General features: G+C 67.1%; 44 protein-coding genes, 2 rRNA genes and 1 riboswitch (2 of these 47 only partly in view). Of the genes, 29 read left to right on the forward strand and 17 right to left on the reverse strand.

Annotation, left to right across the window (positions count from 1 at the left end):
- Both G5A07_RS02380 and rrf read left to right on the forward strand, forming a co-directional pair.
- Nucleotides 1-1,390, forward strand: a 23S ribosomal RNA gene (locus G5A07_RS02380) (it extends 1,252 nt beyond the left edge of the window).
- 127 nt (nucleotides 1,391-1,517) lie between these two features.
- Nucleotides 1,518-1,632: ribosomal RNA gene (gene rrf, locus G5A07_RS02385) — 5S ribosomal RNA — on the forward strand.
- Between the two features lie 409 nt (nucleotides 1,633-2,041).
- On the opposite strand, the gene G5A07_RS02390 is transcribed toward rrf, so the two are convergent.
- The 3 genes from G5A07_RS02390 to hemH all read right to left on the reverse strand — a co-directional run bounded on the left by G5A07_RS02390 (nucleotide 2,042) and on the right by hemH (nucleotide 6,251).
- On the reverse strand, nucleotides 2,042-4,147 hold the full coding sequence (locus G5A07_RS02390; protein WP_191862604.1) for a methyl-accepting chemotaxis protein: 2,106 nt from the start codon (nucleotides 4,145-4,147) through the stop codon (nucleotides 2,042-2,044).
- A 290-nt stretch (nucleotides 4,148-4,437) separates the two neighbouring features.
- The gene (locus tag G5A07_RS02395; protein WP_010482418.1) at nucleotides 4,438-5,292 is read right to left on the reverse strand and encodes an alpha/beta hydrolase; all 855 of its coding nucleotides are present in this window, start codon (nucleotides 5,290-5,292) and stop codon (nucleotides 4,438-4,440) included.
- Nucleotides 5,289-6,251, reverse strand: coding sequence for a ferrochelatase (gene hemH / locus G5A07_RS02400; RefSeq protein ID WP_191862606.1), 963 nt, complete (start codon nucleotides 6,249-6,251; stop codon nucleotides 5,289-5,291). The genes G5A07_RS02395 and hemH overlap by 4 nt, the downstream gene beginning before the upstream one ends.
- Nucleotides 6,252-6,416: 165 nt before the next feature.
- Between hemH and G5A07_RS02405 the strand changes: the two genes are divergently transcribed.
- The 4 genes from G5A07_RS02405 (at nucleotide 6,417) to tatC (ending at nucleotide 8,833) form a co-directional block, all read left to right on the forward strand.
- Nucleotides 6,417-7,310, forward strand: a complete 894-nt coding sequence (locus G5A07_RS02405) for a YSC84-related protein (protein WP_010482416.1) — start codon at nucleotides 6,417-6,419, stop codon at nucleotides 7,308-7,310.
- A gap of 75 nt (nucleotides 7,311-7,385) precedes the next feature.
- A complete protein-coding gene (gene tatA / locus G5A07_RS02410) occupies nucleotides 7,386-7,613 on the forward strand; it encodes a Sec-independent protein translocase subunit TatA (protein WP_005420453.1) in 228 nt (75 codons plus the stop codon).
- 15 nt (nucleotides 7,614-7,628) lie between these two features.
- The gene (tatB, locus tag G5A07_RS02415; protein ID WP_010482411.1) at nucleotides 7,629-8,087 is read left to right on the forward strand and encodes a Sec-independent protein translocase protein TatB; all 459 of its coding nucleotides are present in this window, start codon (nucleotides 7,629-7,631) and stop codon (nucleotides 8,085-8,087) included.
- On the forward strand, nucleotides 8,084-8,833 hold the full coding sequence (gene tatC / locus G5A07_RS02420) for a twin-arginine translocase subunit TatC (protein ID WP_010482410.1): 750 nt from the start codon (nucleotides 8,084-8,086) through the stop codon (nucleotides 8,831-8,833). The genes tatB and tatC overlap by 4 nt, the downstream gene beginning before the upstream one ends.
- Nucleotides 8,834-8,918: 85 nt before the next feature.
- Here tatC and G5A07_RS02425 read toward each other — a convergent pair whose 3' ends face one another.
- From G5A07_RS02425 to G5A07_RS02435, 3 genes are read right to left on the reverse strand one after another with little or no spacing between them, the layout of a single operon-like run.
- Nucleotides 8,919-9,830 (reverse strand): BPSS1780 family membrane protein, encoded by a 912-nt coding sequence (locus G5A07_RS02425; protein WP_019337948.1) that lies wholly within the window; start codon nucleotides 9,828-9,830, stop codon nucleotides 8,919-8,921.
- 50 nt (nucleotides 9,831-9,880) lie between these two features.
- Nucleotides 9,881-10,627 carry a glutamine amidotransferase gene (locus G5A07_RS02430; RefSeq protein ID WP_043399670.1) on the reverse strand — a complete coding sequence of 249 codons (747 nt, stop codon included), beginning with the start codon at nucleotides 10,625-10,627 and terminating at the stop codon, nucleotides 9,881-9,883.
- The gene (locus G5A07_RS02435; protein WP_191862608.1) at nucleotides 10,599-12,422 is read right to left on the reverse strand and encodes a GspE/PulE family protein; all 1,824 of its coding nucleotides are present in this window, start codon (nucleotides 12,420-12,422) and stop codon (nucleotides 10,599-10,601) included. Before G5A07_RS02435 ends, G5A07_RS02430 begins: the two co-directional genes overlap by 29 nt.
- 83 nt (nucleotides 12,423-12,505) lie before the next feature.
- On the opposite strand from G5A07_RS02435, the gene glyQ reads away from it, so the two are divergent.
- The 4 genes from glyQ to G5A07_RS02455 all read left to right on the forward strand — a co-directional run bounded on the left by glyQ (nucleotide 12,506) and on the right by G5A07_RS02455 (nucleotide 21,420).
- Nucleotides 12,506-13,417, forward strand: a complete 912-nt coding sequence (glyQ, locus tag G5A07_RS02440) for a glycine--tRNA ligase subunit alpha (protein WP_043399664.1) — start codon at nucleotides 12,506-12,508, stop codon at nucleotides 13,415-13,417.
- Between the two features lie 77 nt (nucleotides 13,418-13,494).
- Nucleotides 13,495-15,570, forward strand: coding sequence for a glycine--tRNA ligase subunit beta (gene glyS, locus G5A07_RS02445; protein ID WP_043399661.1), 2,076 nt, complete (start codon nucleotides 13,495-13,497; stop codon nucleotides 15,568-15,570).
- 196 nt (nucleotides 15,571-15,766) lie between these two features.
- Nucleotides 15,767-17,563: an autotransporter assembly complex family protein gene (locus tag G5A07_RS02450; protein WP_082587830.1), complete on the forward strand. Its 1,797-nt coding sequence runs from the start codon at nucleotides 15,767-15,769 to the stop codon at nucleotides 17,561-17,563.
- Nucleotides 17,560-21,420 (forward strand): translocation/assembly module TamB domain-containing protein, encoded by a 3,861-nt coding sequence (locus G5A07_RS02455; RefSeq protein ID WP_049454226.1) that lies wholly within the window; start codon nucleotides 17,560-17,562, stop codon nucleotides 21,418-21,420. The genes G5A07_RS02450 and G5A07_RS02455 overlap by 4 nt, the downstream gene beginning before the upstream one ends.
- A 51-nt stretch (nucleotides 21,421-21,471) precedes the next feature.
- On the opposite strand, the gene G5A07_RS02460 is transcribed toward G5A07_RS02455, so the two are convergent.
- Nucleotides 21,472-22,572, reverse strand: coding sequence for a hypothetical protein (locus G5A07_RS02460; RefSeq protein ID WP_026347228.1), 1,101 nt, complete (start codon nucleotides 22,570-22,572; stop codon nucleotides 21,472-21,474).
- Nucleotides 22,569-23,345 carry a hypothetical protein gene (locus tag G5A07_RS02465; protein ID WP_191862610.1) on the reverse strand — a complete coding sequence of 259 codons (777 nt, stop codon included), beginning with the start codon at nucleotides 23,343-23,345 and terminating at the stop codon, nucleotides 22,569-22,571. The genes G5A07_RS02460 and G5A07_RS02465 overlap by 4 nt, the downstream gene beginning before the upstream one ends.
- A gap of 122 nt (nucleotides 23,346-23,467) precedes the next feature.
- Here G5A07_RS02465 and G5A07_RS02470 point away from each other — a divergent pair, with 122 nt between their 5' ends.
- Both G5A07_RS02470 and G5A07_RS02475 read left to right on the forward strand, forming a co-directional pair.
- Nucleotides 23,468-25,615, forward strand: coding sequence for a S46 family peptidase (locus tag G5A07_RS02470; RefSeq protein WP_191862612.1), 2,148 nt, complete (start codon nucleotides 23,468-23,470; stop codon nucleotides 25,613-25,615).
- 134 nt (nucleotides 25,616-25,749) lie between these two features.
- Nucleotides 25,750-29,196 carry a PAS domain-containing hybrid sensor histidine kinase/response regulator gene (locus G5A07_RS02475; RefSeq protein ID WP_191862613.1) on the forward strand — a complete coding sequence of 1,149 codons (3,447 nt, stop codon included), beginning with the start codon at nucleotides 25,750-25,752 and terminating at the stop codon, nucleotides 29,194-29,196.
- A 99-nt stretch (nucleotides 29,197-29,295) separates the two neighbouring features.
- On the opposite strand, the gene G5A07_RS02480 is transcribed toward G5A07_RS02475, so the two are convergent.
- From G5A07_RS02480 to acs, 3 genes are all read right to left on the reverse strand, one after another.
- The gene (locus G5A07_RS02480) at nucleotides 29,296-29,871 is read right to left on the reverse strand and encodes a manganese efflux pump MntP family protein (RefSeq protein WP_143994941.1); all 576 of its coding nucleotides are present in this window, start codon (nucleotides 29,869-29,871) and stop codon (nucleotides 29,296-29,298) included.
- A gap of 88 nt (nucleotides 29,872-29,959) precedes the next feature.
- Nucleotides 29,960-30,049: riboswitch (yybP-ykoY riboswitch) on the reverse strand.
- A gap of 181 nt (nucleotides 30,050-30,230) precedes the next feature.
- On the reverse strand, nucleotides 30,231-30,896 hold the full coding sequence (locus G5A07_RS02485; protein ID WP_005420420.1) for a response regulator transcription factor: 666 nt from the start codon (nucleotides 30,894-30,896) through the stop codon (nucleotides 30,231-30,233).
- Nucleotides 30,897-31,017: 121 nt separating this feature from the next.
- Complete coding sequence (gene acs / locus G5A07_RS02490) at nucleotides 31,018-32,961, reverse strand: acetate--CoA ligase (RefSeq protein WP_049413195.1); 1,944 nt, start codon at nucleotides 32,959-32,961, stop codon at nucleotides 31,018-31,020.
- A 245-nt stretch (nucleotides 32,962-33,206) separates the two neighbouring features.
- Between acs and G5A07_RS02495 the strand changes: the two genes are divergently transcribed.
- The 4 genes from G5A07_RS02495 to xth all read left to right on the forward strand — a co-directional run bounded on the left by G5A07_RS02495 (nucleotide 33,207) and on the right by xth (nucleotide 38,989).
- Nucleotides 33,207-34,634 (forward strand): DcaP family trimeric outer membrane transporter, encoded by a 1,428-nt coding sequence (locus G5A07_RS02495; protein ID WP_125437861.1) that lies wholly within the window; start codon nucleotides 33,207-33,209, stop codon nucleotides 34,632-34,634.
- 110 nt (nucleotides 34,635-34,744) lie between these two features.
- Nucleotides 34,745-36,406, forward strand: coding sequence for an MFS transporter (locus G5A07_RS02500; RefSeq protein WP_043399645.1), 1,662 nt, complete (start codon nucleotides 34,745-34,747; stop codon nucleotides 36,404-36,406).
- Between the two features lie 235 nt (nucleotides 36,407-36,641).
- Nucleotides 36,642-38,051, forward strand: coding sequence for a coniferyl aldehyde dehydrogenase (locus tag G5A07_RS02505; protein ID WP_191862615.1), 1,410 nt, complete (start codon nucleotides 36,642-36,644; stop codon nucleotides 38,049-38,051).
- Between the two features lie 170 nt (nucleotides 38,052-38,221).
- Complete coding sequence (gene xth / locus G5A07_RS02510; protein ID WP_043399639.1) at nucleotides 38,222-38,989, forward strand: exodeoxyribonuclease III; 768 nt, start codon at nucleotides 38,222-38,224, stop codon at nucleotides 38,987-38,989.
- A gap of 81 nt (nucleotides 38,990-39,070) precedes the next feature.
- On the opposite strand, the gene G5A07_RS02515 is transcribed toward xth, so the two are convergent.
- Complete coding sequence (locus tag G5A07_RS02515) at nucleotides 39,071-39,322, reverse strand: GlsB/YeaQ/YmgE family stress response membrane protein (RefSeq protein WP_005411656.1); 252 nt, start codon at nucleotides 39,320-39,322, stop codon at nucleotides 39,071-39,073.
- Nucleotides 39,323-39,406: 84 nt separating this feature from the next.
- Between G5A07_RS02515 and G5A07_RS02520 the strand changes: the two genes are divergently transcribed.
- The 8 genes from G5A07_RS02520 (at nucleotide 39,407) to G5A07_RS02555 (ending at nucleotide 46,876) form a co-directional block, all read left to right on the forward strand.
- On the forward strand, nucleotides 39,407-40,006 hold the full coding sequence (locus tag G5A07_RS02520; RefSeq protein WP_049454213.1) for a 4'-phosphopantetheinyl transferase superfamily protein: 600 nt from the start codon (nucleotides 39,407-39,409) through the stop codon (nucleotides 40,004-40,006).
- A 39-nt stretch (nucleotides 40,007-40,045) separates the two neighbouring features.
- Nucleotides 40,046-40,684 (forward strand): 16S rRNA (guanine(527)-N(7))-methyltransferase RsmG, encoded by a 639-nt coding sequence (rsmG, locus tag G5A07_RS02525; protein WP_010482382.1) that lies wholly within the window; start codon nucleotides 40,046-40,048, stop codon nucleotides 40,682-40,684.
- Between the two features lie 112 nt (nucleotides 40,685-40,796).
- Nucleotides 40,797-41,594 (forward strand): ParA family protein, encoded by a 798-nt coding sequence (locus G5A07_RS02530; RefSeq protein ID WP_010482381.1) that lies wholly within the window; start codon nucleotides 40,797-40,799, stop codon nucleotides 41,592-41,594.
- Nucleotides 41,594-42,517 (forward strand): ParB/RepB/Spo0J family partition protein, encoded by a 924-nt coding sequence (locus G5A07_RS02535; RefSeq protein ID WP_019338308.1) that lies wholly within the window; start codon nucleotides 41,594-41,596, stop codon nucleotides 42,515-42,517. The genes G5A07_RS02530 and G5A07_RS02535 overlap by 1 nt, the downstream gene beginning before the upstream one ends.
- Before the next feature lie 85 nt (nucleotides 42,518-42,602).
- A complete protein-coding gene (locus G5A07_RS02540) occupies nucleotides 42,603-43,568 on the forward strand; it encodes an NAD-dependent epimerase/dehydratase family protein (protein ID WP_005411650.1) in 966 nt (321 codons plus the stop codon).
- An 89-nt stretch (nucleotides 43,569-43,657) separates the two neighbouring features.
- Complete coding sequence (locus G5A07_RS02545) at nucleotides 43,658-44,380, forward strand: glycosyltransferase family 2 protein (RefSeq protein ID WP_043399632.1); 723 nt, start codon at nucleotides 43,658-43,660, stop codon at nucleotides 44,378-44,380.
- Nucleotides 44,380-44,727 (forward strand): lipid-A-disaccharide synthase N-terminal domain-containing protein, encoded by a 348-nt coding sequence (locus G5A07_RS02550; protein ID WP_008267433.1) that lies wholly within the window; start codon nucleotides 44,380-44,382, stop codon nucleotides 44,725-44,727. The genes G5A07_RS02545 and G5A07_RS02550 overlap by 1 nt, the downstream gene beginning before the upstream one ends.
- A gap of 376 nt (nucleotides 44,728-45,103) precedes the next feature.
- The gene (locus G5A07_RS02555) at nucleotides 45,104-46,876 is read left to right on the forward strand and encodes a DUF885 family protein (protein ID WP_191862617.1); all 1,773 of its coding nucleotides are present in this window, start codon (nucleotides 45,104-45,106) and stop codon (nucleotides 46,874-46,876) included.
- Between the two features lie 59 nt (nucleotides 46,877-46,935).
- On the opposite strand, the gene G5A07_RS02560 is transcribed toward G5A07_RS02555, so the two are convergent.
- The 5 genes from G5A07_RS02560 to G5A07_RS02580 form a co-directional block, all read right to left on the reverse strand.
- Nucleotides 46,936-50,145 carry a CusA/CzcA family heavy metal efflux RND transporter gene (locus G5A07_RS02560; protein WP_191862619.1) on the reverse strand — a complete coding sequence of 1,070 codons (3,210 nt, stop codon included), beginning with the start codon at nucleotides 50,143-50,145 and terminating at the stop codon, nucleotides 46,936-46,938.
- Between the two features lie 10 nt (nucleotides 50,146-50,155).
- A complete protein-coding gene (locus G5A07_RS02565) occupies nucleotides 50,156-51,361 on the reverse strand; it encodes an efflux RND transporter periplasmic adaptor subunit (RefSeq protein WP_049454203.1) in 1,206 nt (401 codons plus the stop codon).
- A complete protein-coding gene (locus tag G5A07_RS02570; protein WP_191862621.1) occupies nucleotides 51,358-52,611 on the reverse strand; it encodes a TolC family protein in 1,254 nt (417 codons plus the stop codon). The genes G5A07_RS02565 and G5A07_RS02570 overlap by 4 nt, the downstream gene beginning before the upstream one ends.
- A gap of 56 nt (nucleotides 52,612-52,667) precedes the next feature.
- Nucleotides 52,668-53,000: a hypothetical protein gene (locus G5A07_RS02575; RefSeq protein WP_191862622.1), complete on the reverse strand. Its 333-nt coding sequence runs from the start codon at nucleotides 52,998-53,000 to the stop codon at nucleotides 52,668-52,670.
- 245 nt (nucleotides 53,001-53,245) lie between these two features.
- The gene (locus G5A07_RS02580) at nucleotides 53,246-53,635 is read right to left on the reverse strand and encodes a RidA family protein (RefSeq protein WP_053443741.1); all 390 of its coding nucleotides are present in this window, start codon (nucleotides 53,633-53,635) and stop codon (nucleotides 53,246-53,248) included.
- A 108-nt stretch (nucleotides 53,636-53,743) separates the two neighbouring features.
- Here G5A07_RS02580 and G5A07_RS02585 point away from each other — a divergent pair, with 108 nt between their 5' ends.
- The 5 genes from G5A07_RS02585 to cls all read left to right on the forward strand — a co-directional run.
- The gene (locus tag G5A07_RS02585) at nucleotides 53,744-54,637 is read left to right on the forward strand and encodes a LysR family transcriptional regulator (RefSeq protein ID WP_191862624.1); all 894 of its coding nucleotides are present in this window, start codon (nucleotides 53,744-53,746) and stop codon (nucleotides 54,635-54,637) included.
- A gap of 55 nt (nucleotides 54,638-54,692) precedes the next feature.
- Nucleotides 54,693-55,202 carry a DNA polymerase III subunit epsilon gene (dnaQ, locus tag G5A07_RS02590; RefSeq protein ID WP_171954842.1) on the forward strand — a complete coding sequence of 170 codons (510 nt, stop codon included), beginning with the start codon at nucleotides 54,693-54,695 and terminating at the stop codon, nucleotides 55,200-55,202.
- Nucleotides 55,203-55,451: 249 nt separating this feature from the next.
- Complete coding sequence (gene rpmB, locus G5A07_RS02595; RefSeq protein WP_005411638.1) at nucleotides 55,452-55,688, forward strand: 50S ribosomal protein L28; 237 nt, start codon at nucleotides 55,452-55,454, stop codon at nucleotides 55,686-55,688.
- A gap of 10 nt (nucleotides 55,689-55,698) precedes the next feature.
- Complete coding sequence (gene rpmG / locus G5A07_RS02600) at nucleotides 55,699-55,866, forward strand: 50S ribosomal protein L33 (protein ID WP_169411268.1); 168 nt, start codon at nucleotides 55,699-55,701, stop codon at nucleotides 55,864-55,866.
- 274 nt (nucleotides 55,867-56,140) lie between these two features.
- Nucleotides 56,141-57,409, forward strand: the 5' portion of a protein-coding gene (gene cls / locus G5A07_RS02605; protein WP_010482360.1) for a cardiolipin synthase. 150 nt of this gene lie beyond the right edge of the window; 1,269 of the gene's 1,419 nt are visible here — the first part of the coding sequence; it begins with the start codon at nucleotides 56,141-56,143; its stop codon lies off the right edge, out of view.

A 57,409-nucleotide genomic window follows, 5' to 3' on the forward strand; every position in this document is an offset into this window, starting at 1 on the left:
CTAAGACCGAGCACCGAGACGAGCCTTTATGGCGAAGTCACTGATACCACGCTTCCAGGAAAAGCTCCTAAGCTTCAGCTTACGCAGACCGTACCGTAAACCGACACAGGTGGGTAGGATGAGAATTCTCAGGCGCTTGAGAGAACTCGGGTGAAGGAACTAGGCAACATGGCACCGTAACTTCGGGAGAAGGTGCACCCTTTTTGGTGGCTCGTGCGAGCTATAGCTGAAGAGGGTCGCAGTAACCAGGCCGCTGCGACTGTTTATCAAAAACACAGCACTCTGCAAACACGAAAGTGGACGTATAGGGTGTGACGCCTGCCCGGTGCTGGAAGGTTAATTGATGGGGTCAGCCGCAAGGCGAAGCTCTTGATCGAAGCCCCAGTAAACGGCGGCCGTAACTATAACGGTCCTAAGGTAGCGAAATTCCTTGTCGGGTAAGTTCCGACCTGCACGAATGGCGTAACGACAGCGGCGCTGTCTCCACCCGAGACTCAGTGAAATTGAAATCGCTGTGAAGATGCAGCGTTCCCGTGGCAAGACGGAAAGACCCCGTGAACCTTTACTATAGCTTTACACTGAACGTTGAGTTCGTCTGTGTAGGATAGGTGGGAGGCTATGAAACCATGGCGCTAGCTGTGGCGGAGCCATCCTTGAAATACCACCCTGTCGTGCTTGACGTTCTAACCTGGGCCCATTATCTGGGTCGGGGACCGTGTATGGTGGGTAGTTTGACTGGGGCGGTCTCCTCCTAAAGAGTAACGGAGGAGCTCGAAGGTACGCTCAGCGCGGTCGGACATCGCGCACTGTGTGCAAAGGCATAAGCGTGCTTGACTGCAAGATCGACGGATCAAGCAGGTAGGAAACTAGGACTTAGTGATCCGGTGGTTCTGTATGGAAGGGCCATCGCTCAACGGATAAAAGGTACTCCGGGGATAACAGGCTGATACCGCCCAAGAGTTCATATCGACGGCGGTGTTTGGCACCTCGATGTCGGCTCATCACATCCTGGGGCTGTAGTCGGTCCCAAGGGTATGGCTGTTCGCCATTTAAAGTGGTACGCGAGCTGGGTTCAGAACGTCGTGAGACAGTTCGGTCCCTATCTGCCATGGGCGTTGGAGATTTGAGAGGGGCTGCTCCTAGTACGAGAGGACCGGAGTGGACGAACCTCTGGTGTTCCGGTTGTCACGCCAGTGGCATTGCCGGGTAGCTATGTTCGGAAGCGATAACCGCTGAAAGCATCTAAGCGGGAAGCGCGCCTCAAGATGAGATCTCCCGGGGCACAAGCCCCCTGAAGGAACCATGTAGACTACGTGGTTGATAGGTCAGGTGTGTAAGTACAGCAATGTATTGAGCTAACTGATACTAATGATCCGAGAGGCTTGACCATATAACCTCAAGTTGCCTTGGCTTTACGACAACGTCGTAAGAGCATCCAAGTGCACGCTACGTCACAAGAACTACGAGAGGCAGGCGCCTTATCCAGCTGTATCGGATGGCGACGCTCCAACCGCCTCCCTGGTGAAATTAGCGCTGTGGAACCACCCGATCCCATCCCGAACTCGGAAGTGAAACGCAGCTGCGCCGATGGTAGTGTGGCTCAAGCCATGCGAGAGTAGGTCATCGCCAGGGTTTACACCCAAAACCCCGCTGCTTGCGCAGCGGGGTTTTTCTTTGAGCGCAGGAAATACCGGGTAACGACGGCCACTGGCCGGCAGACGCGTTGATGGAACCGCCGCGAGCGGCGGCGCCAACCAAGGTTGGCGACTACCGATGGCAGAGGGATCAGCGGTAGATCCACGCCATGCGTGGATGCTCTCCGCGAGGAACCCAGGCGCCAACCAAGGTTGCCAACTAACCCACAGCAGGCCCGCGCCGCAATCGTTTGCCGAATAGGTCCACGCCGCGCGTGGATGCTCTCCGCGAGAAACCACGGCGCCAACCAGTGCGGGCCGCTACCGGCGTGACCCATCACGCACAACACGCAAAAAAACGGCGCCCCGCGGGCGCCGTCTTCATCGGGATCACCTGAAAAACGGGATCAGGCGACCAGAGCCTCCTCATGTGCTTCCTGCTGGCGGAACACCGAGACCGCCTCAGTCAGCGTCCCTGCCTGCGACTGCAGCTCACGTGCGGCAGCGGTGGCTTCTTCCACCAGCGCCGCGTTCTGCTGCGTGGCCTGATCCATCTGCACCACGGTCTGGTTGATCTGCTCGATACCGATCGACTGCTCCTGCGACGCTGCGGAAATCTCGCGCATCAGGTGGCTGACATCCTCCACGCCGCCCACAATGCCCTGCATGCGTTGGCCGGCGTCGGCCACCAGCTGGGCACCTTCGCCCACCTGCCGGCCTGCTTCGTCGATCAGCTTCTTGATCTCCTGTGCGGCCGCCGCCGAACGCTGTGCCAGCACGCGCACCTCGCTGGCCACCACGGCAAAGCCTCGGCCCTGCTCGCCGGCGCGTGCCGCCTCCACCGCTGCGTTCAACGCCAGGATATTGGTCTGGAAGGCAATGCCGTCGATGACGCCGGTGATGTCGCCGATCCGCTTCGAGGCACCTTCGATGGCCTGCATGGTATCCACCACCCGCTGCATGGCCGTGTTACCGTCACTGGCAGCGCTCTGCGTGGAGGCGGCCAACGCACTGGCCTCACGCGCATGGGCGGCGTTCTGGCGCACGGTGGCGGTGAGTTCCTCCATCGATGCTGCAGTCTCCTGCAGGTGCGCGGCCTGGCGCTCACTGCGCTCGGACAATGCGCCGTTGCCGGCGGCAATCTCGCTGGCGGCGGTACTGATCGACGCCGCACATTCCTGGATGCGACCGACCATGCGTGCCAACTGGCCGGCTGTGGCATTGGCATCGCGCTGGATCGCAGCGAAGGCGCCGTGATACTCGCCGTGCATGCGCCGATCCAGATCACCGTTGGCCAATGCCGAGAGCATCTGCCGCACTTCGTTGACGGTGCTGCCGAGCGTATCGAGCAGCTGGTTGATGCCACCGGTCAGGCCATCGAGGAAGCTGGCACCTTCAGTGGCCTGCAGGCGCTGGTCGAGGTCACCGGCCGCTGCCGCTGCAACGATGCCGGCCACGGCGTTCTCCAGCGCGAGCTCATGGGTGCGGTCATGCCACTCCACGGCGAAGCCCAGGCGCATGCCCTGTGCGTCGAACACCGGGGTGACCACCTGGGCGAAGTGCACCGGTCCGATCTGCACCTTGCCGTTGTGTGTGACCTGCAGGCCGTTGAGGATGGCGCGGATACGGTCCGGGTTGGCATGGAAACGATGGATGCTGCTGCCGACCAGGCGTTCGGCGTCGAAATCGGGGAAGGCCTGTCGCAGCGTCGCCTGCTGGTTGCGCAGCAGGGCTACCACCGAGCGGTTCACATAGCGGATCACGTGATCGTTGTCAGCGATCATCATCGCGGTCCGCGAGGCATCCAGCGCCTGGCGGATCTGCGCGTTCTCGGCATGCGCCGCCGCCTCGCGTCCACGCTGGGCCTGCACGTGGCGTGCAGTGTCGGCCAGGGCGTGGGCGAGTGAACCCGGTGCATAGGCGCTGGTGTCGGCATGTGCACCAAGATCGGCACCGGTGGCGATGTCGCGTGCCAGTGCGGCAAGCCGACGCGGGCCGTGGCCAAGGGCCTCGGTCTGCTGCCGAAGGCGCAGTGCGACCTGGCCGAGGAACAAGGTCAGGCCCGCGAACATGCCGGCCTGCAGCAGCGTTGGCCACGCGGCAGCGCCCGCCTGCAGCGGTGCCAGCAGCGCGAGCGTGCCGACGCCACCGGCCAGCCACACCGGAAGGCGATCGCGGTGGCCCAGCAGCACGCCCAGCAGCAGGGCAATCGGCAATGCCGGTGACAGGCCGGCGATCGCGCACAACACGGCCAGCTGCAGCGACAACAGCAATGCCAAGCCGTTGCGGGCGACGGCCCGGCCCGCCTGCGGTCCGCCGAACCACGCGGCTGGCAGCACGGCGACGGCCACCAACGCGGCGGCCTGCAGCTGCGGACCCCGCAGGGCCAGCACCAGGCCAGCCAGGGCCAGGACCGCGCTGCCGATCAGCAGGCGGCGGTCAGCGCGGCGGGCGAGATGCTGCAGATGCGGCAGTCGGGCGGTATCGGGGGGACGGGAGAATGCAACGGACATCGGCGACTCCTGGATCAGCAAACGACAACGGCCACGCCGCGGCGCACGCAGGAGTGCGTGACCAGGGCGCGAGCCGGGAATTCGGGGAATGCGACGCGATCAGCGACGCGGAGACGGGACACCGTGACCACATCCTGTGGGTGGCGGTGCAATGGAGCGGGCATGCGGACTTCCTTGCAGAACCAGACACACGCCGCAGGTCCGACCGGACCTGCGTGCTGCGGACGCAAGGGCCCGCAACTGATGTATCGGCCGCAGACGCGCAGAGTGAAGCGCGCCGGTGCCTGCGCTCAGCCGCCGTTGTCGTTGTTGAAGAAGTGCAGGATCACATCTGCGATCTGTTCCGGATCTTCCATGTGCAGGTGATGGTTGCCGGCAAACACCGCCAGACGGCCATTGCGCAGGTGCTGCAGGCGATCACTGCGCATCGGCTCGGGATAGTAGGACTGTGCCGGCGTGGCGTAGATCACCTGCGTCGGGCAGGCAATGGCCTGCAGCAGGTTGTCGATCTGGCCTTCGCTGAGGCGGATCGCAGTGGGCAGCATCAGGCGCGGGTCGCTGCACCAGCGGTAGCCGCCTTCGACAGGCTCCACGCCGCGCTCGACCAGCAGCCGTGCACAGCGTTCGCTGAGCTGGTTGGTCATCATCCGCGCGCGGATCGGCGCGGCGAGGTCGGGAAACACGCGCAACTGCTTTCGCGCCAGCCCACGCGTGGCATTCACATGCTCGCGCAGGCGGTTGGCGGTTTCTTCCTCGGGACCACGCAGGCCGCCGAGTGCTTCGATCGCCACCAGCCGTTCGACCCGATCACTGACCGAGGCGGTGAGGCTGGCGATGCCGGCGCCCATCGAATGGCCGAGCAGGTTGAAGCGGTCCCAGCCCAGTGCATCGGCGACATCGAGTACGTGGCAGATCGCGGCGGCCGTGGTGTAGCTGGCACCCGCCGGCAGATGCGCGCTGTGGCCGTGACCGGGCAGGTCGATCGCCACCAATTGCAGCGACGACAGATGCGGCGCCAGCGGCACGAAGCTGGCCGCGTTGTCGAGCCAGCCATGCAGGGCCAACACGCGCGGGCCGTCGCCGTGGTTGCGCAGGCCGGCGACGCGCGCGCCACCGACCTCCAGTTCAAACGGCTGCAGACTCATGCCAGCGAGGCCACGGCCAGCCGCGCCAGGGCGCGAGCGTGTTCCGGATCGGCGTTGAGGCACGGGATGTAGCGCATCGTCGCGCCGCGCTCGGCCAGCGTCTCGGTGAACCCCAGCGCCACTTCCTCCAGCGTTTCCAGGCAATCGGTGGCAAAGCCCGGGCAGACAACGTCGATCTGCTTCACGCCGGATTCGGCCAGCGCCCACAGGCTGGGTTCGGCATAGGGCTGCAGCCAGCGCTCGCGGCCAAACCGCGACTGGTAACCCATCTGCCACTCGTCCCTGCCCAGTTCCAGTGCCCTGCCGATGGCCTGTGCACTGGCCTCGCAGCGCTGCGGATACGGATCGCCTGCATCGGCCAGGCGCTGCGGGATGCCGTGGAAGGAGAACATCAGCTTCTGGCCGCGACCGTGCTGTTCCCAGTAGCGGCGGATCGAGCCGGCCACGGCCTCGACCCAGCCCGGATCGACCGAGTAGTCGCGCACCAGGCTGACGGTTACGCCCGGGTTGCGGCGCTGCCACGCATCGACGCGGTCTTCGACCGAGGCGGTGGTGGTGGTGGAGTACTGCGGGTACAACGGCAGCACGACGATGCGACGCGCGCCTTCGGCGGCGAGGCGGTCGAGCTCGCTGGCCAGGGCGGGTTCGCCATAGCGCATCGCATGGCGAACCTTCAGGGTCGGCAGCAGGGCCTGCATCGCCTGCGCCAGCTGCCGGGTGTGCACCATCAGCGGTGAGCCGTCGGGCAGCCAGACCTGGGCGTACTTGGCCGCCGAACGGCCGCTGCGCAGCGGCAGGATCAACCCGCGCAGCAGCGGCTGCCACAGCAGTGCCGGGATCGAGACCACGCGGGGGTCGGACAGGAATTCAGCCAGGTAACGGCGTACGGCGGGGGCCGTCGGCGTCTCGGGCGTGCCTAGGTTGACCGCCAGCACGGCGGTATCGGGTGCGTCGAGCATGGGCGGTATTGTCGCCGATCCGGCGCCGTGCCGGGATGCAGGGTTCGGATTGCAGGCATAGCGCGCGTCAATGTGAGCAGGGAACGCTCATTGGAGATTCATGACAACACTACTAATTTCAGTCACTTGCTATATCTTCCTATGGACTGACTTCTGGAGCCTGCCATGCGTCGCCCGATCCAAGCCCTGCTGATCGCCGCCAGCCTGCTGTCCAGCCAGGCCATGGCCGGACCGCAGGAAGACCAGCGTGCCCGCAATGCCGTGCGCGTGCTGGCTGAAATCCAGGAAATCCCTGAACAGGGCATTCCGGACAAATTGCTCGACGAAGGCCGCGCGGTCATCGTCATTCCCGACACGATCAAGGCCGGTCTGGTCATTGGCGGTCGCCGTGGCCACGGCCTGATGTCGGTGCGCATGCCCAACGGCGCCTGGTCCAATCCGGTGTTCGTGAAGCTCACTGGCGGCAGCATCGGCTTCCAGGCCGGTGTGCAGTCCTCCGATGTGGTGCTGGTGTTCCGCAACGACCGCAGCCTGGACAATCTGGTCAACGGCAAGTTCACGCTGGGCGCCGATGCCGGTGTCGCCGCCGGCCCGGTCGGCCGCAATGCCGCCGCTGCCACCGACGGCCAGCTGAAGGCCGAGATCTGGTCCTGGTCGCGCGCACGCGGCCTGTTCGCCGGTGTCGCGCTGGATGGTGCGGTGCTGCAGATCGATGATGCCGCCAATCTGGATGCATACGGCAGCAACACCACGCCGCGCATGATCTTCGAAGGCCGCGCCGCCGGTTCGCCGTCGATGGATGTGGTCGCCTTCCGCGATCGCCTGGAAGAGGCCACCTACGCCGCGCGCAACAACCGCAGCGGCAACGGCGGCAGCGCCCCGCGTCCGGCAGCGGCCCCGGCGGTTGCTCCGGCGCCTGTTCAGGCAGCGCCGGCCGCCCCAGCCGAGGCCACCACCGCGCCGCTGCAGAACGTGCCGCAGAACCCGCCGCCGCAGCAGCAGGGTTTCCAGCCGGTCAACGACGGCGAAATCCGCACGGAAACGCTGGGCGGAAACTGACTTTCGTCACGCGCGCCGGCTAACACCCGGTGCGCTATGCTCGACAGCCTGATCACTAACGTAACGAGCGTCTTTATGGGCAGTTTCAGCATCTGGCATTGGTTGGTCGTGCTGGCCATCGTCCTGCTGGTGTTCGGCACCAAGCGCCTGACCAGCGGCGCCAAGGATCTCGGTTCGGCGGTCAAGGAATTCAAGAAGGGCATGCGCGACGAAGACAAGCCGAACGCGCAGCTGGGCGATGAGTCGCGCAGCCAGGACGCCTCGCGCACTGCGCAGGACGAGCACGACCGTAACGCTCGCTGATCCGGAGCGGTTGCGGTGTTCGATATCGGCTTCAGCGAACTGCTGGTGATTGCAGTGGTCGCCCTGGTGGTGCTCGGTCCCGAGCGCCTGCCCAAGGCGGCCCGCTTCGCCGGCCTGTGGGTGCGTCGTGCCCGCAATCAGTGGGATTCGGTGAAACAGGAACTGGAGCGCGAACTGCAGGCCGAGGACATCAAGCGGCAGATGCAGGACGTGCGCCAGGGCATGCAGGACACCGAGAACCAGCTGCGCGCCAGCGGTGAAGCGATCCGTCGCGAAGCGCAGGAGGCCCAGCAGCAGGGCGATACGCTGGCGCAGGAGGTTCGCGCACCGGCGCCTGCGGATCTGCCGCCGCATATGAGCGCTGCGCCCGATGCCGATGCGCCGGCACAGGAGAGCGTTGCTCCCGAGCCGACGCCGGCGACACCCCCTGAAGCCGGTGCGCCGCCGCCGCAGAGCACGGAGCGCCAGCCATGAGTGAACAGGATTTCGGCGAAAGCTCGCTGGTCGAACATCTGGTGGAACTGCGCGGCCGCCTGGTGCGCGCACTGCTGGGCCTGGGCGTGGTGCTGCTGGCCCTGCTGCCGTTTACCCAGAAGCTGTACAACGCGCTGGCCGAACCGCTGGTGTCGCAGCTGCCGAACGGGCAGACGATGATCGCCACCAACCCGGCCGGTGCCTTCTTCGCACCGTTGAAGCTGACCTTCTTCGTGGCCCTGTTCGTGGCGGTGCCTTGGCTGCTGTACCAGCTGTGGGCGTTCGTTGCCCCGGGCCTGTATGCGCGTGAGAAGCGCCTGGCGGTGCCGTTGCTGGTGTCGTCGGTACTGCTGTTCTACACCGGCTGCGCCTTCGCCTACTTCCTGGTGCTGCCGGCGGTGTTCCATTTTTTGACCACCTTCAGCCCGGACGTGATTGCGATCACTCCGGATGCGAATGCCTACCTGGATTTCGTGCTGGCGATCTTCTTCGCTTTCGGCGGCAGTTTCGAACTGCCGGTGGCGATGGTGATCCTGGTGCTGCTCGGCTGGGTGACGCCGCAGCAGTTCAAGGAAGGCCGCGGTTACGCGATCGTCGGCATCTTCGTGGTGGCGGCGGTGCTGACCCCGCCGGACGTGGTGTCGCAGCTGATGCTGGCGATCCCGATGTGCCTGCTGTACGAGCTGGGCATCCACGCCGCACGCTGGCTGGTGCCGTCGTCGGTAGTGAAGAAACCCGCCGCCTGATGCGGTAGCGCCGGGCCATGCCCGGCGTGCCGGGTTCGATGTGATGCCACCGCCGGGCATGGCCCGGCGCTACCGGTGGGGCCGGTCAGGCGTGGAACACGTCGCTCGAGGTCGGCGTGGTCGGAATCGGCGGCGCCGCGCGGCTGCCGCGGTGCACGAACATCTGCTTCCACGCGGCGTAGACCGCGCCGACATACAGCGGCATCAGCACCGTGGTCAGCACCAGCTGGGCGATGAAGGCCGCGGCCAGCGGGCCACCGATCAGCATCGCGATCTGGATCACGATCACGAACAGGATGTACATGCAGAACGCGGCGATCAGGCCGAGTGCGGCGAACACGAACATCGCGCCGATGTTCTCGATGCAGCCCTGCAGGCTCAGGCGCAGCGCATGCATGCCGCTCTGCTTGTCGAACACCACCAGCGCCGGCTGGGTGAACATCGCCAGCGACAGCGCCACCGCGCTCAGGAACACCAGCAGCATCCACAGCGCGATGCGCTTGGCCGGCAGGTTGGCGACCAGCGCCGCTGCATCGTCCGGCTTGATCTGCTGGCCACTGCGGCTGATCTCTTCCATCTTGGTCATGACCTCGCTGAAGGCGGTGAAGCCCTCGCGGCCGATCATCAGGAACAGCAGCGCGCCCAGCAGCAGCACCGCCAGCACCTGGATCGCCAGCGGCACCAGCAGGTGGCTGACGCGGTGGTCGCGGATCGGCTGCAGCAGGTGCGAGGCCACGCCCGGGCGGCCTTCGTCGATCTCGCCCACGGCATACAGCATGCCGCCGAACATGATCGGCGAGATGGCCAGGGTCATCAGCTGTACGGCCATGCCGGCGGCGCCGGGAATCAGCGTCGACAGCAAGGTCACCACCCAGCTCACCAGCAGCCAGGTCAGGCCGATCCGGGCCAGCTGCAGCGGCGCACGCCGGTACAGCGAGAACGTATCCAGCAACCACTGGGCGCCCGCCGAAGCCGGCAGCTTGCGAATCTCTTTCATGGACATCCGGGAAGGACAGGAGGGGGCCGGGCGGCTGCCCGTGGCGCCGATTATCCCTGTTTTGCCGCCGGCTGGGCTGAAGACAGCCGCGCCTGGCGGACGAAGCGCCGCAACAGCTGGCGGGCCAGCGGCGCGGCGCTGACCGCACGCTCGATGCTGCGGGCACAACCGCCGTGGCGACCGATGCAGTCGGCACGGGCGCGCACGTAGCCGCGCATGTGGTGGGTGGCGAATTCCGGATGGAACTGCACGCCCCAGGCCTGGCGGCCCCAGCGGAAGGCATGGCAGCCGTCCAGCGGTGAAACTGCCAGCACTTCGGCGCCGTCGGGCGCGCGCAGCACGGTCTGCAGATGGGTGGCATGAGCGGCGAAATGCTGCGGCAGGCCCTGGAACAGCGGGTCCTGCGCGGCATGCGGCTGCAGCTCCAGCTCGATCGTGCCGGACTCACGGCCAGCCGGGTTGTAGGCGACCTCGCCACCCAGCGCATGCGCCAGCAGCTGGTGGCCGTAGCAGATGCCGAACACCGGCAGGTCGTCGTGGGCGGTCTGGCGCAGCCATGCGGCGCTGCGCTCACTCCATTCGGCGTGGTCGGTGACGAAGGCGGCCGAGCCGGTCACCAGCACGCCGGCGAACGCATGTGGGTCGGGCAGGGCGCCACCGTGTTCGACATCGACCACCACCGTTTCGTGTTCTTCCAGCCCGGCGGCGACCCGGATCCAGTGCGGAAAGCGCCCGTAGCGGCGCAGCGACGGTACCGGGCGGCCGGTTTCAAGGATCAGGAACGGGGCTGGGTTCATCCGGGGGCGGCAGGACTGACAGGACTTCCTCGATTGTAGTCAGCCCCTGCGCCACCTTTTCAAGCCCGGCCTGGCGCAGGGTTCGCAGCCCTTCAGCCCGTGCGGCACGGCTGAAACCGGCCAGATCCATGTCGGCACGGATCTGCCCGCGCAGCCGCGAGCCCAATGGCAGCAACTCATACAGCCCGATGCGGCCAAGGAATCCGGTGCGCCGGCACTCCAGGCAACCGACCGGCCGACAGGGCGTGGCGGCATCTGGATATGCAGCATGGCTATCAGCCAGCACCGCCCAATCGGCGGCGCCGAGGCTGTGCGGCTGCTTGCAGTGCGGGCACAGCGTGCGCACCAGGCGCTGGGCGAGGATGCCGTTGAGGGTGCTGGCCAGCAGGTAGTGCGGCACGCCCAGGTCGAGCAGGCGGGTGACCGCCGAGGGCGCGTCGTTGGTATGCAGGGTGGACAGCACCAGATGGCCGGTCAGCGAGGCCTGCACCGCCATCTGCGCCGTTTCCAGGTCGCGGATCTCGCCGATCATGATGATGTCCGGGTCCTGCCGCAGCAGGGTGCGCACGCCGCTGGCGAAGTCCAGATCGATGTTGGTTTGCACCTGCATCTGGTTGAATTCGGGCGCGATCATCTCGATCGGGTCCTCTACTGTGCAGACGTTCACGTCCGGCGTCGCCAGCCGCTTCAGCGTGGAATACAGGGTGGTGGTCTTGCCCGAGCCGGTCGGGCCGGTCACCAGCACGATGCCGTGCGGGCGCTCGACCAGCGCATTCCAGCCGGCCGCTTCCTGCGGGCTGAAACCGAGCTGGTCGATGCTCTTGAAGGCAGCATCGGGGTCGAAGATGCGCATCACGCACTTCTCGCCGAAGGCGGTGGGCATGGTCGACAGGCGCATCTCGACTTCGCGGCCGCCCGGCGAGCGGGTCTTGATGCGGCCGTCCTGTGGGCGCCGGCGCTCGGCCAGGTCCATGCGGCCGAGTACCTTGATGCGGCTGACCACGGCGGTCATCACCGCCGGCGGTACCTCGAACACCTTGTGCAGCACGCCGTCGATGCGGAAGCGCATGCGCCCCATCTCGCGGCGTGGCTCCAGGTGGATGTCCGAGGCGCGCTGTTCGTAGGCGTACTGCAGCAGCCAGTCGACGATGTGCACGATGTGCTGGTCGTCGGCATTGACGTCGCCGGTGCGGCCCAGCTCCACCAGCTGCTCGAAGCTGGGCAGGGTGGTGTTGGCCTCGCCACGGGCGCCGCGCACCGAGCGGGTCACCCCGTAGAACTCCATGGTGTAGCGGTGCAGGTCCAGCGGGTTGACCACCGCCAGTTCGATGCGGCGGCGGGTCAGGTGCTGCAGGTCGCGGCGCCATTCCTGCACCAGTGGCTCACTGGTGGCCACCAGCACGCGCTCGGCATCCACCGCCAGCGGCAGGAAACGGTGGCGGCGCGCGTAGGCGTGGGAGACCAGCGCGGTCACCGCAGCGACGTCGACCCGGGTTGGATCGATGCGCAGGTAGCGGCTGCCGGTGCGCTGCGCCAGCCACTCGGTGAGGCGTTCCAGGGTCAGTTCGCCGCCGCCGGTGGCGGCCAGCTTGAGGTTGGACAGCAGCACCAGCGGGTGCACTTCACTGGCGTTGCGTGCGCCCTGCGCGGAAAACCGCATGCGCTCGTGGTCCTGCTCGGCCACCAGATCATCGGCGACCAGGGCCGCGGCAATCTGCTCGAAATGCAGCCGCCCCCAGGGCAGCGGGACGCCGCCCGCCTCGCCGGGCGTGCCTGCCGGCAGCCGATGTTCCATCTGCCTGCTCCTCCCGGGTACGGAATGCCCCGCAGGTCGGCCGTTATACTAGCGCACCCCCTTGCCGGCCAAGACTCGTACGCATGTCCGCGACCCCGACCGTTCCGATCACCTTCCAGGGCCTGATCCAGACCCTGAACCAGTTCTGGGCCCAGCAGGGCTGCGTGCTCATCCAGCCGCTCGACCTGGAGGTGGGTGCCGGTACCTTCCACCCGGCCACCTTCCTGCGTGCGATCGGGCCGGAAAGCTGGAACGCGGCTTACGTGCAGCCGTCGCGCCGCCCGACCGATGGCCGCTACGGCGAGAACCCGAACCGCCTGCAGCGCTACTACCAGTACCAGGTGGCGATGAAGCCGGCGCCGGACAACATCCAGCAGCTGTACCTGGATTCGCTGAAGGCACTGGGCATCGATCCGCTGGTGCACGACCTGCGCTTCGTGGAAGACAACTGGGAATCGCCGACCCTGGGCGCCTGGGGCCTGGGCTGGGAAGTCTGGCTCAATGGCATGGAAGTGACCCAGTTCACCTACTTCCAGCAGGCCGGTGGCCTGGAATGCCGCCCGGTGCTGGGCGAGATCACCTACGGTCTCGAGCGCCTGTGCATGTACCTGCAGAACTGCGACAACGTCTACGACCTGGTCTGGACCTACGGCCCGGACGGCCAGCCGGTGACCTACGGTGACGTCTACCACCAGAACGAGGTGGAACAGAGCACCTACAACTTCGAATACGCCGACGTGGAAGAACTGTTCCACCGTTTCGACGCCTGCGAGCGTGAAGCGCAGAAGCTGGTGGACGTGAACCTGCCGCTGCCGGCCTACGAACAGGTCATGAAGGCCAGCCACACCTTCAACCTGCTGGATGCGCGCCGCGCGATCAGCGTGACCGAGCGCCAGCGCTACATCCTGCGCGTGCGCGCGTTGGCCCAGGCGGTGGCCAAGGCCTACTACGAGCAGCGCGAGAAGCTGGGCTTCCCGGGCGCGAAGAAGGCCTGACGGCCGCTCCCTCCCTCTCTCAACTTCCGGGGCGCCGGACGCGTTGCGCGCTGCGCCCCCACCACAGGATCGAACCGATGAGCCAATTGTCCCCCCTGTTGATCGAACTGGGCACCGAGGAGTTGCCGGTCAAGGCGCTGCCGGGCCTGGCCCAGGCGTTCTTCGACGGTGTTGTCGAAGGCCTGCGCAAGCGCGGCGTCGCGCTGGAACTGGGCGATGCGCGCCCGCTGTCGACCCCGCGCCGACTGGCCGTGCTGCTGCCGGGCGTCGGCCTGGAACAGCCTGAGCAGCACAGCGAAGTGCTGGGCCCGTACCTGAACATCGCGCTGGACGCCGAAGGCCAGCCGACCAAGGCCTTGCAGGGTTTCGCCGCCAAGGCCGGGATCGACTGGACCGCGCTGGAAAAGACCACCGACAACAAGGGTGAGCGCTTCGTGCACCGCGCGGTGACCCCGGGCGCGAGCACTGCCAGCCTGCTGCCGGAGATCCTGCGCGAGGCAATCGCGGCAATGCCGATTCCCAAGCCGATGCGCTGGGGCGACCACGCCTGGGGCTTCGCGCGCCCGGCGCACTGGCTGGTGCTGTTGCACGGCACCAACGTGGTCGAGGCCGAACTGTTCGGCCTGCAGGCTGGCCGCGTCAGCCGTGGCCACCGCTTCCACCACGACCAGACCGTGTCGCTGGCGCAGCCGCAGGACTACGTTGAAGCCCTGCGCGCTGCGTTCGTGCTGGTCGATCCGAGCGAGCGCCGTGCGCGCATCGTCGCCGAGGTCGAGGCCGCTGCGGCCAAGGCCGGTGGCAGCGCCCGCATCACCGACGACAACCTGGAGCAGGTGGTGAACCTGGTCGAGTGGCCGTCGGCGGTGCTGTGCAGCTTCGAGCGCGCGTTCCTGGCGGTGCCGCAGGAAGCGCTGATCGAGACGATGGAGATCAACCAGAAGTTCTTCCCGGTGCTGGATGACAGCGGCACGCTGACCGAGAAGTTCATCGGCATCGCCAACATCGAATCGAGGGACGTGGCCGAAGTGGCCAAGGGCTACGAGCGCGTGATCCGTCCGCGTTTCGCCGATGCCAAGTTCTTCTTCGACGAGGACCTGAAGCAGGGCCTGGTATCGATGGGCGACGGCCTGAAGACGGTGACCTACCAGGCCAAGCTGGGCAGCGTGGCCGACAAGGTGGCGCGCGTGGCCGCCCTGGCCGAAGTGATCGCGCCGCAGGTCGGTGCTGACGCCGCGCAGGCCAAGCGCGCCGCGCAGCTGGCCAAGAACGACCTGCAGTCGCGCATGGTCAACGAATTCCCGGAACTGCAGGGCATCGCCGGCCGCCACTACGCCGTGGCCGGTGGTGAATCGGCCGAGGTGGCGCTGGCCATCGACGAGGCCTACCAGCCGCGCTTCGGCGGTGACGACATCGCGCTGTCGCCGCTGGGCAAGGTGCTGGCCATTGCTGAACGCGTGGACACCCTGGCCGGTGGCTTTGCCGCAGGCTTGAAGCCGACCGGTAACAAGGACCCGTTCGCCTTGCGCCGCAACGCGCTGGGCCTGGCCCGCACGATCATCGAAAGCGGCTTCGAGCTGGACCTGCGCGCGCTGCTGGCCAGTGCCAACGCCGGCCTGGCCGCGCGCAACGTGCAGGCCGACATCGGCGAACTGTACGACTTCATCCTTGACCGCCTGAAGGGCTACTACGCCGACAAGGGCGTGCCGGCCACGCACTTCAACGCCGTGGCCGAGCTGAAGCCCGCCTCGCTGTATGACTTTGACCGCCGCCTGGATGCGATCGGCACCTTCGCCGCGCTGCCGGAAGCCGAAGCGCTGGCCGCGGCCAACAAGCGCATCCGCAACATCCTGCGCAAGGCCGAAGGCGAGATTCCCGGCCAGATCGACCCGGCGCTGCTGCAGGAAGACGCCGAGCGCGCGCTGGCCGAAGCGGTCACCGCCGCCATCGACGACACCGGCGCCAGCCTCCACCAGAAGGATTACGTGGCCGTGCTGGCGCGCCTGGCGCGCCTGCGCCCGCAGGTCGACGCGTTCTTCGATGGCGTGATGGTCAACGCGGAAGATCCGGCGCTGCGTGGCAACCGCCTGGCGCTGCTGACGATGCTGGGCGAGCGCCTGGGCAAGGTCGCGGCAATCGAGCATCTGTCGAGCTGAGATGTAGTGCCAAGCAAGCTTGGCACCCACCGGTAGTGCCGGTGGATGTCCATCGGGGTCATTGCCGGCATCGCGCACGATGCCGGCATCCTCGCCTGCGATCACGATGATCGCCACAAAGGCGCGTATTTTGACCGCCACTTAACAACCGATCCCCAATGACGTGATGCATTTCGCATCGTCACCTTCGGTCGGTATGCTGTGCCGCATGCAGCCAAAGAAATACGCCCTGCCGCTGATGGTCCTGTCGCTGGCCGCCACCTCTGTGGTCCACGCGCGCGGCACCATCGACAAGGTGGACATCAAGGGATTGGACAAGGGCGACGACGCCGCAATCATCGAGAACATCCAGGAATCGCTGTCGCTGTACGACACGATCGGCAAGGAACAGGGCGAATCGCGCCTGGAGTACCTGCTGTCGCAGGCCGAGCGGCAGACCCGCCAGGCACTGGAACCGTTCGGGTACTACAACCCGGTGATCAAGGTCGAGGCGCCGCGCGAGGACGAGCACGTGCGCGTGCTGATCCATGTCGACAAGGGCACCCCGGTGACCGTCCGCCGCGAGCACATCGACATCACCGGACCGGCGATGTACGACCAGTACCTGCAGGACGACCTGGCCGCGTTCAAGCCGCGCAAGGGCCAGCGTTTCGAGCACACGCAGTACGAAGCCAGCAAGATCACCGTCACCCGTCGCCTGGCGGAGCGTGGTTATTTCGATGCCGACTACACCCAGCGCCAGGTGCAGATCACCCGTGCCGACAACGCCGCCGACATCGACCTGACCTGGGACAGCGGTCGCCGCTACAACATGGGGCCGGTGCGTTTCGAGCAGGACTACTTCGTCGACAAGCTGTTCGACCCGCTGGTGTACTGGGACCAGGGCAGCTACTTCCACGAGGGCAAGCTGGACCGGCTGCGCGAGTCGCTGACCAAGCTGGACTATTTCAGCGTGATCGACATCCAGCCGCGGCCCGACCAGGCCGATGCGAATGGCGAAGTGCCAGTGGATGTGAAGCTGACCCGTGCCAAGCGCACCATCTACACCGCGGGTCTGAGCTACGGCAGCGAGAGTGGCCCGGGTGTGCGCGGTGGCATCGAACGGCGGTGGCTGAACAACCGCGGCCACAAGATGAACACGCAGCTGGACTATGCGCAGAAGCGCAAGAGCCTGGTCACCAGCTACCGCATTCCGGCCTTCAACTGGCTTGATGGCTGGTACACCTTCGCTGCCAGTGCGTATGACGAGCAGACCGACTACATCGACCTGCGCAACTTCAAGCTGATCGCCAGCCGCAGCGGCGAGATCAACGAACACTGGACCGCGATCGCCTCGATCAACGCGCTGCGCGAGCGCTGGCGCTATGCCTCCGGCACCGAATTCACCGACGCGGTCTACAACACCTCGACGCTGGTCTACCCGCAGCTGGTCGCTGACTACGTCAACGTCGATGACGAACTGTTCCCGCGCAAGGGCATCAGCGGTACCGCGACAATGCGTGCCGGCGTTGAAGGTGCCGGCTCGGACACCAGCTTCGTGCAGGCCAATGCCGTGCTGCGCTGGTACATCCCGGTGGGCGAAAGCAACCGCCTGATCCTGCGCGGCGAGGGTGGCACCACCTGGACCAGCGATCTGGTGGCGATGCCGCCGAGCCTGCGCTACTTCGCCGGTGGTGACCGCAGCATCCGCGGCTATGCCTACCGCGAGGTGGGCCCGCGGACCCCTGCACCGGACAAATACGCGCTGGGTGCCAAGAACCTGGTGATCGGCTCGGCCGAGTACGAGCACTATTTCAATGGTGGCCCCTGGGGTGCGGCGGTGTTCGTCGATACCGGCAGCGCCTTCGACAACACCATTGATCTGCACACCGGCGTCGGCTTCGGCGTGCGCTGGAAATCGCCAGTGGGTCCGGTGCGCGTGGATATCGCGCATGGCTTGAACAACCCCGATTCGCAGTTCCAGCTGTACCTCAACATCGGAGCGGACCTGTGAGTACGCCCGCACCCACTCCGAACCCGACCACGCCGCCGCGCGTGCGCTTCTACCGCCGCCGCCGCTTCTGGGCCTGGTCGGGGGTGGGCGTGCTGGGCCTGGTGCTGCTGGCCCTGCTGGCGGTCTACTGGCTGCTGCAGACCGTGGCCGGCCGTGACGTGCTGCTGGCACAGGTGGTGGCGCGGCTGCCGGTGGGCGCCAGCTTCACCTGGGACAAGGTGGACGGCCCGGTGGCCGGCCCGCTGACCCTGTACAACGTCGACTTCCGCTACGACGACATCCATTTCCACGCCGAGCGCGCGCACCTGGAGCCGGACCTGCGTCCGCTGCTGGGCCGCAAGCTGCTGCTGGACAAGCTGGAGCTGACCAACGCGACGCTGAACCTGGCCAAGAGTGACGAGCCGTTCAAGCTGCCGTCGTGGCCGGATTCGCTGCCGCAGATCGAGATGCCGTTGGCGATCCAGGCCGATGCCATCGCCATCGATGGCTTCCGCATCAGCCAGGCCAACGAGCCGGTGATCGACATCAGCCGCGTGCGTGGCGGCATCGAGATCGCCAACGGCGAGTTCCAGGCGCACAAACTGGTGGTGGACAGCGACATGGGCAATTTCACTGCCCAGGGCCGCTATATCCCGGCCAAGGACTACGACACCGACGTGACCGTCACCGCCGTGCTGCCGGCGCCGCGTGGCCGCACGGCCGCCACCGTCGGCCTGGTCGCCCGTGGTGACCTGTCGCACATGGAGGTGGCCGTAGCTGGGCGCGCGCCGAAGCCGCTGCACGCGATGCTGGTGTTCGATGGCCGCACCGATCCGAGCTGGAGCGCCAGCATCCGCAGCGACGAGCTGGATCTGGCGCTGCTGTCGCCGGCACTGGCCAGCTCGGCGATCGCACCACTGGCACTGGACTTCACCGCCGCCGGCAAGGGCGGCAACGCCAACCTGCGTGGCAAGGTGAAGCAGGGCGATCAGGCACTGGAACTGGCACCGTCGGTGGTGTCGCTGAAGGACCAGGTGCTGAAGGTCTCACCGCTGCTGGTGAAGGGGCTTGGCGGTGAGGTGCGCCTGGAAGGCACCGCCGATTTCAGCCAGGAAGACCAGCAGAAGCTCAACTTCTCGGTGGTCGCCCATGATCTGACCTACGTACCGGCGCCCGATCCGAACACCGCCGGCAGCGCACCGGTGCCGGTCACCCTGAAGGAAGCACGCTTCGGTCTGGCCGGTACCCTGAAGGCCTGGGCGGCGATCGGCCGCGCCGAGGTCGAGCGCGACGCGCAGAAGGCGCAGCTGCACTTCGACGTGCGCGGCAACGATCAGGCCGCGTCGATCCACCAGCTGCAGGCGCAGACGCCGGGTGGCCAGCTGCAGGTGGAAGGCCAGGTGGCGTGGGCACCGCAGCTGGACTGGGATGCCAAGGCCACGCTGAAGGATTTCGACCCCGGCTATTTCGTGCCGGGCTGGAATGGCCGCCTGTCCGGCAACCTGGCCTCCAAGGGCCGCCAGCTGCCGCCGCCGGCAAACGCACCGCCGGGTACCGCCGGCACGCTGGAAGCCACGGTCGATCTGCCGTCGTTGAAGGGCGTGTTGCGCCAGCGCAACCTCGACGCGCAGGGCAAGTTCGCGCTGCAGGGCGCGCAGGGCCAGGGTGACCTGAAGCTGTCGCTGGGCAGCAGCCGGGTGACCGCGTCGGGCAAGGTCGGTGATCGCCTCGACATCGATGCACGCTTCGAGCCACTGCAGCTGAGCGATCTGCTGCCGGGCGCCGATGGCGGCCTGCGTGGCCAGGTACAGGTGAAGGGCCCGCGCGATGCGCCGGACATCACCGCCGACCTGGTCGGCAACAACCTCAACTGGGACGGCTACGGCGCCGAGAGCGTGAGCATCAAGGGCCACCTGCCGTGGCGCGGCGACAGCGGCACGCTGGCGATCCAGGGCCAGCAGGTCAATGCCGGCATGCTGCTGGAACGCTTGAACGTGGATGCGCAGGGCAGTGTCTCCAACCTGCGCCTGGCGGCGCAGACCCGCAACGAGATGGGCGCGATCGAGCTGCAGGGCAGCGTCCGCCAGCAGGGCGCGCAGTGGCGTGGCGAGCTGGCCGCGCTGCGCATCGCACCGGTGAAGGGCGATGCCTGGTCGCTGCGTGCACCGGCGGCGTTCGCGATCAACGGCAGCACCTACACCCTGGGCGAAGCGTGCCTGGCCGCGACCAGCAGCGGCACGCTGTGCGCACAGGCCAACTGGCCGCGCGAGGGCCTGGTGGTGCGCAGTGATGCACTGCCGCTTGCGCTGGTGCAGCCGTGGTTGCCACCGCAGTCCGGCCGTCGCATCTACCTGCGTGGCGATGTCAGCCTGGACGCGCAGATCCGCCCGCGCGGCAATGCATGGGAAGGCCATGTGGAAGTGCGCTCGAAGGAAGGCGGCGTGCGCCTGGGTGAGAACCGCAACACCGTGGGGGACACCACCCGCGGCGAGCTGGTGCGCTATGACCAGTTCTCGCTCAAGCTCGACATGACCCCAGCCAGCATCAAGGGCTATCTGGGCATGGGCTTCCAGGGCAACGGCTTCGTCGATGCCAGGATGCAGACCGGCTGGGAAGCCAGTGCACCGCTGAACGGCGAGCTCTACCTCAATATGTCGCGGCTGTACTGGCTGGAGCTGTTCTCGCCGGACATCGTGCGACCGACCGGCCTGATCGAGGGCCACGTCAGCCTGCGTGGTACGCGTGGCCAGCCGTCGCTGGGTGGCGACGCGCAGCTGAGCAACTTCAAGGGTGAATTCCCCGCGCTGGGCCTGACCTTCGACCAGGGCAAGGGCAGCTTCGTGGCGCAGCCCGACGGTTCGGCCAAGATCACCGCGCAGGCCAACTCTGGTCAGGGCACGCTGTACGTGGATGGTGGCCTGTCCTGGTTTGGCGATGCACAGCCGCTGCAGCTGAAGATCCACGGCGAAAACGTGCTGCTGTCCAACACCAGCGAGCTGCGCATCGTCGCCAATCCCAACCTCGACTTCACCCTGGCCAAGGCGGCGATGGAGCTGCGTGGCACCGTGCACGTGCCCGAGGCCGATATCGACCTTGAGCGCCTGGACCGTGGCACCTCGGTGTCCGAAGACGTGGTGGTGCTGGACCCGGCCGATCCGGAGGAGTCGCGCACCTCGCCGCTGGACATGGACCTGACCGTCAGCCTTGGCGACAAGGTGAAGATGACCGGCTTCGGCCTGAAGGGTGCGCTGACCGGCAAGATGCAGGTCTGGGCCAAGCCTGGCCGCGAAATGACCGCCAATGGCGGGCTGGAAGTCAGTGGCCGCTACAAGGCGTACGGTCAGGACCTGACCATCACCCGTGGCAACCTCACCTGGAACTACAACGCGGTGTCCGACCCGCGCATCAACATCCGTGCCGAGCGCCGGATCGGTGATGTCACCGCCGGCATCGACGTGACCGGGCGTGCGCAGCAGCCGCGTGCGGACGTGTGGTCCGAGCCGGCGATGTCGCAGTCCGAAGCACTGGCCTACCTGGTGCTGGGCCGCAGCCTGACCGGTGCCAGCAGCGACCAGACCCAGCAGGTCAACGCGGCTTCCGCGGCGCTCTCGGCCGGCAGCGGCCTGCTGGCTTCGCAGCTGGGCGCCAAGCTGGGCCTGGACGACGCCGGTGTGAGCCAGTCGCGCGCGCTGGGCGGCTCGGTGATCGGTGTCGGCAAGTACATCTCGCCCAAGCTGTACGTCGGCTACGGCGTGTCGCTGGTCGGTGCCGGTTCGGTGATCACGCTGAAGTACCTGCTGCGTCGCGGCTTCGACGTGGAAGTGGAATCGAGCACGGTGGAAAACCGTGGGTCGATCAACTGGCGGCGGGAGAAATGACCGGGTCGGGGGCGGTGCCCTTTCGTTGAGAGGGTCCGACCCCCGGCTTCTTCAGCTGCGGCGCAGCCGCTGGCGGTGCCCGGACAGGTCCATGCTCCACAGCAGCAGCGCACCCAGCAGCGCCGGCAGCACGCTGAGCACGGACAGCATCACCAGGAATGACACTGGCAATTCCATGCGGGCGGGCTTGCCCCGGCGCAGCTGGTAGCGGATCCATGCCGTGGCCAGCACGGTCCAGGCCAGCAGCCAGCACAGCGGTGCCAACCACAGCGAAGGCGAGGGCACCCACAGGTAGACGGCGGTACCGACCGCTGCGATGGCTGCGCAGGCGACCGGCAGGGTCAGCCAACGCAGCCGGGAAGGCGGCACGGACGGGTCTTCAGGGGCGCTCTGCCAGACGAACAGATGACGCAGGCCAATGGCCAGCAGCGTGCCGAGCAGTGGCGCCAGCGCTGCCGTGCCCAGCACGATCGCCCTGCGCTGCTCTTCCGACTGGTAGGGCAGCAGCGTGCTGGCGATCTGGGTGGTGGCCAACGCGATGAAGGCCATCAACGTCAGCGCCACGCTTGCCAGCAGTGCACGCAGCAATGACAACTGTGCCGCGGTGAGGCGGGTGACATCGCTGGCGCCGGCCCAGAAACGGGCTTGGCCCGCATCGATGCCGGGCGGCAGAGGACGGTCCTCCTGGCAGCCCAGTACGTCCATCAACGCTGCGGCCTGGCGCGGCACGCGCAGCGGCAGCGCGGACATCAGGTTGCGCAGGTGCGAACGCGGTTCGCGCAGCTGCTGAAGGCGGCTGGCAGCGTCATCGTGGCTGGTCCAGCGCCCGCCACGCGCCTCCATCTGCTGGGCCAGCAGATCGGTCTGCGCGGGCAGTTGCAGCCAGTCCTGCCAGGCGTGTTCGGCCAGCTCGCGCAGTTCGCCTGGTGCCAGGCCGCAGCCCGCGTCGTCCCAGCCGAAGGCCTGGTAAAGCGCCGCGGCTTCGGACAGGTTCATGGGCGCCTGCCGCGCGCGCAGCGCCTGCAGCACCCTGGCACTGGCTTCAGCGCGCTCGTCCAGGGACCACTGGCTGCGCAGGCCCTGCAGGTACACCGCGAAAGGCTGCGGGTCGGTGGATTTGGCGCGCTCCAGCAGGTCCATCCAGTTGCTCATGGGTTTGCCTCGTGTGGGGGCTGCAGGCTTGAACGATCACTGTCTGCATTGCCGGGGGAGCTGGAAAATACCCCGCGGAGGATTGCGATGGTGGCCAGCAGGGCGCACGTCAGAAGCAGTGCCAAAGTGACCGTTCGCCGCGTGAAGCGTCTGCGTGACGGCACGGAATGGTGCAGGGCGTCGCATGCGGCCGCCCAGAACATGACCTGCCTGCGCTGCAATGGCGGTGGGAGCGCCACGTGCGCCATCACAGGCACGCCGACAAGGTAATGCAGCGTTTCACGCATTTCGTGCCGCGTGCGCGCGGACAGCGCCTGGATGTGCGCGCGCAGTGGGTGCCAGGGGCCACTGAGCCGGGCGACACGGGTGCGGGCCTGCACCACCGAAACCGGCGCATTCTCGAGATGCATGTAACGGGCGAGCGCGGTCTCGTTGCCTGGCACCAGCAACCAGCACAGGTGCATGCTGTGGCCGAGGGCGGCCATGTCGTAGCACTCGCGGATACTGTCCCGGTCATACCACTGGAAGCGGTCGGCCAGCTGCTCGAAGTTCGCTTGCGGGAACGGCGTAGTGCCCTTCATCAGCCGTTGCCAGGTTGCCAGGTTCACCGCGCCAGCATCCGCAGGGGGCTGCAGTTCCGGGGACTGCTGCAGCCAGGTTGCGAAGTCTGCCGGATCGCGTTGCTGACCGTTGCGGACGATGCGGTCGGCAAGCGCCTCGGCGGCAGATGGCCCTGTCGAATGCGTGGTGCCCAGATCGATTCCTGCGATCATCGGTCCTTCCCTGGTATCCGTGCCTGATTCTAGCCAGCATCGGTGCCCCCAACCATCGGCCGTTGCCCCATCCGGCCCCAGCGGCTATGGTCCCGGGCTGTTCTGTCGTACCGGATTGCCTCATGTCACCACGCAAAGCCCTTCCCACCGCCCTGGCCCTGGGCCTGACCCTCGCCGCCGGTGCTCACGCCGACGAAGGCATGTGGATGCCGACCCAGCTGCCGGAACTGGCCAAGCCGCTGCAGGCCGCAGGCTTCAAGGGCAATCCGGCCGACCTGGCCAACGTCACTGCGCCGCCGCTGAGCGCGGTGGTGCGCGCCGGTGGCGGCACCGGTTCGTTCGTGTCCGCCGACGGCCTGCTGCTGACCAACCACCACGTGGCGATGGGCGTGATCCAGTACAACAGCTCGCCCGAGCACGACCTGATCAACGGTGGCTTCATCGCCAAGGACCGTGCCGACGAGCGTCCGGCCAACCCGGACTTCCGCGTGCTGGTCACCGTCGGCTTCGACAAGGTGACCGACCAGGTGCTGGCGCAGGCGCGTGGCAAGACCGGTCGCGCCTACTTCGATGCGGTGGATGCGGCCAGCAAGCAGATCGTGGCCGAGTGCGAGAAGGACGGCAGCGTGCGCTGCTCGGTGGCCAACATGTACTACGGCACCGACTTCTACCGCATCGCCCAGCTGGAACTGAGCGACGTGCGCCTGGTGTATGCGCCGCCGCGTGCGATCGGCAACTACGGCGACGAGATCGACAACTTCATGTGGCCGCGCCACACCGGCGACTTCACCCTGCTGCGCGCCTACGTGGGCAAGGACGGCAAGCCGGCCGCCTACAGCAAGGACAACGTGCCCTACCAGGCACCGGCACACCTGCAGATGTCGGTGGAAGGCCCTAAGGAAGGCGACTACGCGATGCTGGCCGGTTACCCGGGCATCACCTACCGCCACCGTACCGCCGCCGAGTTCGCCGGCCAGATCGATACCGTGCTGCCGCGCCGCGTGTCGGTGTTCCAGCAGATGATCGACACCATCGAGGCCGCCAGCGCCAAGGATGCGCAGGCGCGTACCCGCTACGCCTCGCAGCTGCAGTCGCTGAAGAACAACCGCAAGCGCGCCGCCGGTGAACTGGAAGGCCTGCTGCGCAGCGACGCCAAAGCCCAGCGTGCCGCCGATGAAACGGCGATGCTGGCTGCCACCGACCGCAAGTACCAGGGCGACATCAAGGCGCTGCTGGCCAACCTGTCCCAGGGTGCGGCGGTGGGCGAGCGCGACCTGCTGCTGGACCAGATGGCCGCGCAGAGCCAGCTGCTGCGCTCGGCACTGCTGCTTGAGCGCCTGCGCATTGAATCGGCCAAGCCGGACGCGCAGCGCGAGAGCGGTTACCAGCAGCGCGACCAGGCGATGATCGAAGGCGTGCTCAAGCAGGTCCAGCGCCGCTACGCACCGGAGGTCGAGAAGGCCCTGCTGACCACCCTGCTGACCCGCTACCAGCAGCTGCCGGACGCGCAGCGCGTGGCCGAGTTCGACGCGGCCTTCGGCCGTACCCCGGAGCAGCTGGCCAAGGCGCTGGACACCCTCTATGCCGGCACCCAGCTGGGTGACGAGGCGCAGCGCCTGTCGCGCTTCACTGCCGCACGCGAGGGCAAGGCACTTGCCGCCGATCCGCTGATCGCCGTGGCCGGCCCGCTGGTGGCCGCGCAGCTGCGCATCGAGAACGAGAGCAAGACCCGCGAAGGCGAGCAGCTGCGCCTGCGCCCGGCGTACATGCAGGCGCTGTTCGCCTGGCGTGCCAAGCAGGGCCGTGCGGTGTACCCGGACGCCAACCGCACCCTGCGCATCAGCTACGGCAAGGTCGAGGCGCTGCACCCGCGTGATGGCGTGACCTATTCGCCGGTGACCACCGTGGCCGGCATTGTCGAAAAGAACACCAACGCCTATCCGTTCGACGCACCCAAGCCGCTGCTGGCGGCGATCGCCAAGGGCGACTTCGGCAGCACCGCCGACCCGGCGCTGAAGACCCAGACGGTCAATTTCCTGACCAACCTGGATACCACCGGCGGCAACTCCGGCTCGCCGGTGCTCAACGCCAAGGGCGAACTGATCGGCCTGAATTTCGACAGCAACTGGGAGTCGGTCAGCGCCAGCTGGTGGTTCGATCCGCGCTACAAGCGCGCCGTGCACGTAGACATGCGCTACCTGCGCTGGCTGCTGGCCAAGGTCTACCCGGCGCCCGAGCTGCTGAAGGAAATGGGCGTGCCGGCCCAGTAAGAAGCCGGCCACGACCAACGGTCGTGGCCCGCACCGCGTAGGCCCCCACCCTGGTGGGGGTGGTTGCCCCAACGAGCCCGCACCCCCGGCCACGCCTGGCCTACACTGCGGGTTCTTCCGACGGAAACGCACGCGTGGTCTCCAGCTGGATCCTGCTGCTGGTCTCGGTTGCCTATGCTGCGCTGCTGTTCGGTGTGGCGTGGTGGGGCGACCGTCGGCCGATGTACCCCGACCGGCCGTGGCTGCGGCCGGTGGTCTACAGCCTGGCGCTGGCCGTGTACTGCTCGTCGTGGACCTTCTACGGCGCGGTCGGCACCGCCGTGCGCAACGGCGTGGGCTACCTGCCCATCTACATCGGCCCGCTGCTGCTGCTGCTGTTCGGCTGGCGCATCATCGAGCGCCTGGCGCTGATCGCGCGCAGCCAGAACGTGGTTTCCATCGCCGATTTCATCTCCTCGCGCTTCGGCCGTTCGCGGCGGCTGGCGGCGTTGGTGGCGATCATCGCGCTGATCGGCATCATTCCGTACCTGGCGCTGCAGTACAAAGCAGTGGCGATGAGCCTGCAGGTACTGACCGGCAACACCGGCCCGACCGGTTTCTTCACCGATCCGGCGCTGTACGTGGCGCTGCTGATGGCGTTGTTCGCCACCCTGTTCGGCACCCGCCAGGTCGATGCCACCGAGCACCACCACGGCATGATGCTGGCGATCGCCTTCGAATCGGTGATCAAGCTGCTGGCGATGGTGGCGGTGGGCGTGTTCGCCTACCTGTGGCTGAGCAACCGCACCGACGCGGTGGTCGAGTCGGTGCATACGCTGTTCACCGGCCTGCCGCCGGTGGGATTCATCTCGCAGACGCTGCTGAGTTTCCTGGCCATCATCTGCCTGCCGCGCCAGTTCCACGTGGCCGTGGTCGAATGTGGTGACGTGCGCGATGTGCGCCGCGCGCGCTGGATGTTCGGTGGCTATCTTGTGCTGATCTCGGGCATGGTGCTGCCAATCGCCACCGCCGGCGTGACCCTGTTCGGCACCGGCGGCAGCGTTGCCGATGACTCGATGGTGCTGGCGCTGCCGCTGGCCGAAGGCCGCAACGCGCTGGCACTGATCGCCTATGTGGGCGGTTTCTCTGCCGCCACCGGGATGGTCATCGTCTCGTCCATCGCGCTGGCCACCATGATCAGCAACGACCTGGTGATGCCGGTGCTGCTGCGCCGCAGTGGCGACCATCAGGAAGCCGCCGACGTCGCCTCGCGCGTGCTGTGGATCCGCCGCCTGGCGATCCTGCTGCTGGCGCTGATGGCCTACAGCTACTACCGCACCAGCAGCAACGACAGCACGCTGGCGTCGTACGGCCTGATGGCGTTCGCTGCAGTGGCGCAGTTCGCACCGGGCCTGATCGGCGGCCTGTACTGGCGCGGTGCCAGCCGTCGCGGCGTCGAGATGGGTATGCTGCTGGGCTTCGCCACCTGGCTGTACACGCTGCTGCTGCCGGCGATGACCATGGCCGGCTGGGTTGATGCCGCCTGGGTGCAGCACGGTCCGTTCGGCATCGAGTGGCTGCGTCCGCAGCAGCTGTTCGGCATGACCGGCTGGGATCCGCTGACCCACGGCACGTTCTGGTCGCTGCTGGTCAACGCGGCGACGATGATGCTGGTGTCCGCGCGCTGGCGCCCCGGTGTGGACGAGCGGCTGCGCGCCGCGCCGTTCCTCGACCCCTATGCCGAGCGCCCGTCGGTGGCCGGTGGCTGGCCCGGCCACGTGCATGTGGGCGATCTGCTGGCACTGGCCTCGCGCGTGGTCGGCGAGCGCCATGCGCGGCGTTCGTTCTTCGAGCAGGCGCAGTCGCTGGGCCGTGAACTGCAATCCTCCGCGCCTGCAGACCGCCCGTGGGTGCAGTTCACCGAACGCCTGCTGGCCGCGTCGATCGGCGCGGCATCCGCACGCCTGTTGCTGACCAGCCTGCTGCGTGGCTCGGGCATGGACCTGGGCGAAGTGGTGGCAGTGCTGGACGAAGCCGGGCAGGAGCTGCGCTTCAACCGCGAGATCCTGTCGACCACGCTGGAGAACATCAGCGCCGGGGTCAGCGTGGTCGATCCGGACATGCGCCTGACCGCATGGAACCGCCGGTACCAGGACATGTTCGGCTACCCCGACGGGATGCTCTACGTGGGCCGCCCGGTGGCCGACCTGATCCGTTACAACGCCGAGCGCGGCGAACTGGGCGAGGGCGATATCGAAGTGCAGATCAACCGCCGCATCGGCTACATGCGCGCCGGTTCACCGCACGTGTTCGAGCGCACCCGCAGCGACGGCAAGGTGATCGAGATGCGCGGGCAGGCGCTGCCCGGCGGCGGCTACGTGACCAGCTACAACGACATCACCGACTACAAGCACGCGGAAAAAGCACTGCTGGAAGCCAACGAGACGCTGGAACAGCGCGTGGCCGAGCGCTCGCACGAGGCCGAGGTCGCGCAGCAGTCGAAGACGCGTTTCCTGGCAGCGATCAGCCATGACGTGCTGCAGCCACTGAACGCCGCGCGCCTGTTCGCTTCGGCGTTGCGTGACAGCGACCACGTGAGCGATGAGCAGAAGCACCTGGCCGAACGCGTGGATGCGTCGCTGCGCGCGGCCGAAGAACTGCTGGATGGCCTGCTGGACGTGTCGCGGCTGGATGCCGGTGGCCTGCACCCGGTGATCGGCGAGTTCGACGTGAGTGCGTTGATGCGCGAACTGGCGGCGCAGTACACGCCAGTCGCCGCCGGTCGTGGCCTGCGCCTGGACCTGTTCGCGCGCCCGGCGTGGGTACGCAGTGATCGCCGCCTGCTGCGCCGCGTGCTGCAGAATTTCCTGGCCAACGCGTTGCGCTACACCCGCCAGGGGCGCATCGTGCTGGCGGTGCGCCATCGTGGCGACGAAGTGGAGCTGCAGGTATGGGATACCGGTCCCGGCATTCCCGAGCACCACATGCGGCAGATCTTCGATGAGTTCCACCGTTACCAGCAGCCGTTCGACTGGGGCGAGCAGGGTCTGGGGCTGGGCCTGTCGATCTGCCAGCGCATCTCGCGCCTGCTTGACCATCGCCTCAATGCGCGCAGCCGCGTCGGCAGCGGCTCGATGTTCTCGATCATCCTGCCGCGTGTGGCGCCGTTGCCGGGCTACGCCGAGCTGGCCACGCCGGTACAGGCGGTGGCCGCACCGGTGCGCAGCGATTCGCTGGCCGGCCTGCGCGTGCTGTGCGTGGACAACGATGAGGAGATCCTCGACGGCATGCGTGCATTGCTTGGCCGTTGGCAGGTGCAGGTGATCACTGCCGCCACCGTCGACCAGGCGCTGGAGAAGATCGCCGAGCGCCCGCAGGTGATGCTGGTGGACTACCACCTGCACGACCGCATGGATGGCCTGGATGCGCTGGTGGCACTTCGCGAGGCTGCGGGCTACCCGTTGCCCGGCGCGCTGCTGACCGCCGATGGTCGCGACGAGTTGAAGCGGATGGCGCGCGAACGCGGCTACCGCGTGCTGACCAAGCCGATCAAGCCGGCCTCGCTGCGCGCCTTCCTGGGCGCGCTGCGGGATGCGCAGTAGCGCCGGGCGCCCCGCAGTAGATCCACGCCATGCGTGGATGTGACGTCTGGTAGTGCCGGCCGCTGGCCGGCAACCACGCAATCGCTTGCTTCCGATGCGTTACCCCACGCCGTGCAGGTGCTCGTACAGGATGGTCGCGCCGATGATCACCAGGATCACGCCACCGATGATCTCGGCACGCTTGCCGACCATGCTGCCCAGCACGCGGCCGAGCATGATGCCGGCGGTCACCATGGTCAGTGTGCACAGGCCGATGACCGCGGCCATCACGCCGATATGCACGTCCATGAAGGCCAGGCCGATACCCACCGCCATCGCGTCGATGCTGGTGGCGAAGCCGGTCAGCGCCAGCTTCCAGAAGCCGTGGTGCTGCGAGCGATCCTCGTCATCCTCGGCGCTGTCCGGGCGCAGGCCGTTGTAGATCATGTGGATGCCCAGCGCACCGAGCAGGCCGAACGCGATCCAGTGGTCGAAGGCTTCGACGTACTGCAGCGCGGCGCGGCCGAGCAGCCAGCCGATGATGGGCGTGATCGCCTCGATGACGCCGAAGATGATGCCGGCACGCAGTGCATCGCGGAACACCGGCTTGCGCATGGCCGCGCCCTTGCCGATTGCAGCGGCGAAGGCATCGGTGGACATGGCGAAGCCGATCAGAAGGATCGAAATGGGGGACATGGGCGGCTGTTGAGGTCGGGCTAGGACGGACGCACGGCCTGCGCTCGCGCCCAACCTGACGTTGCGCGCGCGGGCCGCTGGTCTCGCCAACCATCATGGTTGTCCACGCCACGGCGCACCGGCCGAGTATGTTGACGTGGACGATTCCTGCGAAGGAATCCGGCTACTCCCCAAGGGGACGCGAAGCTTAGCATCGCGATTCGCGCGTGGTGCATTTCCAGCGAAACGCGCAGGCAGGGCTGGTTTGTATAGCGATGGCTATAACACGGGCCAAGCAAAGGCGTGCCAAGCAAGCTTGGCACCTACCAGGGCGGTTTCAGACGTTCCAGGCGAATGCCGGCCAGCGGCTGGCACTACCGTCAGTCTTCTTCCGGCGGCAGTACGATGGCGTCGTCGTCGATGGCCAGCTTGCCGGCCATCAGCACGGCCTGGGTGCGGTTGGTCACGCCGAGCTTGCGCAGGATGGCGGTGACGTGGGCCTTGATCGTTGCTTCGGAGACGTTGAGGTCGTAGGCGATCTGCTTGTTCAAGCGGCCGGCGCCGAGCATCTGCAGGACGCGGAACTGCTGCGGGGTCAGCTCGCGCAGGCGCTGGCCGACTTCGCGTTCTTCGCTGCCGGTGGGCGGCACGTTGTGCGCCTCCGGCGGTGCCCAGGTCTCGCCATCGAGGATGGTGCCGAGTGCATGGCCGATGGTGTCCGAGTCGGCCGATTTGGGAATGAAGCCGAGCGCACCGTGGTCGAGCGCGCGACGCATCACCGTGGCTTCTTCGCGCGCGGACACCACCACCACCGGCAGCTGCGGATGCAGTGAGCGCATGTGCACGAGTGCGTTGAAGCCCTGCGCACCCGGCATGTTGAGGTCCATCAGGACCAGGTCGGCATCGTTGTGCTGATCGGCCAGCGCGTACAGTGCTTCCACGCTGTCGGCCTCGAACAGTTGTACGCCCGGGATGACCCGCTGCACGGCCCCACGCAGGGCTTCGCGGAACAGCGGGTGGTCATCGGCAATCAGGAGGGTGGTCATGGGTCGAGCTTATCGATCAGGAAAAAGAGCGACGTGATGGCAGGTGCAGGACGGGTCGGACGCGGCCGGGTCCCTCCTCCCGGCCACGTCCCTGGCGCGTCCTGCGCCTGCAGTCACGCCATCAGCGCACCTTGCGCTCGTCCACCAGCGACGCCACCACCGACGGATCGGCCAGGGTCGAGGTGTCGCCGAGCTGGTCCGGCGCGTTCTCGGCGATCTTGCGCAGGATGCGGCGCATGATCTTGCCCGAGCGGGTCTTCGGCAGGCCCGGCGCCCACTGCAGGTGGTCCGGCGTGGCGATCGGGCCGATTTCCTTGCGTACCCACGCGACCAGTTCCTTCTGCAGTTCGTCGCTCGGCGCTTCTTCGGCCACCAGGGTCACGTAGGCATAGATGCCCTGGCCCTTCACGTCGTGCGGGAAGCCGACCACGGCCGCTTCGGCCACCTTCGGGTGCGAGACCAGCGCGCTTTCCACTTCGGCGGTGCCGATGCGGTGGCCGGACACATTGATCACGTCGTCAACGCGGCCGGTGATCCAGTAATAGCCGTCTTCGTCGCGGCGACACCCGTCACCGGTGAAGTAGCTGCCCGGGTAGGTGCGGAAATACGTATCGATGAAACGCTGGTGGTCGCCGTACACCGTGCGCATCTGGCCCGGCCAGGAGTCGCGGATGATCAGGTTGCCCTCGGTCGGGCCGTCCTGGATCTCGCCATCGGCATTGACCAGCGCCGGCTGCACGCCGAAGAAGGGCAGGGTGGCCGAACCCGGCTTCAGATCCATCGCACCGGCCAGCGGCGAGATCAGGATGCCGCCGGTCTCGGTCTGCCACCAGGTATCGACGATTGGGCAGCGGCTGTCGCCGACCACCTCGTAGTACCAGCGCCAGGCCTCCGGGTTGATGGGTTCGCCCACGCTGCCGAGCAGGCGCAGCGACGCGCGCGAGGTCTTCTTCACCGGTTCCTCGCCTTCGCGCATCAGTGCACGGATGGCGGTCGGGGCGGTGTAGAAGATGCTCACCTTGTGCTTGTCGATGACGTTCCAGAAGCGTGAGGTATCCGGGTAGTTCGGCACGCCTTCGAACATCAGCGAGGTCGCGCCGTTGGCCAGCGGACCGTACACGATGTAGCTGTGGCCGGTGACCCAGCCGACGTCGGCGGTGCACCAGTAGATGTCGTCCTCGCGCAGGTCGAACACCGCTTCATGGGTGTAGGCCGCGTACAGCAGGTAACCGCCGGTGGTGTGCAGCACGCCCTTCGGCTTGCCGGTGGAACCGGAGGTGTAGAGGATGAACAGCGGGTCTTCCGCGTTCATGCGTTCCGGTTCGCAGGTGGCCGGCTGGCTGTCCACCACATCGTGGAACCAGCGGTCGCGCGGGGCCTGCATGTCCACCGCGCCGCCGGTGTGGCGCACCACCAGTACGGTTTCAACCGTGTTCGTGCCCGGCAGCTTCAGCGCGGCATCGACGTTGGCCTTCAGCGGAATCCTGCGGCCACCGCGCAAGCCCTCGTCGGCGGTGATGATCAGCTTGCTCTGGCAGTCACTGACGCGGTCGGCAATCGAGTTCGGCGCGAAGCCACCGAACACCACCGAGTGGATCGCACCGATACGGGCGCAGGCCAGCATGGCCACCGCGGCGTCGACGATCATCGGCAGGTAGATGGTGACCCGGTCGCCCTTCTTGACGCCCAGGTTGCGCAGCGCGTTGCCGAGGCGGCAGGTGCGCTCGTACAGCTCGCGATACGTGACGTGCTGGGCCGGTGCATCCGGGCCGTCCGGCTCGAACAGCAGGGCGGTCTTGTCGCCGCGCGTTTCCAGCTGGCGATCCAGGCAGTTCACGCTGGCATTGAGTTCGCCATCTTCGAACCACTTGATGTGGAAGTCGGACAGGTCGTAGCTGACGTTCCTGATCTTCGTCGGCTTGCGCATCCACTGCAGGCGCTCTGCCGCCTTGCCCCAGAAACCATCCGGGTCGGTCACCGAAGCCTGGTACTGCTGTTCGTACGACGTCTTGTCGATGCGTGCCTTGGCGGCGAACTGCGGATCGACGGGGTAGATATCAGCCATGGCACCCTCACTTGCACGTTGACTTTGTGTGTGCGGTCGCAGCATCGCAGCGACCGATCCCCCTCAGTTTGCCCCATCCACCCCCGGTCGCGTCACCACTCTGGTTAGACCATGGTCGAAAGTGAGCGCCCAGCAGGGCCGGGTTCGACCAATGGCGAATAGCCGCTATACATAATCGCCCCGCAGTCTCGGCTCGACCGTGCCCCACGCGCGGCATCACCTTGCCACTTGGGAGAGAGGGCAACATGAGCCACCGTACGTTGAAAGCCGTGCGCACACCTTTGGCGGCCTGCCTGTTGGTCGCCCTGGTCGCACCGGGCATGGCGTTCGCAGAGACCGCCAAAGAGAAGGCACTGGAAGCACGCGTTGCCGAACTGGAACGCCAGGTCCAGCTGCTGCTGTCTTCGCAGCAACAACAACAGACCCAGATCAGCCAGACCCAGCAGGCCGTAACCGAAGTCCGCACGGTGCAGGCCGAGCAGAAGCCGGTCGCACAGGTGCCGGCCGGCAAGCAGCCCATCCAGGTCACCACCATCACCCCGGGCGCGGCGCCGGGCACCACGGTCAAGATCGGCGGCTTCATCAAGGCCGACTTCCTGGCCACCCAGACCAGCGATGGCCAGCTGGCCGACGACGCCACCGGCCGCTCGCTGTACCTGCCGGGCCAGACCCCGGTGGAAGGCGCTGGCGGCAACGGCAAGCGTTCGGGCACCGACTTCAATGCCCACGCCAAGTTCTCGCGCTTCAACCTGGGCATCGACAACGTGAGCGAATCGGGCAACAAGGCCGGTGCGTTCTTCGAGATGGACTTCTTCGGCAATTCACTGGGCAACCAGACCGCCACCAATACCTACGGTGTGACCCTGCGCCACGCCTACATGTACTGGAACAACTGGATGGCCGGCCAGACCTGGTCCAACTTCATGGACGCGGCCGCACTGCCCGAGGCGGTCGACTTCGTCGGCCCCACCGATGGCGTGATCTTCGTGCGCCAGGCCCAGGTGCGTTACACCCAGGGTGGCTTCAGCGTCGCGCTGGAAAACCCGGAAACCACCACCCTCACCGGGACCCGCAATCCGGTCACCGGGGCATGGACCAACGCCAGCGCCAACTCCGACCGTGGCAGCCTGCCCGATCTGACCATGCGCTATGGCTGGAAGGGTGATTGGGGCACCTTCGGTGTCGGCGGCATCGTCCGTCAGCTGAAGGTCGACAACCAGGCCACCGGCGCCAAGGCCGACAAGGTGGCTGGCGGCCTGACCCTGGGCGGCAAATGGGTGATGGGTGACAGCGATTCGCTGCACTACCAGCTGACCGGCGGCGAAGGCATCGCCCGCTACATCGGCCTGGGCATCACCGCCGACAGTGCCTATGACGTGGCCCGCGACGAACTCAACCCGACCGGCGTGCTTGCCGGCTACGTGGGCTGGCGGCATGCGTTCTCGCCGAAGTTGCGCACCAACCTGATCTACGCGCGCAGCGACTACGACAACGACAGCATCCTCGGCCCGCTGGTAACCAAGAGCGTGCAGAGCATCCGCGGCAACATCTTCTATTCGCCGCTGCCCAAGGTCGATATCGGTGCGGAGCTGATGTACGGCCGTCGCGAAGTGGAGAACGGCAACAAGGGTGACATCACCCGATTGCAGTTCACCACCAAGTACAGCTTCTAGAGGAGTGCCGACCAAGGTCGGCACCTATAGAGATTGCGTGCCGGCCAGCGGCCGGTACCTACCGAATTGAGTACCGACCAAGGTCGGCATCTACCGAGGGAAAACGCCCCATGTCCAGCACACCCAGTACCGCACACAAAGCGGGCACCCTGACCAAGGGTCACAAGAAGGTCATCTTCGCCTCGAGCCTCGGCACGGTGTTCGAGTGGTACGACTTCTTCCTGTACGGCTCGCTCGCGGCCATCATCGCCAAGCAGTTCTTCAGTGGCGTCAATGAAACCACAGGCATGATCTTCGCCCTGCTGGCGTTTGCCGCCGGCTTCTTCGTGCGTCCGTTCGGCGCGGCCTTCTTCGGCAGCCTCGGCGACCGCATCGGCCGCAAATACACCTTCCTGGTCACCATTCTGATCATGGGCATCTCGACCTTCCTGGTCGGCGTGCTGCCCAACTACGCTTCGATCGGTTTCGCCGCGCCGGTGATCCTGATCATCCTGCGCCTGGCCCAGGGCCTGGCGATGGGCGGCGAGTACGGCGGTGCCGCCACCTACGTGGCCGAGCACGCGCCGGACGACAAGCGCGGTCTGTACACCAGCTTCATCCAGTGCACGGCCACGCTCGGCCTGTTCATGTCGCTGCTGATCATCCTGGCCTGCCGTTACTTCCTGGGCAATGAAGCCTTCGAAGCCTGGGGCTGGCGCATTCCGTTCCTGGTCTCGATCCTGCTGCTGGGCGTGTCCGTGTGGATCCGCCTGCAGCTGAGCGAGTCGCCGCTGTTCCAGCAGATGAAGTCCGAGGGCAAGGGTTCCAAGACCCCGTTCCGTGACAGCCTGAAGGGCGGCAACCTGAAGCTGATGCTGCTGGTCCTGCTCGGTGCGGCGGCGGGTCAGGCGGTGGTCTGGTATGGCGGCCAGTTCTACGCGCTGTTCTTCCTCAGCAGCATGCTGAAGGTCGATGCCACCACCTCCTACCTGCTGATCGCGGCCGCGCTGGCGTTGGGCGTACCGTTCTTCATCTTCTTCGGCTGGCTGTCCGACCGTATCGGCCGCAAGAAGATCATCCTGGCCGGCTGCCTGCTGGCCGCCGTCACCTACATCCCGATCTTCAAGGGCCTGACCCACTTCGCCAACCCGGCCATCGAAGAAGCCCGCAGCAGCTCGCCGGCCCTGGTCGTGGCCGATCCGGCTACCTGCTCGTTCCAGTTCGATCCGGTGGGCCTGCGCAAGTTCACCAGCTCCTGCGACGTGGCCACCGCCGCGCTGACCAAGGCAGGTGTGCCGTACGACGTGCAGCCCGCCGCCGCCGGTTCGCTGGCGATGGTGAACGTGGGCAGCGCCAGCGTCACCTCGTATGAGGCCGCCGGCCTGACCAAGGAAGACGGCAAGGCCAAGGCCGATGCGTTCGGTGCGGAACTGAAGACCGCCCTGACCGCCGCCGGCTACCCGGCCAAGGCCGATGGTGCACGCATCAACATTGCCGGCACGGTGTTCATGCTGTGGCTGCTGGTGCTGTACGTGACCATGGTCTACGGCCCGATCGCTGCCTACCTGGTGGAACTGTTCCCGACCCGCATCCGCTACACCTCGATGTCGCTGCCGTACCACATCGGCAACGGCTGGTTCGGTGGCTTCCTGCCGGCGATCTCCTTCGCGCTGGTGGCCGGTACCGGCAACCTGTACTACGGCCTGTGGTACCCCATCATCATCGCGCTGATGTCGGTGGTGATCGGTGGCCTGTTCCTGCGCGAAACCAAGGACGTGGATATCACCCAATAACCGGCGTGCCGACCAACGGTCGGCACCCACCGGATTTCAGGGGCCGTGGTGCAGACCACGGCCTTTTCGTTTCCCTGTAGCGCCGAGCGATGCTCGGCGACCGCGCTACGCGCGGCACAAAATTCCGCAGACGCGAACAGACAGCGTTCAATGCCGTCATCGCGGTTGACAAGCATCCGAAGCCACACGCCATCTCGTGCCCATCGAGACGTGCCGCACGCCGTATAGTCGCGGCATGACCACCATTCCGCCGGCCGAGCTCCCCGCCATCCTGCACACCCTGCGCAGCGCCTGGCAGTCGCAGCGCCCCACGCTGGACCAGCGCGAGGCAGACCTGCGCCGCCTCCGCGAAGCGCTGAAGGCACGCCTGGACGATATGGCTGCGGCCATCGCAGAAGACTTCGGCCATCGCGCCCACGTTGAATCGAAACTGGCCGATGGCATGAGCGTGCTGTCGGCCATTGACCACCTGCGCCGCCACCTGCGACGCTGGTCGAAGCCGCAGCGGGTCGGTGCCGGTTGGCGACTGTGGCCGGCGCGCGCGCAGCTGCGACCGACGCCGTTGGGTGTGGTCGGGGTGATCTCGCCCTGGAACTACCCGGTCACGCTGGCACTGGTGCCGTTGGCTACCGCCATCGCCGCAGGCAACCATGTGCTGCTCAAGCCTTCGGAACATACGCCGCGTACCAGCGCGTTCCTGGCCGATCTGCTGGCCAGTGTGTTCCCGCCCGATCGGGTGGCGGTGGTGCAGGGCGGGGCGGACGTGGCCGCAGCGGTGTCGTCGCTGCCGTTGGACCATCTGCTGTTCACCGGCTCGACCGCCGTGGGCCGCAAGGTGATGGCCGCCGCCGCCGAGCATCTGGTGCCGGTCACGCTGGAGCTGGGCGGCAAGTCGCCGGCCATCGTCTGTCGCGATTTCCCGCTGGACAAAGCCGCCGCGCGGCTGGCCACCGGCAAGTGGTTCAACGCGGGCCAGACCTGCATCGCGCCGGATTATGTGCTGATCGATACGGTCCGCCAGCGTGAGTTCGTACAGGCGCTGCAGCAGCAGGTGCGCGAGCGCTATGGCGACTTCAGCAATGCCGACGACTACACGCGCATCATCAACGAGGGCCAGTACCAGCGCCTGCAGGGCTACTTGGTGCAGGCGCGCGAACGTGGCGTGCCAGTGATCCCGCTGACGCAGGTGGATCCTGCGCGCGCCGACCGCGAGCGCCTGCTGGTGCCGACCGTGGTGCTGGACCCGCCCGACGACCTGGACCTGATGCGCGAGGAGATATTCGGCCCGATCCTGCCCGTGCGGGCCTACCCGGACCTGGATGCTGCGCTGGCCGACGTGCTGTCCCGTGACCGGCCGCTGGCGCTGTACCCCTTCAGCCATGACACGGCCACGGTGGAGCGCATCCTCGGCCAGGTGGTGGCGGGCGGGGTGACGGTCAACGACACCCTGCTGCACTTCGCCGCCGATGGCCTGCCGTTTGGCGGGGTCGGGGCAAGCGGCATGGGTGCCTACCACGGGCGGGCGGGGTTCGATGCGATGAGCAAGCGCCTGCCCGTGCTGTGGCAGGCGCGCTGGGCGGCCAGTGACCGGCTGCGCCCGCCGTACTCGAAGATTGCGGGGTTGTTGAGGCTGTTGCTGCGGTGAAGCCACGCATGGCGTTGCTCTACGGAATCAGCGCCCGATTCTTCTGTAGAGCCGAGCCCACGCTCGGCTGCTCCTGGCTGGGTGCCTGATCAATGCAGCCGAGCGTGGGCTCGGCTCTACACGGGAATCCGGGCCGACCCCCATCCCGGCCACCCGGTTAGAATGCCCGCATGAAGATCGCCTCGTGGAACGTCAATTCGCTCAATGTCCGCCTGCCGCACCTGGAGCAGTGGCTCAAGGATTTCGGCCCGGACATCGTCGGTATCCAGGAAACCAAGCTGGAGGACCACAAGTTCCCCGACTCTGCGCTGATCGCCGCCGGCTACCGCAGCGTGTTCGCCGGCCAGAAGACCTACAACGGCGTGGCGCTGCTGTCGCGTGAGCCTGCACAGGACGTGCAGATCGGCATTCCCGGCTTCGAGGACGAGCAGAAGCGCGTCATCGCCGGCACCTTCGGTGACCTGCGGGTGATCAACCTGTACGTGGTCAACGGCCAGGACATCGGCACCGACAAATACGAGTACAAGCTGCGCTGGCTTGAGGCGGTGCATGCCTGGATCGCCGAAGAACTGCAGCGGCACCCGAAGCTGATCGTGATGGGCGACTTCAACATCGCCCCGGACGCGCGCGACGTGCACGACCCGGAGGTGTGGAACGACAACCACATCCTGACCTCCACCGCCGAGCGCGGCGCATTGAACAAGCTGCTGCAGCTGGGCCTGCACGACGGCTTCCGCCTGCACAACGACGAGGCGGGTACCTTCAGCTGGTGGGATTACCGCGCCGCTGGTTTCCGTCGCAACCTGGGCCTGCGCATCGACCTGACCCTGGTCTCCGATGCGCTGAAGAGCGGTGCGGTGGCTTCGGGCATCGACCGCGAGCCGCGCACCTGGGAACGTCCGAGCGACCATGCGCCGGCGTGGGTACAGTTGGGTTGAGTTGAGGTAGCGCCGGGCCATGCCCGGCGAGCGCAGCGGCGGCAGGGTGACGCCGGGCATGGCCCGGCGCTACCCCCCAGATCACCGTATGCTCTTGCGGGTGAACAGGTTGACGATCGCCAGCAGGATCACCGCACCGATCAGCGAGAACAGGAAGGTGCGGATGGTGATCGCTTCGTTGATGCCACCGCCGAACAGCCAGCCGGAAATCAGCGCGCCGACGATGCCGACCACGATGTTGAGGATGATGCCCTGCTGGGCATCGCGCTTCATGATGATGCTGGCCAGCCAGCCTACGATGCCGCCGACGATCAGCCAGATGATGATGCCCATGATCGAACCTCCGGTGGGGAACTGTGACCAGTTGACGCGCAGGGCTGTGAACCCGTCGTGGAATTGCGTGACGGGCGCGTGCGGATGAGCCTGCCAGCCACCCTCGATGGCCCGTGGCGCTTCGGTCCGGTGACGGTCTGGCGGCGTCCGCACGTGCCGGGCCAGCGCGGTGAACCGCAGGCCCGGCAGGTGCTGGCACAGGCATTGGGTGCCGACCCGGAGACGCTGCCGCTGGTCCGCGATGACAAGGGCCGGCCGGAACTGAGCGGCGCGCTGGCCCACTACGGCACCGGCTGGAGCCACAGTGGCGAGGTGCTGCTGGTGGCGCTGGGCGAAGGCGTGCGGCTGGGTGTGGATCTGGAACTGTTGCGGCCGCGGGCCCGCCTGCTGGAGATCGTGCAGCGCTTCTTCCACCCCGAGGAGGTGGCCTGGCTGGAAAGTCTGGACCAGGCCGGCCGCGAGCACTGGTTCTTCCGCGTGTGGTGCGCCAAGGAAGCCATCCTGAAGGCGCACGGCCAGGGCATCTCGTTCGGCCTGCACCGCCTGCAGCTGGCGCCGGGGGCCGATGGTGCCCTGCACCTGCGCTGGTGCGACCCGGAACTGGGCGAGGCCGCGCGCTGGCACCTGCACGAATGGCAGGCCAGCGGCCAGTTCCGTGCGGCGTTGGCCTGGTATCCGCACTGAAGCGGGGAATCAGCGCGCAAAACCGGCGATAATGCCGGCATGAGCGAACACCCACTTCCCGCCAGCGTGGCCGCCACGCTGGAACAGGGCCTGGCCAGCATGGGCCTGGACGCCGCACTGGCGCCGCCGCTGCTGCGCTACCTGGCCCTGCTGCACCGCTGGAACGGCACCTACAACCTCACCGCCATCCGCGACCCGCAGGAGATGGTCACGCGCCACCTGCTCGACTCGCTGGCGATGCAGCCGTTCGTGGCTGATGGCAGCCTGGCCGACCTCGGCACCGGCCCCGGGTTGCCTGGCATCCCGCTGGCGATCGCCTGCCCGGGCCTGCAGGTCACCCTGGTCGAGAGCAACGGCAAGAAGGCGCGCTTCATGCGCGAGGCGGTGCGCCAGCTGGGCCTGGACAATGCCCGCGTGGCCGAATCGCGCGCCGAGGCGCTGGACGAGGCCGGCCGCTACGACCAGCTGACCGCGCGCGCGATGGATACCCTGGCCGGCATCGTCCGCGTCGGCGGCCACCTGCTGCGCCCCGGCGGCGTGCTGCTGGCCATGAAGGGCGTCTACCCGCATGAGGAGATCGCGGACCTGCCGGCTGGCTGGAAGGTGCGTGAAGTGACCCCGCTGAGCGTGCCCGGCCTGGCCGGCGAACGCCACCTGGTCACTGTTACAGGTCCCTGATTCCCGCCGCCAGCCCTTTGTGGAACAACGGGTTGGCGATTCACGATTTCCGCAAGGGGCCGGTTGTACGCATAATGACCGGTCCCAGCACACGTCGACGAGGCACACCCGCATGGCCCGCATCATCGCCATCGCCAACCAGAAGGGTGGCGTCGGCAAGACCACGACCGCCGTCAACCTGGCCGCTTCCCTGGCCAACGCACCCAAGCGCGTGCTGTTGGTCGACCTGGATTCGCAGGGCAACGCGACCATGGGCAGTGGCGTGGACAAGCGTGAGCTGGCCGCTTCCACCTACGATCTGCTGCTGGGCGAGTCCAGCGCCGCCGACGTGCGCGTGCAGACCGCCGAAGGCTACGACCTGCTGCCCGGCAACATCGACCTGACCGCCGCCGAGATCCAGCTGATGGCGCAGAGCGAGCGCGAGCAGCGGCTGAAGCGCGCGCTGGCACCAATCCGCGACGAGTACGACTACATCCTGATCGACTGCCCGCCGGCGCTGTCGCTGCTGACGCTCAACGCGCTGGCCGCCGCCGATTCGGTGATCGTGCCGATGCAGTGTGAGTACTACGCGCTGGAAGGCCTGAGCGCGCTGGTGGAAACCATCGATGCGCTGCGTGCCAACCTTAACCCGGCGCTGGAGATCGAAGGCGTGCTGCGCACCATGTTCGACGTGCGCAACAACCTGGCCAACGCGGTCTCGGCCGAGCTCACCGAGCACTTCGGCGACCGCGTGTTCCGCACCATCGTGCCGCGCAACGTGCGCCTGGCCGAGGCGCCCAGCCATGGCCAGAGCATCGTCGGCTACGACCGCGCCTCGCGCGGTGGCGTGGCCTACCTGGGCCTGGCCGGCGAGATCATCCGCCGCAACAACGAACGCAACAAGGCCACCAAGGCCGTGGAGACCGTCTGATGACCAGCAGCAAGCCGGCAGCCAAGAAGCGAGGCCTCGGCCGTGGCCTGGATGCGCTGCTGGGCCCGAAAGGCGCGGTCAGTCAGGTGCAGGCCACCACCGCGGTGATCGAGCCGCTGCCGGGTGAAGTGCTGCGCAAGCTGGCCGTGGGCCAGTTGCAGCCGGGCAAGTACCAGCCGCGCCGCGAGATGGACGAGGGCAAGCTGTCCGAGCTGGCCGACTCGATCAAGTCGCAGGGCGTGATCCAGCCGATCCTGGTGCGCCAGCTGCCCGCCGGCAACTACGAAATCGTCGCCGGTGAGCGCCGCTGGCGCGCATCGCAGCTGGCCGGCCTGGACGAAGTGCCGGTGGTGGTGCGCGAGCTGGAAGACCGCACCGTCATTGCGATGGCGCTGATCGAGAACATCCAGCGCGAAGACCTCAACCCGCTGGAAGAAGCCGAGGCGCTGCAGCGCCTGATCAGCGAATTCACCCTGACCCATGCCGAGGCCGCCGAGGCCGTCGGCCGCTCGCGCGCGGCGGTGTCCAACCTGTTGCGCCTGCTGGAGCTGCCGGTGGCGATCCGCCTGCTGCTGGAAACCCGCCGCCTGGAAATGGGCCACGCCCGCGCGCTGCTGACCCTGGCCCCCGAGCTGGCCGGCAAGCTGGCGCAGGAAGCGGCCGATGAAGGCTGGTCGGTGCGCGAGGTCGAGCGCCGTGCGCAGGCCTTCGCCGCCGGCAAGGTGCCGAGCAACCGCCCGGTCGCCACGCCGAAGGTGCAACAGGCCGACATCGCCTCGCTGGAAACCGAGCTGTCCGAAGCGCTGGGCGCCAAGGTGGCGATCAGCCACGGCCGGGGCGGCAAGGGCAAGCTGATCATCCACTACACCGACCTGGATACCCTGGACGGCGTGCTGGAAAAGCTGCGTACGCGCCAGGGCTGAGCCCGGCGCCACATCACGCCGGCCGACGCATCCCCGCGACGTCGGCCACGCCGATGGCAGCGGGGTGCTTTGATCGAGACCCGCGATGACCATCCTGCTCACCGGCGCTGCCGGCTTCATCGGTGCCTACACCGCCCGCGCGCTGCTGGAGGCGGGCCAGCCGGTGGTCGGCCTGGACAACTTCAACGACTACTACGACCCGCAGATCAAGCGCGACCGCGTGGCAGCGCTGTGCCCGGCGCTGGACCTGCGCACCCTGGACCTGACCGACCAGCAGGGCTTGGCGGCACTGTTCGACGAGGTGAAGCCGACCGCGGTGATCCATCTGGCCGCGCAGGCCGGCGTGCGCTATTCGCTGGAAAACCCGCATGCCTACGTCGACAGCAACCTGGTCGGCTTCGTCAACATGCTCGAGCTGTGTCGCCACCGTGGCGTGCAACACCTGGTCTATGCCTCCAGCAGTTCGGTCTACGGCGATTCGGCCACGCCGCCGTTCTCCGAGGACCAGCGCGTGGACCAGCCGCGCTCGCTGTACGCGGCGACCAAGGCGGCCAACGAGCTGATGGCCTACACCTACGCGCAGCTTTACGGCCTGCATGCCACCGGCCTGCGCTTCTTCACCGTGTATGGCCCGTGGGGCCGGCCGGACATGGCGCCGCTGCTGTTCTCGCGCGCGGTGCTGGCGGGGCGGCCGATCGACGTGTTCAACGAAGGCCGCATGCAGCGCGATTTCACACATGTCTCCGACATCGTGTCGGGTATTCTCGGCGCGCTCGCGCATCCGGCCGATGGTCCGGTACCGCACCGGGTGTTCAACCTCGGCAACCATACGCCGGTCGAGCTGGAGCGCTTCATCAGCGTGATCGAGCAGGCGGCCGGCCGCCCCGCGCAGAAGGTCTACAAGCCCATGCAGCCCGGCGACATGGTACGCACGATGGCCGACACCCGGCGCGCCCATGACGCATTCGGCTTCGATGCGGTGACCCCGATCGAAGAAGGGTTGCCCCCCGTCGTGCAGTGGTGCCGCGAGTATTTTGGCGATCGCGCCTGAGGAGGGATCCTCACACAGCCGGATTCATCTTCGGATAACCTCGGCTTCGGAGAATGCGCGGTCTTTGTCCCCCTTTGGCCGAGTGCCTTATGAGCCAACCCGAGCTTTCCGTTGTCGTCCCGGTATTCAACGAGCGCGACAATGTCGCCCCGCTGGTTGCCGAAATCACCGCTGCACTGCGCGGGCGGCTGCCGTTCGAGATCGTCTACATCGACGATCACTCGCGCGATGACACCCTGTCTGTGCTGCAGGGCCTGAAGGCGACCACGCCGGAACTGCGGGTGCTGCACCACGTGAACCAGAGCGGGCAGAGCACCGCCGTGCGCACCGGCGTCAAGCACGCACGGGCGCCCTGGATCGCCACCCTCGATGGTGACGGCCAGAACGATCCGGCCGATATTCCCAAACTGCTGGCCGCGCGCGATGCCGCCGAGACGCAGGTGAAGCTGTTCGCCGGCTGGCGTGTCAACCGCCAGGACAGCGGCAGCAAGCGCTGGGCCAGCAAGTGGGCCAACGCCATCCGTGCACGCATGCTGCGCGACGATACGCCCGATACCGGCTGCGGCATCAAGCTGTTCGAGCGCAGCGCGTTCCTCGACCTGCCGTACTTCGACCACATGCACCGCTACCTGCCGGCGCTGATGCAGCGTGCTGGCTGGAAGACCACCAGCGTGCCGGTCAACCACCGCCACCGTACCGCCGGCGTGTCCAAGTACAACAATCTGGGCCGCGCGCTGGTCGGCATTCGTGATCTGCGCGGCGTGGCCTGGCTGATCACCCGCAGCAAGCGCACTGCGGTGGAAGAGCGGTGATGGGGCTGGAACTTCACTGGCTCGACCAGCCGCTGACCTGGCTGTACTGGACCGGCCTGCATGTGACCGGCTGGAAGCTGATCGGCTATACCGGCGCGCTGATGTTCGGTGGCCGCTGGCTGGTCCAGTTCATCGCGTCCAAGCGTGCGGGCAAGCCGGTGATCCCGCGGCTGTTCTGGTACATGAGCGTGGTCGGCAGCCTGATGACGCTGAGCTACTTCCTGTTCTCGGCCAAGCAGGACTCGGTGGGCGTGCTGCAGAACCTGTTCCCGGCGTTCACCGCGCTGTACAGCCTGCAGCTGGACATCAAGCACCGGGGCTGGAAGCGGGACAGGGCCAGCCACTGAGGCTGCGCCGGGATGCGGTCTGCCGTGGGTAGAGTCGACTGTCAGTCGACTTTCGCGCGAATCGCGGGCTTTGCTGCATGTGTCGGGAAAGCAGCCGACTGACAGTCGGCTCTACTACGCGCCTTCGGCGCTGGGGCCCCGGCCTGCGGCCGGTTCCCGGTCCTGCCTGCTGTGGGTAGAGTCGACTGTCAGTCGACTGTCGCGCGGAGCGCGGGCTTTGCTGCATGTGGCGGGAGAGCAGCCGACTGACAGTCGGCTCTACCACGCGCCTTCGGCGCTGGGGCCCCGGCCTGCGCTGCAGGCAGGACCTTCGTCCCATGCCATGAGCCGTGGGCGGTGCCATCATCGGGGTCTGCCTTCCCGGGAACCTGTGCTCGTGAAAACCCGTCTTGCCGTTGCCCTGCTGATCGCCCTGTCCGCCCCTGCCGTGGCCCTGGCCGCGCCGCCCGCCACCGCCGCGCCGGCCAGCGTGGCCGCCGAATCGCCCGCCGACGCTGCCTTCCGCGCGCTGTACGAGAAGGAATGGAAATGGCGGCAGGATGGCGGCGGCGAGGCCAGCGAGGACGAAGACGCTCCGGCCAACGCCACCCGCATGCCCGACGTCGGCCCGGCCGCGCAGCAGGCGCGCCTGAAGGTGTGGGACGAGACCCTCGCCGCGCTGAAGAAGATCGATCCGAAGACCCTGTCGCCCGACAACCAGGTCAACTACGCGATCTACCACGACCAGGTGTTCAACCTGGCCGAAGAGACGCGCCTGCGTGGCTACGAGATGCCGTTCAACGCCGACTCCTCGTTCTGGTCCAACCTGTCCTTCATGGCCCGGCGCGAGATGAAGACCGTGCAGGACTACCAGAACTACATCGCACGGCTGAACGATGTGCCGCGCTACTTCGGCCAGCAGACCGACAACATGCGCGCCGGCCTGAAGCGCGGCTTCAGCGTGCCGCGCGCGGTGCTCGATGGCCGCGAAGTGTCCATCGCCACCGTCGCCGAGTTGAAGGACCCGACCGAATCGCCGCTGTACGCGCCGTTCAAGAAGCTGCCCAACACCGTTCCGGCGGCAGAACAGGCCAGGCTGCAGGCGCAGGCGCGTGAAGCGATCAGTGGCAAGGTGGTGCCCGCGTTCCAGCAGCTGCGCACCTTCTTCGTCAACGAATACGTGCCTCAGGCGCGTACCACCCTGGCCGCCGAAGCGATGCCGGACGGCAAGGCGTACTACAAGCAGCAGATCCACGAATACACCACGCTGGACCTGTCGCCGGACGAGATCCACCGCATCGGCCTGAATGAAGTCGCACGCATCCAGAAGGAAATGAACGACATCATCAAGCAGGTGAAGTTCAAGGGCAGCTTCGCCGAATTCCTGACCTTCCTGCGTACCGACCCGCAGTTCTACGCCAAGACGCCGGAAGAGCTGCTGTCGCGTGCCGCGTGGATCTCCAAGCGCGCCGATGGCCAGCTTGGCAAGTACATGACGCTGCCACGCGCCCGCTTCACCATCGTGCCGGTGCCGCCGGACATTGCGCCGTTCTGGACCGCCGGCCGCGGTGGCATGGGCACCTACTGGCTCAACACCTACAACCTGCCGTCGCGCCCGCTGTACAACCTGCCGGCACTGACCCTGCATGAGTCCGATCCGGGCCACGCGTTGCAGGGCGCCATCGCCGCCGAGCAGAAGAACCTGCCCGAGTTCCGCCGCAATGCCTACATCTCCGCCTATGGCGAAGGCTGGGCGCTGTACTGCGAGAAGTTGGGCGTGGAAATGGGCATCTATGAAACCCCGTACGAGGATTTCGGCCGTCTGACCTACGAGATGTGGCGTGCTGCGCGCCTGGTGATCGACACCGGCGTGCACAGCAAGGGCTGGACCCGCGAGCAGGCGTTGGCCTACCTGCGTGACCACACCGCGCTGAGCGAGCATGAAGTGACCACCGAAGTGGACCGCTACATTTCCTGGCCGGGCCAGGCGCTGAGCTACAAGCTGGGCGAGATCGCCATCGTGCGCCTGCGTGCGCAGGCCGAGAAGGAGCTGGGCGACAAGTTCGACATCAAGGGTTTCCACGACACCCTGCTCAAGCAGGGCTCGGTGCCGCTGCCGGTGCTGGAACAGCAGATCCAGGCCTACATCGCCGAACGCAAGAAGGCCTGACCGTCGTGTGATCGGGTCGGAGCCCCGCCCGAAGGGCGGGGCTCCGACCCCCTCTCACCTCACCCCACCGCCCGCGGCTTGGCCACGCGCGCGGCAAACGTCGGCAGCACCAGCAGGGTCAGCACGGTGGCGGTGATCAGGCCACCGATCACCACCGTCGCCAGCGGCTTCTGCACCTCCGCGCCGGAACCACTGGCAATCGCCATCGGAATGAAGCCGACGATCGCCACCAGCGCCGTGGTCAACACCGCGCGGATGCGGCTGGAGGCACCGTTGATCGCCGCCTGCAGCGGCAGGTCGCCGGCATCCAGGCGTTCGCGGATCGCCTGCATCAACACCAGGCCGTTCAAGGTCGCCACGCCGGAGACGGCGATGAAGCCGACCGCCGCCGATACCGAGAACGGCATGCCACGCAGCAGCAGGGCGAGGATGCCGCCGACCAGCGCCAGCGGCACGCAGCTGAACACCAGAATGGCTTCCTTGCCGCTGCGCAGCGCCATGAACAGCAGGCTACCGATCAGCAGGAACACCACCGGTACTACCGTCGCCAGCCGCTTCTCCGCGCGCTGCAGGTTCTCGAACTGACCGCCCCAGGTCAGGTAGGCACCCGGCGGCAGTGCCACGTCGGCCACTGCGGCCTGTGCCTCGCCGACGAAGCCGCCCAGGTCGCGGCCACGCACATTGGCCTGCACCACCACACGGCGGCTGCCATTGTTGCGGCTGATCTGGTTCGGCCCTTCGCTCACCGTGATGCGCGCCACCGACGACAGCGGAATCACCAGCCCTGACGGCGTGGCGATCGGCAGTGACGCGAGCTGGTCCGGATCGTTGCGCGAGGCATCGTCCAGGCGCACCACCACGTTGAAGCGGCGATCACCTTCGAAGACCTTGCCGGCCGCAGTGCCGCCAATGCCGGTGGACAGCGCATCACTCACGTCCGCAGCGGTCAGGCCGTACTGAGCCGCCGCCACGTGGTCGATCGCCACGTTGAGCGTAGGCAGGCCGGAGATCTGTTCCACCCGCACGTCGGCCGCGCCGTTCACCGCACGCAGCTTCAGCGCCACCTGGTCGGCCACCTTCTGCAGCTGGCTGAAGTCGTCGCCGAAGATCATCACCGCCAGGTCGGTACGCACGCCGGAGATCAGCTCGTTGAAGCGCAGTTCGATCGGCTGGCTGAACTCGAAGCTGTTGCCCAGCTGCTGCCCGGCCAGTTTCTCGAAGCGTGCCACCAGTGCTTCCTTGTCCAGCTTCGGATCGGGCCAGTCCTTGCGCGGCTTCAGCACGATCACGCTGTCGGAGATATTGGTCGGCATCGGATCGATCGCCGCCTCGGCGGTACCGGTACGCGAGAACACCGTCTCCACTTCCGGCTGCTTGGCAATCACCTTCTCCAACGCCAGTTGCATGGCCAGTGACTGCTCCAGCGACGTCGATGGCACGCGCAGGGCCTGCATCGCCACGTTGCCTTCGTCCAGCGTCGGCATGAACTCACGGCCCAGCAGCGAGAACGAGCCGATGCCCACCACCACCATCATCACCGCACCGGCCACCACCGTGCGCGGATGCGCCACGGCCTTGCGGATCACCGGCTCGATGCGCGCACGCAGTACACGGATCAGCTTGGTTTCGTGCTCGCCATCATCGCTGTGTGCCTCGCCGTCCTTCAGCTTCGGCTCGCGCACCAGCAGTGCGGCCATCGCCGGCACGAAGGTGAAAGAGAAGAGGAAGGCACCGACCAGGGCCAGCATGAAGGTCGCCGCCATCGGGTGGAACGTCTTGCCCTCCACGCCTTCCAGGGTGAGGATCGGCGCGAACACCAGCAGGATGATCAGCTGGCCGAACGCCGCCGGGCGCGCCATCTTCAGCGCCGAATCGGCGGCCACGCGCAGGCGTTCCATCGCGGTCAGCGCACGGCCCAGTTCGGCGCGGCGCTGGCCCAGCATCAGCAGGGTCGACTCGACCACGATCACCGCACCGTCCACCAGGATGCCGAAGTCCAGCGCACCCAGGCTCATCAGGTTGCCGCTGATGCCGAAGCGGTTCATGCCGATCACTGCGAACAGGAACGACAGCGGGATCACCAGCGCGGTGATCGTCGCCGCACGCAGGTTGCCCAGCAGCAGGAACAGCACCACCACCACCAGCAGTGCGCCCTCGGTGAGGTTCCTGGCCACGGTCTTGATGGTGGAATTGACCAGCACGCTGCGGTCCAGCACCGATGCCGCCACGATGTCGGCCGGCAGCGATTTGTTCACCTGTTCCAGGCGCGCCGCAGCAGCCTGGGCCACGGTGCGGCTGTTGCCACCGGCAATCATCAGCGCGGTGCCCAGCACGGCTTCATGGCCGTTGCGGCTGGCCGCACCCAGGCGCGGCGCGCGGCTCAGGTCGACGTCGGCCACATCGGCCACGCGCACCACCACGCCATTGCGGGTGGCCACCGGGGCCTGCGCCAGGTCGTCGGTGGTCAGCGCCAGGCCGTCGGCACGCACCACCAGGCCCTCGCCGGCACGCTGCACGAAACCAGCACCGGCCTGCACGTTGGAACGCTGCAGCGCGGTGACCAGATCGGCCAGGCCGAGGCCATGCGCGGCCAGCCGCGCACTGTCCGGATGCACACCGTATTCCTTCACATAGCCGCCGACCGTATCGACGCCGGCCAGCCCCGGGCTGGAGCGCATCTGCGGCGCGATGATCCAGTCCTGCACGGTGCGCAGGTAGGTCGCGCGTTCCTCCGGCGTGCGCAGCAGGTTGCCTTCCGGTGTGCGGTAGACCTCACCGGCCTGCCAGCCGGCTTCACCGGGCTTGGCCAGCTTGGCCGGATCGAACGTGGTGAAGTCCACCGTCCACATCAGCACCTCGCCGAGGCCGGTGGTGACCGGCGACAGCATCGGTGACGCACCATCGGGCAGGTCTTCCGACGCTTCGCGCATGCGCTCGGCCACCTGCTGGCGGGCGAAGTAGATGTCGGTGGCATCGGTGAAGATCGCGGTGACCTGCGAGAAGCCATTGCGCGACAGCGAACGGGTGGTGGTCAGGCCGGGAATGCCGGCCAGCGCGGTTTCCAGCGGGTAGGTCACCTGCCGCTCGATCTGCTCCGGGGTCAGTGCTGGCGCCACCGTGTTGATCTGTACCTGGCGATTGGTGATGTCCGGCACCGCGTCGATCGGCAGCTTGCCCAGCTGGAACAGGCCCACCGCAGCGATCAGCGCCGCCAGGAACACCACCAGCCAGCGGTGGCGCACCGCTGTTTCAATGATCAGCTTGAACATGGTCGCCTCCTCAGTGGCCGTGCTCGGCTTCGCCCTTGGCCAGTTCGGCCTTGAGCAGGAAGGCGTTGGCACCGACGATGCGTTCGTTGCCGGTCAGGCCCCCGAGGATCTCGATACGGTCGCCGGCGCGACGCCCGGCCAGTACCGGCTGCGCCTTGAAGCCGCCTTCGACGGCGACGAACACCACACTGCTGCCATCGACGTTCTGCACCGCATCGGCGGGCACGCTGAGCGAACCGTCCTGGCCTTCGGTGACCACCACCGCCGATACCGGCGAACCGGCCGGCGGCAACGAGGCATCGACCGGCGTGGCGCGGATCACCGCGACGCCGCCCTGCTGGCGGACATCGGCGGCCGAGCCGGTGACGGTGGCGGTGAAGCTGCCCCCCGGCACACTCACTTCCAGCTTCATGCCCGGCGTGACCTGTGCAGCGAGCGCCGGCGGTGCGGTGAACACCAGCTCGTTCATCGACGGGTCGGCGACATCGGCGACTGCGCTGCCGGCAGCGACCACACCACCCGGGGTGACCTGCACGTTGCCGACGATGCCGGCCACCGGGCTGGTGATGCGCACGCGGCCACTGGCGTCGGGCGCACCGTTGGCGGCGGCCTGGGCCTGCGCGGCAGCGGCCTGGGCCTGTGCCGCCAGCGAACGTGCGCGCGAGGCTTCCATTTCCTGGCGCGCGACCACGCCCTGGTCGACCAGCGCCTTGTCGCGGCCATAGGCCAGGCGCGCGGCCTCGGCTTCGGCCGAGGCGGCCAGCGCATTGGCACGGAACACCGCCGCTTCGCCACTGACCACGATGGCCAGGGCCTGGTTCTGCTTCACTGCGGTGCCCGGTGCGACCAGCACGCGTTCGACGCGGCCGGTCACGGTCGACGCCACCGAGGCACGTGCGCCCACCGACGGCTCGACGCGGCCGGACAGGCGCGTCGAGCCACCGCCACCGCGGCCGATGGCGACCACCTCGATACCGGACGCCTTGATCTGCTCCGGGGTCAGCGGCACCACGCCTTCATCGGCGTCAGCCGGCGCTTTGGCGGCTTCCGCCTTGGCTTCCTTGCTGTCGGTCGCGTGGCCATGGCCATCGTCGGTGCCCGCCTTGGCCGCGGCGGGGTCTTCATTTGCAGGCGTCTGCGCGTTGCCAGCGCAGCCGGCCAGCAGCACGGTCAGCAGCACGCCGCCGATCAGCGGGAAGGTACGGGAGAGAGTCATGGTGCCTCCACAAAAGGTGCGCGCCCTTCAAGGCGGGCAAGATCGATTTCCGCGCCGACGCGCGACAGGCGCGCATCCACGGCGGCGCCGCGGGCGGCGATGAGGGCGCTGCGGGTGCTGCGCAGTTCCAGCTGCGAGATGCGTCCGGCGTCGAAGCCGATGCGTGCAAGGCGGTAGGCCTCTTCGGCGGCGACCACGCTTTCATCGGCGGCACGGGTGCGGCTGCCGGCCGCCTTCAGCCCGGCCACGGCGGACAGGCGTGCGGCCTCGCTGTCGCGGCGCTGCTGGTCCAGGCGTGCCTCGGCCGCGCGCTGGTCGGCATTGGCGGCGCGGATGCCACCGCGGTTACGGTCGAACAGCGGGATGCTGAGGCTGAGCCCGAGGTTGTAGGCACGCTCGCCGCCTTCGCGGAAGCGGGTCTGTGCGGCGGTGACGCTGAGGTCGGGCAGGGCGCGCTTGCGCTCCACGTCGACCAGCTTGCCCGCCGCATCGGCTTCGGCTTCGGCAATGCGCACTGCCAGTGCGGTATCGGTGGCACCGCGCGGCAGCGGCGGTGCGCGGTCGAGCAGGCTGTTGTCGATCGACTGCACCGGCGCATCCAGCAGCGCGGTGCCGGCCAGGCGGGCCAGCGCGGCATCGCGGAACGCCTGTGCTTCATCCAGCGACGCCATGGCATTGGCTACTTCGCTCTGCGCTTGCACCGCGCGCAGCTGTGGTTCGCGGCCCTGCTTGACCATGGCATTGACGGCGTTGGCGTCATCGCGGGTCAGTGACAGTGCTTCCTCGGCCAGGGTGTAGCGGCGCAGTGCACTTTCCGCCTGTGCATAGACCACCGCCAGCTGGCTGGCCACGTCGCTGCGACTCTGCGCGCCACGCAGGTTGGCCGCCTTGGCCTCGGCACGGGCGGCACGAACGCGCGTGCCACGCTGGCCCCAGACCTCCAGCGGCTGGGACAGGGTGAGTACGGTGTCGGCCTTGCCCATGCCGCGGTAGGTGCCGGAGCCCCAGGCGTTTTCGGCCGACCAGGAAAGGGAGGGATTGGGCAGCGCACGGGCCTGGTCGGCGCGCGCATCGGCGGCCTCGGCCAGTGCCGTGCCCACACGAGTGCCGGGCAGCTGGTCCAGGCGTTCAAGCAGGGTGTCGTAGGAGGGGGCGGCTTGCGCCATCACCGATGCCGCCGGGGCCAGGCCCAGCAACACGGCGACGACCAGCCCGGCCGCACGCGGCGACCGAGGTGTCAGGATCGACATAGGGGGATTCCGGTTGTGAGTGAAACGGGAGCCCGCAATCGCGGGACGCGCTCAACTCACGCCCGGGGTGGACGCGTCAATTCATCCTGGGCGACCGTATAGGTCGCCGCATCGCCCGCACTCATCCAGCGCGCCGGCAGTGGCGCCCCGAAGGCGGCGATCGTGTGCGCCGGCAGGCTCAGGTTGGAGTGGTGGCAGTGGTTGTGGCCACAGGCACCGACATGCTTGCCGTCGGTATCGCCATCGGCATCCGGTGCGGATTCCACATGCACCGTGCTGGCATGCGGTTCCACCGTGCACGCCAGGGCATCGGCCACCGGCACGACCACGAATGCCGCCATCAGCAGCATCAGCAGGGTCGAACGGAGGTGGCGGGTGATCCAGCGCATGAAGGGGAGGCTAGCAAGCGGTTTTCGCCGGATACAATATCAATGGCCGCTTCGGGAATACGTCGGAATCTCCCGTTCAGGTGGGGGGGGCCTTCTGCCCTGATGGGTGCAGACCTCCTGCTCTGGTGGGTGTCGACCTTGGTCGACACACTTTTCGGCCCGTAGGGTCGGACACCGGGCTGCGCTTCTGTAGAGCCGAGCCTACGCTCGGCTGCTTTCGCACGACCAGCTGAGCATGGGCTCGGTCACGGCAGCTTCGCGATCACCTTGATCTCGAACTGGAACCCATACAGCCAGGTCACGCCGATACCGGTCAGGGTCGGGTGCGGCGCCTCGCCCCAGTACTCGGGCACGATCGCCCAGGCCTTCTCGAAGTTCTTCTCCGGATCGACCAGGAACACGGTCACGTCGATCACGTCATCGAAGGTGCAGCCGGCGGCAGCCAACACCGCATTGAGATTCTCGAAGGCGCGGCGCACTTGGGTTTCGAAGTCCGGCTCGGGCGAACCGTCCTCGCGGCTGCCGACCTGGCCGGAAACGAACAGGAAGCCATCGGACCGGATCGCCGGCGAGTAGCGGTTGCGCTCGTACAGGGCCTGGCGCCCGGCGGGGAAAACGACATCACGCTGTGACATGGGGAAGATCCCGTGGGAGAGAACGCCATCCTCCTCGCGAGCGCTGTCTGGATAAACCGCGATGATCGGCTTAGATTGATTGCCAATCCCAAATAATCACGGCCGGCCATGGACCGTTTCGAGGCGATGCGGGCCTTTGCCCGGGTAGTGGAAACCGGCAGCTTCACCCGCGCCGCGCACACCCTGCGGATCAGCCGCACCACGGTTACCCAGCTGGTGCAGCAGCTGGAGGCGCACCTGCGGCTGCGTCTGCTCAACCGCACCACCCGCCGGGTCAGCGTCACCGCCGACGGTGCGGCCTACTACCCGCGCATCGCCCGCCTGCTGGCCGAACTGGACGAGGTCGAAGGCGGGCTGGGCGACGCGGCCGCCCAGCCGCGTGGCCGCCTGCGCGTGGATGTGCCCGGACCCTACGCGCGACTGCGGCTGGTGCCGGCGCTGCCGGATTTCCAGGCGCGCTACCCGGAGATCCAGCTCGACGTCGGCGTGAGTGATCGCGAGGTCGATGTCATCGCCGACAACGTCGATTGCGTGATCCGTGGTGGCACGCCGGCCGACCCGGCGCTGGTGGCGCGGCCGCTGACTGCACTGCCGATCGGCTTCCACGCCAGTCCAGGCTATGTGCAGCGCTTCGGCCTGCCGACCGACCCGCGCGCGCTGGAAGGGCCTGATCATCACATGGTCGGCTTCCTCAGCCCGCGTAGTGGCCGGGCGAGAGTGTTCAGCGCGCAGCGCGGCGAGGAGCGCGTAGAAGTGCAGGGCCGCTATACGGTTGGCTTCGATGACGGCAATGCCTATCTGGCCGCTGCGTTGGCGGGGCTTGGCGTGGTCGCGTTGCCCAGCTACATGGCCGCGCCGCACGTGGCGCGTGGCGAGCTGCTGCCGCTGCTGCAGGACTGGCAGCTGCCACCGATGCCGATGCACGTGATGTTCCCGCCGAACCGGCACATGAGCCAGCGGCTGCGGGTGTTCATTGATTGGGTGGTGGAGGTGTTGGGGTGACACACACCGGGCGTGCGAAAATCACCACAGCACGCAACAGGAAACAGCCTCACGCATGAGTCGCATCGTCGCACTGGATACCGAAACCACCGGCATCTCCCACCGCCTGGGGCACCGGGTGATCGAAATCGGTGCCGTCGAACTGATCGATGGCCAGCTCACCGGCCGCCAGTTCCACACCTACCTGCAGCCGCAGCGCAGGGTCGATTGGGGCGCACAGCGCGTGCATGGCATCAGCGATGCGATGCTGGTGGGCAAGCCACTGTTTTCCAGCAAGGCCGCCGAACTGCTGGACTTCCTGCGCGGCAGCGAGATGGTCGCGCACAACGCCACCTTCGACGTGGGCTTCCTGGACAACGAGCTGCGCCTGGCTGGCATCCCCGGCACGCTGGCCCAGCATTGCCGCATCACCTGCAGCCTGAAGCTGGCGCGTGGGCGCTGGCCCGGTCAGGGCAACAAGCTGGACGACGTGCTGCAGCGCCTGCGCATTCCAGGGACGCGTGGCCTGCATGGCGCACTGAAGGACGCCCATCTGCTGGCCCAGGTGATTCCGCACCTGCGTTAAGCCGGCCCGGCTCTACAGGGGGCCGTCGTGTTCAGCCCCGGCCTGTGGGTAACTTGCGCAAGTGCTTGAACCCGTGCATAATGCGCGGCTCGCTGTGTCCGGTTTTCTACCGGGCGGCGCCCCCGGGAGCACGTCCCCGGCCGCCCAACGCCAGCGTAACCCTTTGATTCTCTTGACGTGTGGTGGGCAACCATCGAGGCCGCCGTCTCCCGGGCTACGGGCTGACAACTACTACTATCGAGGTGCGCAATGTCCCGCGTATGCCAGGTTTCCGGCAAGCGAGTGCAGACGGGTAACAACGTCTCGCACGCCAACAACAAGACCCGTCGTCGTTTCCTGCCGAATCTGCACGAGCGCCGTTTCTGGGTGGCCAGCGAGAACCGCTGGGTCAAGCTTCGTGTTTCCGCGCATGCACTGCGCACCATCGACAAGAACGGCATTGATTCCGTTCTGGCTGAGCTGCGTGCGCGCGGCGAAAAGGTCTGAGGAGTAAAGCATCATGGCAGGCAAGCGCGATAAGGTCCGTATGATTTCCTCGGCCGGTACCGGCCACTTCTACACGACCGACAAGAACAAGAAGAACACCCCGGGGAAGATGGAATTCCTGAAGTACGATCCGGTCGTGCGCAAGCACGTCCTGTACAAGGAAGGCAAGATCAAGTAATCCGCAAGGATTGCTGATCCCCGCGAAGAAACCCGCCCTTGTGGCGGGTTTTTTCATGCCCGGTATCCACGCCCGGTGTTCCCATGGTGGGTGCCGACCGTTGGTCGGCACGCTGTTCCCATACCCGGCGGCCGCCAACCTTGGCCGGCGCACTGTCCCCGCGCCTGGTAGGTGTCGACCTTGGACAACACGCTGGTTCAAAGCAGTCGAGCGCGGCTCGACTCTACTCACCCTGCTGGGCAGAATGGCCCATCACCTCCCGACGGGCGACGCGATGCTGTTCGAGTGGTTGCTGGGTTCGTACCTACTGCTGATCGACTGGCTGATCCGGCTGGTCGCGCTGTGCTGGATTCCCACCCGCACCACGCCGGGTGCGGCGCGCAGCTGGCTGCTGCTGGTCGGCTTCGTGCCGCTGCTGGGCCTGCCGCTGTATCTGCTGTTTGGCCACCCGTGGCTGTCACGCGAACGCATCCGCCGCCAGGCCGAGGCCTCGCAGGTCATCCGCGAGGAACAGGCGCTGCAGCACCGCCTTCGCTGGACCCCGCAGCCGGATACCGCAAGCGCCGAGATCGTGCCGCTGGTGCAGCGCCAGGGCGATTTCATGCCGGTGCACGGCAACGCCGTCGATCTGCTGACCGACTACGACGAATCGCTGCACACGCTGATCGCCGACATCGACCAGGCCGAAGACCGGGTGCACCTGCTGTACTACCTGATGTTCGACGACGCGGTGGGCGAGGCTATCGTCGAGGCCCTGCAGCGTGCGGCTGCACGGGGCGTGCAGTGCCGTGTGCTGCTCGACGCGGTGGGTGCCAAGCGTGGCCTGCGCGCCTATCGCAAACGCCTGGAAGCTCGCGATATCGAAGTGCGTGCGATGCTGCCCGGTGGCCTGCGCTGGCGCCGCAGCGGCCGCATGGACCTGCGCAACCACCGCAAGATCGCGGTGATCGACAACGAAGTGGCCTATGTCGGTTCGCAGAATCTGGCCGGCCCGCAGTTCGTGCCTGGCCACCCGAACCGCGAGCTGGTGGCGCGCGTGCGCGGCCCGGCGGTGGCGCATCTGGAAGCGGTGTTCGCCAGCGACTGGTACATGGAAACCGGCCAGCGCCTGGATGTGATCACCGATGTTCCCGAATGCGGCGACGACATCGCCACCCAGCTGCTGCCCAGCGGCCCGGCCTACCCGTACAGCAACGCGCGCGATGCGGTTGCGGCGCTGATTCATCTGGCGCGGCGCCGGCTGGTGATGGTGACCCCATATTTCGTGCCCGACGAGGCCACGTTGAGCGCGCTGCGTATCGCCGCATTGTCCGGCGTGCAGGTGCAGCTGATCCTGTCGGCCAGCAACAACCAGCGGCTGACCTCGTGGGCGCAGGAGGCCTACTACGACGAGCTGCTGCGTTGTGGCGTGCGCATCGCGCTGTACGAACCGCAGTTCCTGCACGCCAAGCACATGAGCGTGGACGAGGACATCGCCGTACTCGGCTCGATCAACATGGATATCCGCTCGTTTGCGCTGAATGCTGAGATCGGCCTGATCTGC

This window comes from Stenotrophomonas sp. AS012628, assembly GCF_010608305.1.
GTDB classification, from domain to species: Bacteria; Pseudomonadota; Gammaproteobacteria; order Xanthomonadales; family Xanthomonadaceae; genus Stenotrophomonas; species Stenotrophomonas geniculata.

What these genes read in the sequence shown, in the direction of transcription:
- G5A07_RS02390 (WP_191862604.1), bottom strand. Translation starts at nt 4,147, where the DNA reads ATGTCCGTTGCATTCTCCCGTCCCCCCGATACCGCCCGACTGCCGCAT.
- G5A07_RS02395 (WP_010482418.1), bottom strand. Translation starts at nt 5,292, where the DNA reads ATGAGTCTGCAGCCGTTTGAACTGGAGGTCGGTGGCGCGCGCGTCGCC.
- hemH (WP_191862606.1), bottom strand. Translation starts at nt 6,251, where the DNA reads ATGCTCGACGCACCCGATACCGCCGTGCTGGCGGTCAACCTAGGCACG.
- G5A07_RS02405 (WP_010482416.1), top strand. Translation starts at nt 6,417, where the DNA reads ATGCGTCGCCCGATCCAAGCCCTGCTGATCGCCGCCAGCCTGCTGTCC.
- tatA (WP_005420453.1), top strand. Translation starts at nt 7,386, where the DNA reads ATGGGCAGTTTCAGCATCTGGCATTGGTTGGTCGTGCTGGCCATCGTC.
- tatC (WP_010482410.1), top strand. Translation starts at nt 8,084, where the DNA reads ATGAGTGAACAGGATTTCGGCGAAAGCTCGCTGGTCGAACATCTGGTG.
- G5A07_RS02425 (WP_019337948.1), bottom strand. Translation starts at nt 9,830, where the DNA reads ATGAAAGAGATTCGCAAGCTGCCGGCTTCGGCGGGCGCCCAGTGGTTG.
- G5A07_RS02430 (WP_043399670.1), bottom strand. Translation starts at nt 10,627, where the DNA reads ATGAACCCAGCCCCGTTCCTGATCCTTGAAACCGGCCGCCCGGTACCG.
- G5A07_RS02435 (WP_191862608.1), bottom strand. Translation starts at nt 12,422, where the DNA reads ATGGAACATCGGCTGCCGGCAGGCACGCCCGGCGAGGCGGGCGGCGTC.
- glyQ (WP_043399664.1), top strand. Translation starts at nt 12,506, where the DNA reads ATGTCCGCGACCCCGACCGTTCCGATCACCTTCCAGGGCCTGATCCAG.
- glyS (WP_043399661.1), top strand. Translation starts at nt 13,495, where the DNA reads ATGAGCCAATTGTCCCCCCTGTTGATCGAACTGGGCACCGAGGAGTTG.
- G5A07_RS02450 (WP_082587830.1), top strand. Translation starts at nt 15,767, where the DNA reads ATGCTGTGCCGCATGCAGCCAAAGAAATACGCCCTGCCGCTGATGGTC.
- G5A07_RS02460 (WP_026347228.1), bottom strand. Translation starts at nt 22,572, where the DNA reads ATGAGCAACTGGATGGACCTGCTGGAGCGCGCCAAATCCACCGACCCG.
- G5A07_RS02465 (WP_191862610.1), bottom strand. Translation starts at nt 23,345, where the DNA reads ATGATCGCAGGAATCGATCTGGGCACCACGCATTCGACAGGGCCATCT.
- G5A07_RS02470 (WP_191862612.1), top strand. Translation starts at nt 23,468, where the DNA reads ATGTCACCACGCAAAGCCCTTCCCACCGCCCTGGCCCTGGGCCTGACC.
- G5A07_RS02480 (WP_143994941.1), bottom strand. Translation starts at nt 29,871, where the DNA reads ATGTCCCCCATTTCGATCCTTCTGATCGGCTTCGCCATGTCCACCGAT.
- G5A07_RS02485 (WP_005420420.1), bottom strand. Translation starts at nt 30,896, where the DNA reads ATGACCACCCTCCTGATTGCCGATGACCACCCGCTGTTCCGCGAAGCC.
- acs (WP_049413195.1), bottom strand. Translation starts at nt 32,961, where the DNA reads ATGGCTGATATCTACCCCGTCGATCCGCAGTTCGCCGCCAAGGCACGC.
- G5A07_RS02495 (WP_125437861.1), top strand. Translation starts at nt 33,207, where the DNA reads ATGAGCCACCGTACGTTGAAAGCCGTGCGCACACCTTTGGCGGCCTGC.
- G5A07_RS02500 (WP_043399645.1), top strand. Translation starts at nt 34,745, where the DNA reads ATGTCCAGCACACCCAGTACCGCACACAAAGCGGGCACCCTGACCAAG.
- G5A07_RS02505 (WP_191862615.1), top strand. Translation starts at nt 36,642, where the DNA reads ATGACCACCATTCCGCCGGCCGAGCTCCCCGCCATCCTGCACACCCTG.
- xth (WP_043399639.1), top strand. Translation starts at nt 38,222, where the DNA reads ATGAAGATCGCCTCGTGGAACGTCAATTCGCTCAATGTCCGCCTGCCG.
- G5A07_RS02515 (WP_005411656.1), bottom strand. Translation starts at nt 39,322, where the DNA reads ATGGGCATCATCATCTGGCTGATCGTCGGCGGCATCGTAGGCTGGCTG.
- G5A07_RS02520 (WP_049454213.1), top strand. Translation starts at nt 39,407, where the DNA reads ATGAGCCTGCCAGCCACCCTCGATGGCCCGTGGCGCTTCGGTCCGGTG.
- rsmG (WP_010482382.1), top strand. Translation starts at nt 40,046, where the DNA reads ATGAGCGAACACCCACTTCCCGCCAGCGTGGCCGCCACGCTGGAACAG.
- G5A07_RS02530 (WP_010482381.1), top strand. Translation starts at nt 40,797, where the DNA reads ATGGCCCGCATCATCGCCATCGCCAACCAGAAGGGTGGCGTCGGCAAG.
- G5A07_RS02535 (WP_019338308.1), top strand. Translation starts at nt 41,594, where the DNA reads ATGACCAGCAGCAAGCCGGCAGCCAAGAAGCGAGGCCTCGGCCGTGGC.
- G5A07_RS02540 (WP_005411650.1), top strand. Translation starts at nt 42,603, where the DNA reads ATGACCATCCTGCTCACCGGCGCTGCCGGCTTCATCGGTGCCTACACC.
- G5A07_RS02545 (WP_043399632.1), top strand. Translation starts at nt 43,658, where the DNA reads ATGAGCCAACCCGAGCTTTCCGTTGTCGTCCCGGTATTCAACGAGCGC.
- G5A07_RS02550 (WP_008267433.1), top strand. Translation starts at nt 44,380, where the DNA reads ATGGGGCTGGAACTTCACTGGCTCGACCAGCCGCTGACCTGGCTGTAC.
- G5A07_RS02560 (WP_191862619.1), bottom strand. Translation starts at nt 50,145, where the DNA reads ATGTTCAAGCTGATCATTGAAACAGCGGTGCGCCACCGCTGGCTGGTG.
- G5A07_RS02565 (WP_049454203.1), bottom strand. Translation starts at nt 51,361, where the DNA reads ATGACTCTCTCCCGTACCTTCCCGCTGATCGGCGGCGTGCTGCTGACC.
- G5A07_RS02570 (WP_191862621.1), bottom strand. Translation starts at nt 52,611, where the DNA reads ATGTCGATCCTGACACCTCGGTCGCCGCGTGCGGCCGGGCTGGTCGTC.
- G5A07_RS02575 (WP_191862622.1), bottom strand. Translation starts at nt 53,000, where the DNA reads ATGCGCTGGATCACCCGCCACCTCCGTTCGACCCTGCTGATGCTGCTG.
- G5A07_RS02580 (WP_053443741.1), bottom strand. Translation starts at nt 53,635, where the DNA reads ATGTCACAGCGTGATGTCGTTTTCCCCGCCGGGCGCCAGGCCCTGTAC.
- G5A07_RS02585 (WP_191862624.1), top strand. Translation starts at nt 53,744, where the DNA reads ATGGACCGTTTCGAGGCGATGCGGGCCTTTGCCCGGGTAGTGGAAACC.
- dnaQ (WP_171954842.1), top strand. Translation starts at nt 54,693, where the DNA reads ATGAGTCGCATCGTCGCACTGGATACCGAAACCACCGGCATCTCCCAC.
- rpmB (WP_005411638.1), top strand. Translation starts at nt 55,452, where the DNA reads ATGTCCCGCGTATGCCAGGTTTCCGGCAAGCGAGTGCAGACGGGTAAC.